The organism is Brevibacterium sp. CT2-23B (assembly GCF_013168765.1).
Lineage (GTDB): Bacteria > Actinomycetota > Actinomycetes > Actinomycetales > Brevibacteriaceae > Brevibacterium > Brevibacterium sediminis.
This window is the reverse complement of record NZ_JABBYK010000009.1, coordinates 1-56,586: the sequence shown is the minus strand read 5'-3', so window position 1 is coordinate 56,586 and position 56,586 is coordinate 1. Positions and strand designations below refer to the sequence as shown.

Here is a 56,586-nt window from a genome sequence, read left to right as displayed (position 1 = left end):
GCCACATTCGGCCGGGCGGGCAGAGCGCGCGGTCGGAAGAAGAACGGGCTGGCCGCCGAGGCGCACACCGCCTCGGCGACGGACTGACTATCCGCATCGACGCCGAGGGCCTCCTCGTAGTCCCAGGGGAGACGGAGCATGCGGCCCCGGGAGACGTCGGAGACGATGACGACGAGGCGATACGACCGCGCCGGCGGAATTGCGCTTCCGGGATCGTCGAGCTTGAGGTCACCCCATGTGCGCACCCCCTGATCGGCCAATGCCGTGGCGAGGAAATCGTGGAGCGCCTGCCCCACATACATTCCCTTGTGCAGCAGCAGTCCCTGCACCCGCCCCAACCAGGGGACGAGACGGAAGGCAGCAGAAAGGTCCTCGAACTCGGTGAAATCCTGTTCGAGGACCTTCTGCCGCAGAGTCTGCGGGCCGATGCCCGCCGCGGTCAGCGCACCGACGATGGCCCCGGCCGAGGTGCCGGCGACCCGGTGGAAGTCGTAGCCGCCGTCGGCGAGAGCGTCGACCGCGCCGACCAGGCCCGGCAGCTTCGCTCCGCCGCCCTCGAGAACGAGATCTGTCATCGCCATGGCGGCTCCTCTCCTTCGCACCCTGATTCCATTGTGGACCAGCGCCGAGGATGTGCCGCCTAGTGACGTGCGACGGTGACGGGCACGTCTCCTTCCGGTGACCTGTGCTTCTGGCCCGGACCGGTCCGGCCGGTGAAGTGGTCCATCGTCTGGTTGACGCCGAGGAAATCCATGACCTTATCGAAAGCACGGGTCGGCAGGAGGCGGGCACCCGGAACCAGGCGGACGAGTGAGGGCATGACCAGCTGCTCACGACCGGATTCGACGGAATCGAGGACCCGCGTGGCCACATCGTTCTCTTCGAGGATCGGGAGCAAGCGGGGGAATTTCGTCTGCACTCCCTTGAACATGCCGGTGTTGATATAGAAGGGGCACACGGCAAGCGTATTGACCCGGCTGCCGTCGGCGCGCAGCTCTCCGCGCAGTGACTCGGTGAAGCCCACCGCCGCCCATTTGCTCGCCGAGTAGTCGGTCTGTCGAGCGACTCCGGTCAGGCCGGCAGCGCTGGCGATTGTGACCACCGAACCGCGGTCGCGCTCGATCATTCCGGGCAGGAATGCTTGGGTCGTCCAGTACAGGGCGAAGGTGTTGACGTCGTAGAGGCGACGGATCGCCGCTTCCTCCATGTCGAGAAGCTTCTTGCCGGAGACGATGCCGGCGCAGTTGACGAGGATGTCGATCTGACCGGTCTGCTCGGCCATGGCGGCAACCTGGTCGGCATCACCGACATTGAGGGTGAAGGATCGGGCCCTGGTTCCAGCGGCCTCCACCTCGGCGCGCACCGCGTCCCCGCGTTCGTCCGAGAGGTCCCAGATGATGACCTCGGCCGCGCCGCGGGCCGCCGCGTCCAGAGCCATGAGTCTGCCGATTCCGCTTCCGGCCCCTGTGATGAGGATGCGGTTGCCGGCGATCTTCGTTCCACGCGTCATGTCTGTGCGTCCTTGCAGTTAGGCGTCAGTGCTGTCCCTCGCGAGCAGAACCCGCCCAAGCGGACCTCACGAGATGTTACTCAACAGTACATCAGTGTGCCGTGGGTCACGCAAGGGCGAGTTTGCCAATCGCCCGTCGCCCGGGAAGGTCAGCTCTCCTTCATGCCCTTCTGGATGAGGTCCATCACCGAGGAGTCCGCGAGGGTCGTGACATCGCCGACCTCGCGATTCTCGGCCACGTCCTTGAGCAGCCGTCGCATGATCTTGCCCGACCGGGTCTTCGGCAGATCGGGCACGATCATGATCGAACGGGGAGTCGCGATCGGTCCGATCGAGGACCGCACATGACCTCGCAGCTCACCCACGACATCGTCCCCGCCGTCGTGCGCGCTCTCCCGGAGGATGACGAAGGCCTCGATCGCCTGCCCTGTCATCTCATCAGCGGCCCCTACCACGGCCGCCTCGGCGACCTTCGGATGAGCGACGAGGGCGGACTCGATCTCCGCGGTCGACATCCGGTGACCGGAGACGTTAAGGACGTCGTCGACGCGGCCGAGGACCCAGAAATCACCGTCGCGGTCGATCTTCGCCCCGTCCCCGGCGAAGTACACGTCCGGGTACTGTGACCAGTAGGTCTTCTTGAACCGTTCCTCATCGCCCCACAGGGTGCGCAGCATCGACGGCCACGGCTCCTTGATGACGAGGTAGCCGCCGTTTCCGGGTTCGACCGAATTGCCCTCGTCGTCGTAGACGTCGGCGACGATGCCGGGCAGCGGGCGCATCGCCGAGCCCGGCTTCGTCTCGGTCACGCCCGGCAGAGGGCTGATGAGGATGCTGCCGTTCTCCGTCTGCCACCAGGTGTCGACGACGGGGCAGCGGTTCCCGCCGATGTGCTCGCGGTACCACATCCACGCTTCGGGATTGATCGGCTCACCGACGCTGCCGAGCAGACGCAGGCTGGACAGGTCGTACTGCGCGGGGATGTCGCGGCCCCATTTCATGAACGAGCGGATCGCCGTGGGCGCGCAGTAGAGGATGGAGACCTTGTACTTCTGCACGATCTCCCACCACCGGCCCCGGTGCGGTGTGTCCGGGGTGCCCTCATAGAGCACCGAGGTGGCCCCATTGGCCAGCGGACCGTAGACGATGTACGAATGGCCGGTCACCCAGCCGATGTCTGCGGCCGTCCAGTAGACGTCCGTCTCGGGTTTGATGTCGAAGACCGCCCAATGGGTGAAGGAGGCGCCGACGAGGTAGCCGCCCGTGGTGTGCATGATGCCCTTGGGCTTTCCGGTCGTTCCCGAGGAGTACATGATGTAGAGCGGATGCTCGGAATCGAAGGCGTCTGGAGTATGCGTCTCCGGCTGCCGATCGACGACCTCGTGCCACCACAGATCACGGTCGCCATTCCAGTCCACGTCCTGGCCGGTACGGCGGACGACGAGGACATTGCGCACCTCGGGGCAGTCCTCCATCGCCTCATCGACGACGGATTTGAGACCCGAGGGCTTGCCCTTGCGATAGCCGCCGTCTGCGGTGATGACGAATTCGACTCCGCAGTCCTTGACGCGGTCGGCGATCGCCGAAGCGGAGAATCCGCCGAAGATGACGGTGTGCGGGGCGCCGAGGCGGGCGCAGGCCAGCATGGCGAACACCGTCTCCGGGATCATCGGCATGTAGATGGCGACGCGGTCGCCGGTCTTGACGCCGAGTTCGGTGAGGGCATTCGCGGCCTTCGAGACCTCGCGCAGAAGATCGGAGTACGTGATGGTGCGGGTGTCGCCGGATTCGCCTTCGAAGTAGTAGGCCACACGATCGCCGAGGCCGTTCTCGACATGGCGGTCGACGCAGTTGTAGGAGGCGTTGAGCCTGCCGCCGGTGAACCACTTCGCGAAGGGCTTCTCCGACCAATCGAGGACCGTGTCGAAGGGGGTCTCCCAGCTGATCCGCTGTGCCTGCTCCTCCCAATAGCCGATGCGGTCGGCGGCCGCCTTCTCGTATTCGACAGCCTGGGCATTGGCTGCGGCGGCGAAGTCCGCTGGGGGTGGGAAAGCCCTGTCCTCGTGGCTGAGTTCCTGAATCGTCGGATTGTTCGTCATCGTGCTCTCCTTCCACCCCGCACCACCACGACGTGGGCGGGTCATCGAACTCACCTTCAACCTACTCCAGTCGGTTGGGATTTCAAGAGGTGCAGGATGCCCCGCAGCCCCGATCCCACGCCAGGGAAACCGAATACTCAGCCGTCGCGGAAAGTGCCTCGACGGCAGAGACCGTTCTGATGCGGCGGCCCCTCAGAGGTTGAGGTCCGGGGCCGACCCTCACCTGCGCGGGATCGATTCTCAAGCCTGTTCCCCGCAGCTTGAGGACGGCTTCGATCCGCGTCCAGATCATCGTCACTCGTCGCTGTCGAGCGATCCCAGCGACCCGGCCCGCGGCGGCTCGATCGCGCGGGTGGAAGAGAGTGATCAGGTCGTGGCTCTGCTCTTCGGTCTGAGTCGCTTCGATGTCGACTCCGATGGGGCGGCAGCTGACGGCTGCGGCCACAGCGCCCTCGGTTCGGGAGATGGAGGTGAAGACCCGGGCAGTGCCGGTCCGAGTGGTGGCGATGCTGGGACGGTGCCAGACGATGTCCTTGATCGGGGCGGCGAGTTCCCGGGACAGCAGGCTCAGCAGCAGATCGACAGCCCCCGAGGCGGTCTCCTCGGTCGGGCAGATGACCACATGGGTATGCGGTGGCAACCAGCGATCGGTCCACCGGAAGCCGTCGGCCGCCGGTGCCCGGACGGTCGCCATCTCAGCTCCGTGTCACTGATCTGTCCGATGGTGTTCCGAATCCCAGCAGCTTCGTCAGGATACGAGTGACTGAGGTGATGACCGCCTCGACGGGGCCGCGCTTGAAGAAGCGCAGCCACAGGGCCGTGAACGCGAAGGCGAAGAGGCACTGGACGATGAAGAGGCGGATCGCCCCGAAGTCAGCGGGCGCCATGGTGAGGAGGATGAGGTGGCTGACGTAGAGGGACATCGGGATCCGACCGATCTGGACGAGCGGTCGCAGCAGGTTGCTGCGGCGGGCGATGAGGATGAACGCGCCGATGGCAACCATGGCGAAGCCGGCTCCGATGATGAACGCGAACGGAGTGTTCGTGTGCGGACCGCCCGAGATCAGCCAGCCCGGGGACGCGGTAGGCAGCGGACCGGTAGGTCCGTAGACGAGGAAGTCATCGACGTCGTCGGTCGATCTGCCGGGGAAGGAGGTCCGCACGGTCGTGTAGCCGCCGAAGCGGTTGAGGTAGACCAGGAGACGCGTGACGGCGATCGCGAACAGCAAGGCAGCTCCTCCGACGACGATGATGAGCATCCGCGGAGTCGTGAAGTGCAGCTGGAGCCGTCCGATGCCCATGCCGATGCACACGAGAGCGAACCATGTCAGTGCCGGATAGGCACCGGTGATGAGCAGCGAGGTGACCACATCGACAGGGGCGCTGACGATCTCTCCGAGCGTCGGGTTCGGATGCCAGGCGAGTCCGTCGACCTGGCGGTGGATGAGGAAGCGGAGAATCGGGAGGGCGACGATCAGGACAGCTCCGGAGATGAGCAGCGTGCGCGCCCGCAGCGGCAGCAGGGGAATGGAGAGGAGGAACATCACCCCGAAGTAGGGGAGGATGTCGAATGCTGCCAGGCCGATCTGATTGAGTCCGACGCCGAGAGCGATGAGGAGGAGACCGCGGATGGCGACGTTGGCCCGTGAGCGGTTCATCTGCGTCCCGGTGAAGGGGCGTTCGGCACCGCTGTTGAACGCCAGAGAGACCCCGGCGAGCACGGCGAAGAGGGCCGCAGAGTTGCCGGCCAGCAGCTGCCAGACCACGGTCGGCTCACCGTCCTCGCGTGCGGCGGGCAGCATATGGATGGCGAACATGCCGATGAGTGCGAAGCCTCGTGCGGCATCGACTCCGGAGGACCGGGCGCGTTTGCGCCGTCGCTCTCGATCGACGACGTTCGTGAGCATCCGGTTCGAGACCCGCAGGCCTCCGCCGGCGACATTGCGCATCGGTTCGGCCGGATCTGAGGAGACTTCGGACAGCCAGACTTCGGACCGGCCGGTCCAGATCTCACGGGGCCGCCTCGGCCCGGGCATCGGTCGCTCAACGGTGGTGCCGGTCATACCGGAACTCCCTTCGTGATCGGTTCGACGGGATTGCCCTGCCAATGGGAGTCGGCGGGCAGCTCTTCGTCGCGGAGGACAAGCGACCCGTCGCCGACGACGGTGCGCTCGCCGACGACGGCTCCGGGGAGGATGAAGCTGTTGACGCCGAGGGTGGACCCGGTTTCGAGGCGGGTGGGGACGAGGGACATCACACGGTCGTGGAAGAGGTGAGTCTGGACCACGGTGCCCCGGTTGACGCTCGTGCGTTCCTCGATGTCGATGAGGTCGAACTCCGGCAGCCACCACGTCTCCAACCAGACGTCCCTGCCGACTCGAGCCCCCATGATCCGGGCGTACCAGACCGCCAGCGGGGAGCCGATGGCGATCTTGATCAGCGATGCCACGGCCAGGGATTCGGCGAAGACATCGGCGAGCTCATTGCGCCAGACGAAGCTGCTGAACAGCGGGCGCTCCCGCGCCGTGAACCTCCCGACGAGGATCCATTTGGCGGCGACGGCGATGAGCACGGAGAGGATTCCGGCGCTCAGGGTCAGCGGGAACGCCCACAGGGTGGCAGTGAGGAGGCTGTGCACAGGGGAATCAGTGGAGAAGAGCGTGCTCATATAGATGGCGTTGAGGCCGGCGACTAGACCCAACTCGATCCAGTTCGTGAGGATGAAGGGGATGAACCGTCCGCTCTCCACCGCGGCACGTGCCCATTTCACGGCAGTCGAGGGCCGATAGGTGCGTTCCGACTGGGAATCGTTGCGGGAGCGGGGGATCGCCTGCGCGGTTCCGCCGATCCAGGAGGTGCCGACAGCGGCTCGGACCGGGCTCGAGCCGAGGACGGCGACGAGGGAGTCCGGAGGCAGATCGATATCGGCCCCGACGATCGCCGAGTTGCCGACGAAGGTTCCGCGTCCGACGACGGTCGTGCCGATGTGGATCCAGCCCCGATAGTGGCGAGGAGCGTTGAGGAGGGCATGATCGGCAATGAAGGACCGGTCCTGGATCCAGGTCAGGTGAGGAATGGTCTCGAGAGTGGAGATCTCCGTGTCCTTGCCGACGCGAGCACCGAGGCAGCGCAGGAACAGGGGAGTGGCGATCGATGCGTAGATCGGATACGCCGAGATCAGGGTCCGATCGAGCAGGGTCTGCGTCAGCCACACCGCCCAGCCGGTGACCGAATCCTGTGGGTAGTAGCCGGGCTGAACGTAGTGGGCCAGCGCCCGCACGGTGATGACGACGAGTGTCAGCCAAGTCAGCGCCGTGAGCACCGCCGTCAGCGGAACCCAGACGGCCAGAGTCTTCGCGACGGTCGGGAAGTCGCCGATCCCGATGACTTGGGGCAGGACGATGGCGATGCCGGGGATGAACGCCAGCAGCGGCAGCAGGCCGATGAGGACGATGCCGGCGGATTCGGCGACGGACCGAATCGCTGACGACCAGGTACCGGTTTCCTGCGTGTCCAGCTGGTTCTGTTCGGGCCAGCTCAGTCCCGCCTCGGCGAGGAATTCCAGCGGTGAACCGCCCCAGGACTCATCGGCGTCGATGTCGATGTCGACGAGGGATCCGGCCCGGATCTCGCTGCGACATCCGACGGAGACGCCGGGTTCGACGGCCGAACGGGCGCCGATCCGGGCGGAATCGCCGATGGTGATCGGACCGATGTGGACCGTGTCGCCGACGATGCGGAATCCGCGCAGATCGACGTCGCGCTCGACGACGGAATGGTCGCCGATCCGGGCGAGCCCGGATGTCGGCGGCTGGTTGGCCAGGTGGGCGCCGGCGCCCACCGAATTGCCGAGGAGACGGTGGATGAGGACATTCAGGTGTGTGCCGGCGAGATGCTCGAGGCGGAGGAAGACGTAGAAGCGATCGGCGGCCCACAGACGCACGTGCGTCCAGCCGCCTCGGCGATATCGTCCCGGTCGCAGGCCGAGAGTCAGAATTCGGGCGACGACGACGGCCTGCGCGATGCGTCCGATGGGGGAGAAGATGAGGATCCAGGCTGCGGCGACGGGCAGGAACGGCACGCGCGGAACCCACGAAGCGGCGAGGAAGAAGTCGAGAGCCCAGACCACAGTCACCGTGGCAACGATATAGCGGACGGCGTTGAGGGCGTAGATTCCGCCGAGGAAGCCGAATTGGAAGATCCTCGGCCCCACCGGCAGTCGGCCGGGCATCGGGTTCCGAGCCTGTGATGATGACAGGGTGCCGATGTAGTCCGCCATCGCCGCCAAAGTGGGGTGGGCATAGAGTTGGGCGATCGAGGCGCTCGGGTGGCTGCGGCGGATGCGCGCGACGAGACGGGCGACCTGGACGGATCCGCCGCCCACTTCGAAGAAGTTCGTGTCGGCGTCGATGGCGATCGGTCCCAGCTGTTCGACCCACAGGTCCCGCAGCCACTGCTGATCGGGGCTCAGCCCACTCACCTCGGTGCCGGGGGCCGACAGCGGCCACGGCAGCGCCTTGCGATCGACCTTTCCGGAGCTCTTCATCGGCATCTCGTCGAGGACGGTGAGGACGGGAACGACTCCGGCCGAGAGCTTCTGTGTCAGTTCCACCCGTGCGGCATCGATGTCGATGCTGCCGGGTTCGGTCTCGGTGAAGTAGCCGACGAGGACATCGGAGCCGCCGCTCGTCTTCTGCACGGCGGCGGCGCCGGCGTTGGCTCCGGGGATCGCTGCGAGGTAGCTGTCGACCTCGCCGAGTTCGATGCGTTTGCCGCCGAGCTTGACCTGGTCGTCGATCCGGCCCTCAAAGAGGAGGCCGTCTGCCTCGGCACGGACGAGGTCGCCGGTGCGGTAGGCCCGGTCCCAGCCGAGTGCAGGCAGGGGTGCGTATTTCTCTGCGTCCTTGTCGGCGTCGAGGTAGCGGCCGAGGCCGACTCCGCCGACGACGAGCTCTCCGGATTCGCCCCAGCCCACCGGATGTTCGGTGTCGGGATCGACGACAGTGAGCTCCCACCCGTCGATGGGGCGGCCGATGCGCACGATGTCGCCGGGGACGAGGAGGGCAGCGCTGACGATCACGGTCGCCTCGGTGGGGCCGTAGGAGTTCCACACCTCCCGCCATGGTTCGTGGAGGCGGGCGATGAGTTCAGCCGGGCAGGCTTCCCCGCCGAAGATGAGCAGTCGCACGTGTTCCAGGGCCTCGGCAGGCCAGAGCGAGGCCAGCGTCGGCACGGTTGAGACCGCGGTGATCCGCTGCGCAGTCAGCCAGTCGCCGAGGTCGGGGCCGGAGCGCACGATGTCGCGGGGTGCGGGCACGAGCACGGCGCCGTTGCGCCACGCCAGCCACATCTCCTCGCAGGAGGCGTCGAAGGCCACGGACAGTCCGGCCATGACGCGGTCGGCGGGGCCGAGTGGATCGGAGGCGAGGTAGAGGGAATGCTCGGTGTCGACGAGGGCGGCGGCCGAACGGTGCGTGATCGCCACTCCCTTGGGCTTGCCCGTCGAACCCGAGGTGAAGATGATCCATGCGTCATCGTCGAGGCCGGGTGGTCCGACGGGCGCTGCTGAGACGGGATCCGTCTCGGCGGTGGGGACGATGCTCAGCTTCTCTCCGATCACGGCGGCCACGTGGGCTTCGTCGAAGACGGTGGCTGCGCGCTCCTCGGAGTCGTCCCAGTCGACGGGGACATAGGCGCAGCCGGCGGTGAGGATGCCGAGGACGGCGATGTAGAGGTCCGCTGTTCCGGACGGGACGCGGATGCCGACCCGATCACCATGGGTGATCCCGCAGCGGTGCAGTCGCGCGGCTAACTCCCGGGCCGCCTCGGCGAGCTGGCGGTAGCTCAGGGTGGCATCGGCGGAATCGAGGGCCGTGGCATCGGGATGGGCGCGAACGGTTTCGGCGAAGATGTCGACGAGTGTGCGCGGGGCCGGGACCGGTCCGCGGTCGAAGATGGCAAGTGAGGGGTGGTCTCCAGTGCTCGTCTGACCGATTTCGACTGAAGTGCGCACGTTGAGTTCCTCCTGCTCACTTTGGGGATGAGAAGACCTGTGCTCCCAGGGGATTCTGCGGGAGGCGGTCTGCCCGGGGAGGAGCAACCACTCCCGAGGGCCTGAATCAGCGTAATGGCGGGGGTATGCCGAAATTCCGCAGGACTACGCGAATAATCCGCAGAGTCACCGCAAAGGTAGTCAGGAGTCCCGAATGCGGGGCGCAGATCACGTCGGGCAAAGTGGCGGTCGAGATGGGGCGCAGACGCGAAGAAGCCCCGCTTCCCAGTTTTCACTGGGAAGCGGGGCTTCCGTGTTGTGGCTCCGACCGGCGTCGATCCGGTGACCTTTCGATTTTCAGTCGAACGCTCTACCAACTGAGCTACAGAGCCGAGCCGCCGACATACTCAATAAGTATGTCGAGAGAAACAAAGGCTCTTCCGAAGAAGAGCCTTATGCTCCGCGACCCTGACGGGACTCGAACCCGCGACCTCCGCCGTGACAGGGCGGCGCGCTAACCAACTGCGCCACAGGGCCTTGCTGTTGTGATGGAAGACCTTACGATCTTACACCGTACCCCCAACGGGATTCGAACCCGTGTCGCCGCCGTGAAAGGGCGGTGTCCTAGGCCTCTAGACGATGGGGGCCCAGGTTGTCCTCGGATTCCCCGTGGGCAACGACGTTAAGCTTATCCCACCCGATTCGAGGAATGCAAAACGAAAAGGAGTGTCCTCGGTCACACGACGGAAGCGGTGCTTTTCGACGTTCCGCAGGGCCGCCTCGGCGAGGGGATCGGAGTCGCTAGAGTGGGAGGCATGGAGGCCCTGAGTGATGAGGAGTTCGACGCGATCCTCGGCGAAGCCCTGGATCTGCTGCCCGCCGGGGTGACCGAACAGCTGGACAATGTCGCCCTGTTCGTCGAGGATCGGCCGGAGAACGGTGATCGACACCTGCTCGGCCTCTATGAGGGCACACCGATCGGGGAGCGGGGAGTCGCCGGGTTCGAGATGCCCGACAATATCTTCATCTACCGTGACAACCTCATCGACTTCGCCGAGGATCGGGATCACCTGCGCGAGGAGATCGTCGTCACCATCGTTCATGAGATCGCCCATTTCTATGGGCTCGATGACGATCGGCTCCACGAACTCGGATGGGGGTGAGCGTCTCCGGCCGAAGGGGTTGAGGGGCTTACCGACGAGTCACTTGACGTCACGGGAATTGGCGTCCGCAAGCCCACTTCGCCTATTGTGGGCGGGTACCTATCAGCACCGATACAACATTCCGTCCGTATCGATGCGGGGACACGGAGCCGTGAAAGCTGCGCCTCCTGGCCCCGCTGACCTGCGGGCAGGAGGCACTACCCCCTTATGACAGTTGCATCCAAGACTTCCAGCGCGGCGACCCCGGCCGTGCGAGTACTCAATCTGGCAGGCATCGACTACAGCCTGCGCAGCTTCGACCACGACCCCGCCACCCGCCGTTACGGTTCGGAGGCCGCCGACAAACTCGGCGTCAGCTCCGACCAGGTGTTCAAGACTCTGATGATCCAGGTCGACGGGCAGCCCGTGACCGCGCTCGTCCCCGTCTCCGGTCAGCTCGACCTCAAGGCGCTGGCCTCCGCGCGCGGAGCGAAGAAGGCCCAGCTGTCCGGCGTAGCCGAAACCGAACGTCGTACCGGCTACCCCGTCGGCGGAGTCTCTCCGTTCGGACAGCGCCATGCCGTGCCGGTCGTCGTCGACCGCACAGCTCTCGACCATTCGACGGTGTTCGTCTCGGCCGGCCGTCGCGGTCTCGAGATCGAGATCCGCCCCGAGGATCTCGTCATGCTCACGAACGCCCAGGTCGCGAAGATCGCCGCGCTCGACTGATCAGCTCTCGCTGATCAGAACGTCGATCCCCGGCCTCACACCCATTCGACCTCACCGACCTCGGGCTCTGCCCGACCGGCGGTGAGGTCGGCGTACATCGCCACGGCATCGGCCACCTCGGCGAGGGGAACCAGGACATCGAGTCCGACCTCACCGCCGTAGTCGGCCCGCGTCGTCCACCCCCGGTTCCCGGCCGCCCGCTCCAGGGCGTTGGCCTGGGCATAGTCGACGGCTGCTGACACCGGGACGCGCTCACGACGGGTGACAATCCGAGCCTCATCCACGGCCGCCGAGGTGGCCTGACCGTAAGCGCGGACGAGCCCGCCCGCGCCCAACAGGGTGCCCCCGAAATACCGGGTGACGACGGCGACGACGAAGGTCAGATCATGACCGGTGACCACATCGAGGATCGGAGCGCCCGCAGTGCCGGCCGGTTCCCCGTCATCGCTGAAGCGCTGAGTGCGCGAATCGGTGTCGAGGACGAACGCCGAACAATGGTGGCGGGCCTTCGGATGCTCGGCGCGCGCCTCGGCGATGACGGACCTGGCCTCGGCCTCACCCGCGGCGGGGGAGAGCCGGGCGAGGAAACGGGATCTCTTGATCTCGATCTCGGCCTCGACGGGGCTGACGATGGTCCGGTAAGACATGCTCGTCACTGTAGTCGAATGTGTTCTACGATGAGCCCACGGGCGCGGATTCCGCGCTCATCCCCAGTACTTCAGTGAAAGGGTGACAATGGTGCACCATCTCGACGACGCCGACCTCGCAGCGCTCAAGGACGAATCCGTCCGAGCCCGTGAACTCGACCGCGCGCACGTCTTCCACTCGTGGTCGGCACAGCGACTCATCGACCCGCCGACCGTCGCCCGCGCCCACGGGTCGACAGTCATCGACGGTGAGGGTCGGGAGTTCCTCGACTTCTCCTCGCAGCTGGTGAACACGAATATCGGGCACCAGCATCCGGCCGTCGTGCAGGCGATCAAGGACCAAGCCGATGTGCTGTGCACGATCAGCCCGGCCGCCGTCAACGCCGCCCGCTCCGAGGCGGCTCGCCTCATCACCGACCGCACCCCGGCCGGACTCGATCACGTGTTCTTCACCAACGGCGGCGCAGATGCGAACGAGCACGCCATCCGCATGGCACGTCTGCACACCGGGCGGCGCAAGGTCCTCTCCCGCTACCGGTCCTACCACGGTGGAACCCAGACTGCCGTCAACGTCACCGGTGACCCGCGCCGGTGGGAGAACGAGACCGGAGAATCGGGCGTCGTTCACTTCTTCGGACCCTTCCTCTACCGTTCGGAGTTCCACGCCACCACTGAGGCCGAAGAGACCGAACGAGCGCTGCAGCACCTGCGTCGGACCATCGAACTGGAAGGACCGGCGACGATCGCCGCGATCATCCTCGAATCCATTCCCGGCACCGCCGGCATCATGGTGCCCAGTCCGGAGTACATGCAGGGTGTGCGGGCGCTGTGCGACGCGCACGGGATCGTGCTCATCGCCGACGAGGTGATGGCCGGGTTCGGACGGTCGGGCAAGTGGTTCGCCTTCGAGCACTTCGACATCGTCCCCGATCTCATCACCTTCGCCAAGGGCGTGAACTCCGGGTACGTGCCTCTGGGCGGAGTCGTCATCAGCGAGGCGATCTTCGAGACCTTCGCCGAACGCGTCTACCCCGGCGGGCTGACCTACTCCGGGCATCCGCTGGCGTGCGCGGCGGCGGTCGCGACGATCAACGCGATGGCCGAGGAGCGCATGATCGAACACGCCGCTCATATCGGGGAGACGATCATCGGGCCCCGTCTGCGGCAGATCGCTGAGAATTCGAAGCATGTCGGCGAGGTCCGCGGCACCGGAGCGTTCTGGGCGATCGAACTCGTCCGGGACAAGGAGTCCAAGGAACCGCTGGCCCCCTACGGCGGCGGCTCACCCGAGGTCGCCTCGGTGGTGGCGGCGCTGAAGGAGCACGGTGTCATCCCGTTCAACAACTACCACCGGCTGCACATGGTCCCGCCGATCAACATCAGCGAAGAGGACCTCGAACGCGGCCTCGGAGTCTTCGAGAAGGTCCTCACCGACTTAGACTTCCCCCACTAATTACTACCTGACGGCGGCCTAGCAACCTCGCGCGAGGTTGCTAGGCCGCCGTCAGGTAGTAACTAGTGGGTTTGGTGGGTGTAGTTGCCGCCGAGGATTGTCGCGCGGACCGGGATTGCTGCGATCTCGTCCGCCGCGACGTTGCGCGGGTGGGTTTCCAGGGCGACGAAGTCGGCGAGCTTGCCTCGGCTCAGCGTTCCCTTGTCCGCGCCCTGGCCCGAGGCCTTCGCCGCCTCGACCGTGTAAGCCGCGATTGCCTCATCGACGCTCAAGCATTCGGCCGGCGAACCCATGACGTCCCCGTCGCGGGTCTCCCGGGTGACATAGGCTTCGATCCCGCGCAGCACATTCCCGTCGGCGCACGGCCGGTCCGAGCTGCCGGCCATCGGCACACCCGCATCGACGAACGACTTCGCCCGGTAGATCAGGTGCCGGCGGTCCGGCCCGAGCGAAGCGTTCATCCCGTCCCCGATGCCGTCGGCGAACGCCGCCTGCGGGGTGACGACGATACCGTGTTCGGCCAGCGTCGCCAGGTGCTCGTCATGGACCAATGCGGCATGCTCGATCCGGTTCGGCACCGCCCTGCGGCCATAGCGCGTCTGCGCCTCGACGATGTTGGCGATCGCAGCATCCACGGCGGCATCACCGATGGCGTGCACGGCCAACGACCAGCCGGAGGCATAGGTGTCGAGGATCTGCTGACGAAGCACCTCGGCGTCGTCCTGCAGATAGCCGGGGTGGTCCTTGCCCGCGTAGTTCTCCCGCAGCGCCGCGGTCTCGCCGGACAGGGCACCGTCCATGAAGAACTTCACAGGCCCGATCGAGATGAGATCATCGCCGAGGCCGGTGCGCAGTCCCGCATCCAGACCGATACCGAACCCGTCGGCGGAGTTCGCCGCGATCGGGTGCAGCCCGTCGGCCTGCGGCATGAGCTGCGCTCGCGCCCGCAGCTTCCCCTCCTCCCGAGCCCGCAGATAGCCGCTGATCTCAATGGGGGAGTGGCCGATCCAGCCGTAGGCGATACCGCATTCGCCGAAGGACGTGATGCCTTCCTTCGCGTAGTACGCCGTCGCCAGATCGAGGGCGTCGACGACGGTGTCGAGCGAATACGGGCGGATGAGATCCTGCACCAGAGTCTGCGCGGTCTCTTCGATCAGCCCCGTCGGATGTCCGGCCGCGTCACGCACGACCTTGCCGCCGACCGGCTCCTCGAAGCCGGGGTCCAGGATCCCCGCCCGACGCATCGCCTCGGTGTTGGCGATCGCGGCATGACCGGACGTCTGCCGCATGAACAGGGGGCGGTCCCCGGTGATCTCGTCAAGACGGTTCAGGTCCGGGTACTGCCCGTCGTAGTCACGGTGGGCATACCCCGTGGCTTCGATCCATTCCCCGGACGGAGTCGTCGCCGCGGCCTTCTCGAGTGCGGCATACACATCGGGCAGACCGCCGGGCAGCGCCGTGACATCGACCGAGGCCAGGGTGAGACCGAACCAGGTCGTGTGGCAGTGGACGTCGTTGAAGCCCGGCAGCACAGTCGCCCCGCCCAGGGACTCGACACGATCGGCATCGATGCCGTCGAGCTCCTCGTCGAAGCCGATGATCCGGTTGCCCCACACCCCGATCCTCTGCGCCCGCGGGCGCGTCGGATCAAGGGTGAATGCGTCGAGGTCGGTGAAGATCGCGTCGATTCTCATACCGCCACCTTAGTCAGATTCGTTCGCCATCCGCCCCACCGTTCACAACAGACCGTTCACGGCAGGCCGCTGCTGAGTTCACGGCAGGCGCGCCCCGCGAACGGCCGGATCCGTAATGCAGTGGACGAGCGAGAGCCCCTTGTGTGCCAGCGCCCGCTCGAACGCGTCCCGGAAGTCCTCGGTCCGTTCGACGCGGATACCGAGCCCGCCGAAGGCCGTGGCCATGGCTGCGAAGTCCGGATTCTGCAGTGCAGTGGCCGTGGCCCGGCCCGGATATTCGCGGTCCTGATGACCGCGGATCGTGCCGTAGACCGAATTGTCGTTGAGCACGACGGTGATGTCCGCGCCGTACTGGACGGCCGTGGCCATCTCCTGCCCGTTCATGAGGAAATCCCCGTCGCCGGCGATGCAGAACACCGCCCGTTCCGGATGGACGAGGGCGGCGGCGACCGCAGCCGGCAGACCGAATCCCATCGATCCGTTGCGCGGGCCCAGCGCCGAGGGGAACCCGTGCGTGGGCAGGAACCTGGTCGCCCAGCCGGAGAAGTTCCCCGCCCCGTAGGTGATGATTGCGTCGTCCGGAAGCAGGTCCTGCACATGGACGAATGCTTCGTCCATGTCGACGAATCCCGCCGAAGCGGCCGACCCCGAGTCCGCCACCTGCGGTTTCCGCCACGCCTCGAGCTCGGCCCGGGCCTCGGCGACCCAACCCGGCAGCGGCACGGCGTCCCCTGCCGCTTCGGACAGGGCATCGCCGAGCGGCGGTTCGTCGATCGAGCCGTCGGAGGACACCGAATACGTGCGGGTGCCCTCCTCGGTGAACAGGGACTGGGCGAACCGGCCGACCGAGGTGACGATGTGCTGGTCGAGGCGACCGAAGTGGCCGTGCGCATCGGCGTCGGGGCCGATGACGACGGTGCGCTGGTCGACGCCGTTGCTGAACCCGTCGGTGGCCACATCGGTACGGACACAGCCCAAGAAGATGTGCAGGTCCGCCTCGGCGAGGGTGCGCTTGGCCACGGGGGACGCACCGTAGCCCAAGATGCCGAGGAAGTTCGGACTGTCGTGGTCGATGCCGTCATAGGCGCGGAAGGTGCCGAGCACCCCGAGCCCGCGGTCGCGTGACCATTGGGCGATGCGCCGCGAGGTCGACGGCGACCAGTCCTCGCCGCCGATGATGAGCACGGGACGGTCGGCAGCGGTGATGCGGGCACGCAGCTCCGTGACGTCCCCGGCATACGGTGAGGCCGATCCGTGCACGCGAGGGGGCAGCACCGTGCCCGAACTCGGGCGGACGAGGACCTCTTCGGGCAGACCGACGATGACGGGACCGGGCCGCCCGGTCACGGCGGTGTGCATGGCGTCGACGACCACCTCGGCGGCCTTATCGGGATCATAGAGGGTGAGCACCTTCTTCGCGGTCGAAGAGAACCAGCCGTCCAGGTCGAACTCCTGGAAGGATTCGCGACCGCGATGATCGGTGGGGATGAGGCCGACGAAGACGACGAGCGGGGTCGCATCCTGGTAGGCGGTGTGGACTCCGACCTTGACGTTCGCCGCACCGGGACCACGCGTGACCATGGCGATGCCGGGAACCCCGGTCATCCGCCCCTCGGCGACGGCCATGTATGCGGCCCCGCCCTCCTGGCGGCAGACGATCGGGGTGATAGCCGAATCGCGGAGTCCGTCGATGACGTCGAGATACGACTCGCCGGGAACCAGATAAGTGCGAGTGACTCCGTGTGCTTCGAGTTCCTCGACGATGAGATGACCTGCAGAAAGAGACGCGGAGGTGTCCATACCCCATGCTTATCATCATTTCTCCTCCTGTGGTTGTCTCAACTGCCCACCACCCTGCCCATTCGAAACTGTGAGGTCGTATGATCGTGCAACAACGGAATCAGTACGGTCCGCCGACTGAGCCCGTGAGCAGGAATTCCACACCGGACCGGGGTGGGGACTGAGACTGACAGCCAGGAGGCTCTCGCATGACCGGAATCGACTCCGACCAGGCAACGGCGCAGGAGTTTGAGCCCACCGACCTCGGCGGCGGCCGCAGGCACGGTCGCGTCGGAGCCCCCTCGACGCCGCGCCGGGCGCAGCTCGAACGGGATCCGGGAATGCCGGCGAGTACGTGGCGGCTGCGTTCGGACGCGTGGGAGTACCTGAAGTTCGCGATCAAACGCCTGGCCGTCAGCGGCGGGGACTTCTCGATGATCGCCGAAGACGGCGAGGTGTGGCGCTCGCTGCGTTCGCTGAAGACGATCGAGCTCTACTGGGCAGGTTTCGGTCAGCGCTATGTCGAGGAGATCACCGACCTGCTCTCGAACGGCGAATTCGACCGCGCGCACGACATGATCACACGTGCGGTCAATCGGCTCCGGGGAACCACCGTGCCCGACACCGGTGAAGACGACCTCACCGAGGATGAGCGCGCCGAACTCAAGGACCGCCAGGACACCCGTCCTCGCTTCGAGGTCCTCATCGTCGACGAGACCACCGAGGGCGGCCGCGATGAGCTGCACACCGACCTGCTCAAACTCCGCAACGCCTCCGACCAATTTATCTACGACTACGTCATCGTGCCCACCGCCGACGATGCGGTGGCGGCGGCCCTGACGAACCCGAACCTGCTCGCCTGCGTCATCCGCCCCGGTTTCACCGACAGCACCCGCGAGGTGCTCAGCCGTGACCTGCGCGATTCCATCGAGTTCGCGCACACCTCGACGAAGGAGTCGCCGACGGCGCCGATGAGTCCGCTCAATTCGGTGCGCCGGGTGCTGCGGCTGGCCGACACCCTGGCGAATCTGCGCCCCGAACTTGACCTCTACCTCATGGCAGGCGCCCATATCGAAAGCCTCGCCGGTGCCCTGACCCACCGGTTCCGTCGCGTCTTCCGCCGCGAGGACCAGTTCGAACTCCACCTGTCCCTGCTGCGCCGCATCCAGCACCTCTACGACACACCGTTCTTCGACGCGATCCGTGAGCATGCCCGCCGTCCGGCCGGTGTCTTCCATGCGCTGCCCGTCTCCCGCGGCGGCTCCGTCGTCGGGTCGAAGTGGATCGGCGATTTCGTCGACTTCTACGGGCTCAACCTGCTGCTGGCCGAATCCAGTGCCACCTCCGGTGAGCTCGATTCCCTGCTCGCGCCGGTGCACACGTTGAAGAAGGCGCAGTCGCTGGCCGCCCGCGCGTACGGCGCCAAGCGCACGTACTTCGTCACGAACGGCACGTCGACGGCGAACAAGATCGTCCACCAGGCAGTCGTCTCACCCGACGAGGTCGTCATGGTCGACCGCAACTGCCACAAGTCCCACCACCATGCGCTCATGCTCACCGGAGCTCGCACCGCCTACCTCGAGGCATACCCGCTCAACGACGTCGCCTTCTACGGGGCGGTGCCGCTGAACAGGATCAAGCAGCTGCTGCTCGACTACCGGGCCGCCGGCCGCCTCGACGAGGTGCGGATGATCACCCTGACCAACTGCACCTTCGACGGAATCGTCTACGACCCCTACAAGGTCATGTCAGAATGCCTGGCGATCAAACCCGACCTCGTCTTCCTCTGGGACGAAGCGTGGTTCGCCTTCGCCCGGTTCCACCCGGTCACCCGCAAGCGCACCGCCATGGTCGCCGCGGAGACCCTCGAGGAGAACCTCGCCACCAACGCCCACGCCGCGGCGTACCGGGAGCAGCAGAAGCGCCTGTTCGATCCCGAGACCGGTGCCCCCGCCCCCGATTCGGTGTGGCTGGAGGAGGACCTGCTGCCCCCGCCGGATGCGACGATCCGCGTGTACGCGACCCAGTCGACGCATAAGACGCTGACCGCGCTGCGCCAGGGATCGATGATCCACGTCTACGATCAGGAGTTCTCCACCGGCGCCGAGGAGGCCTTCCACGAGGCGTACATGACCCACACCTCGACGTCGCCGAACTACCAGATCCTCGCCTCCCTCGACCTCGGCCGCAGGCAGGTGGAGATGGAGGGCTTCGCGCTCGTGCAGAAGCAGCTCGACCTGGCGATGAGCCTGTCCTCGGCGATCGCGCGTCACCCGCTGCTGAAGAAGACGTTCAAGGTGCTCACAGCCGCCGATCTCATCCCCGAGGAGTACCGGGTCACCGAACGGACGATGCCGCTGCGCGATGGACTGTCGACGATGTGGGACGCCTGGGTCCGCGACGAATTCGTCGTCGATCCCAGCCGCATCACCGTCGAGATCTCGGGCACGGGAGTCGACGGGGACACGTTCAAGCATGAACACCTCATGGACCGATACGGCATCCAGGTGAATAAGACGAGCCGGAACACGGTGCTGTTCATGACGAACATCGGCACCTCACGCTCGGCCGTCGCCTACCTCATCGAGGTGCTGGTCAAACTGGCGGGGAAGTTCAACGACCCGCACGAACTCCAGGAACAGGATGCGCTGACTGAACCCGCCGCGGTGATGCCTCCGCTGCCGGACTTCTCGGCCTTCGCCCCCGACTACGCCGCCGAGGTGCCCGCCGAGGATCCGTCGAAGCAGCTGCCCGACGGCGACCTGCGCACTGCCTACTATGCGGGTCTGCGTCGCCAGAACATCGAGCACGTGCTGCCGCATGAGCTGCGACGCCGCGTCGAGAACGGGGAACAGCCGGTCTCAGCCGGATTCGTCACCCCGTACCCGCCCGGATTCCCGGTGCTCGTGCCCGGACAGGTCATCACCGCCGAGGTGCTCGACTTCATGTCCGCGCTCGACACCCGAGAGATCCACGGCTACGACTCCCGCCAGGGCTACCGCGTCATCCTCAAAGAGGTCCTGGAGAACTGAGCGAGATCGACCGTGCAGACCAACCGGCTCATCCAGACCGTCGAAGCCCACACCGAGGGGCTGCCCGTCCGCGTCGTCACCGGGGGAGTGGGACCACTCCCCGGTGAGTCCGTGGCCGAACGCCGGGAGTGGTTCATCGAGAACTCCGACGATCTGCGGACCTTCCTCATGTGCGAACCCCGCGGCCACGGGTGGCTCTCGGGAGCGATCCTGCAGCCGCCGACTCGGGCCGACGCGGACTGGGGAGTGCTCTTCATCGAGGTCACCGGCGTGCTCCCGATGTGCGGCGCCGGCACGATCGCAGTGGCGACCATCCTCGTCGAGACGGGAATGGTGCCCGTCGTCGAACCCGTCACGACCGTGCGTCTCGACGCCCCGATCGGGCTCATCACCGCCGAGGTGGTCGTCCGGGACGGTCGCGCCGAGTCGGTGACCATCGTCAACGTTCCCTCGTATGCGCATGTCCTCGACCAGACCGTCGAGGTGCCCGGGCGAGGGACGATCGCCTGCGACATCGGCTTCGGCGGGAACTTCTACGCCTTCGTCTCCGCCGCCGACGTCGACATCCCGTTCGAGCGCGACCGGGCTGAGGACTTCATCTCCGCTGGTCGCGAGATCATGGCTGCGGTCAACGAACAGCTCGACCCCGTGCATCCGGTGACCGGATTCCGCGGCTGCGAGCACGTCGTGTTCCTGACGCCGCCGACGGAGCCCGGACCAGATGGAGAAGTGCCGGATGCCCGCCATGTGCTCATCAATCACCCCGGCTGGCTCGATCGGTCGCCCGGCGGCACAGGCACGAGCGCGCTCATGGCCGTCCGGCATGCCCGTGGGCAGTTGGGCCTGAACACGGATTTCGTCAATCAGTGCTTCATCGGCACCTCGTTCACCGGACGGCTGATCGAGGAGACGAGAGTCGGCGAACATGTGGCTGTGGTGCCGACGATCACCGGCAGCGCCTGGCTGACCGCGACCTCGCAGTTCATGCTCGACCCCAGCGACCCGTTCCCCGCCGGCTTCACGCTCTGAGCCTGCGGCCCGCGCCTAGCCCAGCTGGCCGGGGTGGAGGACGCGGGAGAGGAAGTCCTTCGTCCGCTGCTCCTGCGGATTGCCGATGACGTCCTTGGCCGGTCCAGCCTCCACGACGACTCCGCCGTCCATGAAGACCACGCGGTCAGCGACCTGCCGGGCGAACTCCATCTCGTGGGTGACGACGACCATCGTCATTCCCGCCTCGGCGAGGTTGCGCATGACCTGGAGGACGTCACCGACGGTCTCCGGGTCCAGCGCCGAAGTCGGCTCGTCGAAGAGCATGACGTCGGGGTCCATGCTCAGTGCACGGGCGATCGCCACACGCTGCTGCTGACCGCCGGAGAGCGAACCGGGTTTGGCCTCCATCTTCTCGGACAGCCCGACCTTCGCGAGGTTCGCCTCGGCGACCTTGTTGGCCTCGGCCTTCGATCGCCTGAGGACCTTCGTCTGCGCGATCGTGAGGTTCTCGCGCACGGTGAGGTGGGCGAAGAGGTTGAAGGACTGGAAGACCATGCCGATGCGGGTGCGGGCGGCATCGATGTCGAGATCGAGGTCGGTCATGTCCATGCCGTCGACGACGATCGAGCCGCCGGTTGGAGTCTCGAGCGTGTTGATGCATCGGAGCATCGTCGACTTGCCTGAGCCCGAGGGGCCGATGACGCAGACGACCTCACCTTTGACGACGTCGAGGTTGATGTCGGTGAGGACCTGGTTCGTGCCGAAGCTCTTCTGGAGGTTGCGGATCGCGATGATCGGCGTCTTTGTCGACGCGTGCGAGGTGGTGGTCATCATTTCACTCCTGAATCGGCGGAACCGTATTTGCGCTCGAGCACCCGCGACAGATACGACAGCGGGATCGTGATGATGAGGTAGCACAGCGCGATGACGATGAACGGGGTGAGGTTCGCGGTGTTGACGATCTCGGCGCGGCCGAGTGCCGCGAGCTCACGGCCGTCGACCGAGGAGCCGAGGATGTAGGCCAGGGACGAGTCCTTCGCGAGCAGGATGAGCTCGTTCGTCAGCGGCGGGAGGATGATGCGCATCGCCTGCGGCAGGACGATCGTGAACATCGCACGTGACGAGGACATGCCGAGTGACCGGGCGGCTTCGATCTGACCTTTCGGCACCGCTTGGATGCCGGCGCGGATCGTCTCGGCCATATACGCCGAGGAGACGAGGCCGAGGGCGATCATGATGATGATGAGCTGCGGCAGATTGAAACCGGGAAAGGCCACAGGCATGCCGAATCCCAAAACGAGGAAGACCACGAGGGCCGGCAGTCCGCGGAAGAACTCGATGTAGACCGTCGCCAGCCAGCGATAGACACCAACGGAGGACAGGCGCATGAGCGCGACGAACAACGCGATGACAAGGCCGAGAGCGAAGCCGAGGAACGTGTAGACCACGGTGTTCTTCAACGCCATCGTGATGACGTCAGGGAACATGCCCGTGGCGATGTCGATGCGGCCGAAGGAATCGATGAGCGTCGGCCAGTCGGCGAAGACCGCGACGAGGACCGCGATGACGACGAGGATGGCGTATTGGATGCCACGGGAGAGCTTCGCCTTCTGGCGTTTGCTCATCTTGGCCTTCGGAGTGGCGGTGGCGGCCGGGACGGCAGGGCCGGTCTGGCGGCCGTCCTCGCTCGCTGTGGGAACTGACATGGTTGTCCTTCGAAAAGCTGTGGCGGGGGTGTCCGCCGGGGTGCGTGCCGTGAGTGTCGGTTGGGACTCAGGCAGGTTGGTCGAACTCAGCCGAACGGGCGGCCCGCTGCAATGACAGATCGCAGCCGGCCGCCCATTCGCAAGTGGTCACTTCGGTGCGTCGCCGAACCACTTCTTGTAGATCTTGTCGTACTCGCCGTTGCCCTTGATCTCTTTGATCGTGTCGTCCACGGCCTTCTTCATCTCGGTGTTGCCCTTCTTCATCGAGATGCCGTAGTGCTCGTCGGTCTTGATGTCGAAGCCGACCGCGAAGCCCTTGTTCTCGGTGTTGTAGTTGTAGAGCACCCCATTGTCATTGATCACGGCGTCGACCTGACCGGTCTTGAGCGCTTCAAGTGAGAGCGGCAGATCTTCGTAGGTGATGACCTCGGAGTCCTTGAAGTGCTCGGTCGCGTAGTCGAGTCCCGTGGTTCCGGCCTGAGCTGCGATCTTGAAACCCTTGAGCGCCTTTTCGTCTTTCGCAGTCTTGTCGGCCTTCGTCAGGATCGCCTGATTCGCATCGAAGTACGGCTCGGAGAAGTCCGTGGCCTCTTCGCGTTCAGGAGTGATCGTCGTTGCCGCTGCCGCGACATCGCACTTGCTTTGGTTGAACTCCGCGCCCGAAGTGATCGTCTCGAACGAGGTGTTGATGATCTCCTGCTCGACGCCGAGCTTCTTCGCCACGGCATCGACGATGTCGACGTCGAAGCCGACGACCTCGCCGTCCTTCTCGAACTGGAACGGCTGGTAGGACAGATGGGTGCAGGTGGTCAGTTTGCCTTCCTTGACCAGGGGGACTCCGCCTTCGGCGGTCGCTGCAGGTTCGGAATCGCCTCCGCCGCCGCATGCGGACAGGGCGAGCATGGCGCTGGCTGCCACAATGGCCAGGCTCGAGCGTCGTTTCATGGTTCCTCCAGGGGATCGGTGACGGTCTCGTCACGCAAACGGATTGCCCGGACATCCGTGTCTGGGCAATGTCTGAGAGGAATCCTACCGTGAACTGGGTCACACCTATGACGCTTTGATGATCGCCGAGGCGGTTGTGACGAAATCGTAGTCTTGCCGCCTTCGCGATTGGCTGACCTGCGATGCCGGTGAGTTGTGGTCACAGAGCCGAGGCCCGACCGCCGAAAACGGCGATCGGGCCTCGGATGAGTGACCAGGTTCGGACGGAGGCTCAGCTCAGCTGATCCTCCATGTCGAGGTCAGAGGTGTCCTTGGCCAGCCACAGGGCGATGATCGTGACGATGGCCGCGGCGATGATGTAGAGACCGCAGTAGAAGATCGACCCTCCTTCGGCCTGCCACAGAGCGACCATGGCGAACGGTGCCGGACCTGCACCGATGACGCTGGACATGTTGTAGGAGATCGCCGATCCGGTGTAGCGGACGTTGGCGGGGAAGAGCTCCGGCAAGTACGCGGCCATCGGGCCGAAGGTCAGTCCCATGAGGATGAAGCCGACGATGAGCCCGACGATGACTCCTGCAGTGCCGGCGTTGAACAGCACGTTGACGACGAGTCCGTAGGCGGCGATGAGCACGGTCACACCCAGCAGCATCTTCCGGCGTCCCAGCTTCTCTGCCAGGGGGCCGGAGACGACGGTGAAGATGCCGAAGAAGACGACTCCGATGATGAGGTAGGTGAGGAATTCGTTCTTCGTGTAACCCAGCCCCGCGACGAAGCCTGCGGGATCGAAGGACTTCCCGGCCGCCTCGGCGGCGGTTTGGGCCTGCTCCGGGGTGGCCGGGGACGTGCCGTAGGTGAGGGTGAACGCGGTCATGAAGTAGAAGATCACGTAGGTCGCGAGCATGATGAACGTGCCCAGGATGAGCGGCTTCCAGCTCGTGGCGAAGACCCGCCCAAGCGGGGCTTTCGAGATCTGCTGCTTCTGAGCGACGAGCTGGAACGCCGGGGTCTCCATGAGCGACATGCGGACATAGAGGCCGACGGCGACGAGCAGGGCCGATAGCAGGAACGGAATGCGCCAGCCCCAGGCGAGGAACGCCTCGGGGGAGGTCCAGGTGCCGAGGGCGACGAAGAGCAGGTTCGCGATGATGAAGCCGACGGGCGCGCCGAGCTGTGGGAAAGTGCCCCAGATGGCGCGCTTGCCCTTCGGAGCATTCTCGGTGGCCAGCAGTGCCGCGCCCGACCATTCGCCGCCGAGGCCGACGCCCTGGCAGAAGCGCAGGAGGACGAGGAACAGCGGGGCGAGGACGACCCAGCCCGGGGTGCTGGCGGTCGGCAGCAGGCCGATGAGGAAGGTGCCGATGCCCATGATGAGCAGGGAGGCGATGAGCGTCTTCTTCCGGCCGATGCGGTCACCGAAGTGGCCGAAGATGATCGAGCCGAGGGGGCGGGCGACGAAGGCGACGCCGAAGATCGCGAACGAGCTCAGCAGCTGAGTCGTCGATGTCTGATTGGGGAAGAAGAGGGCCGGGAAGACCAGCGAGGAGGCCGTGGCGTAGGCGTAGAAATCGAAGAATTCGATCGTGGTGCCGACCATCGAGGCGGTCAGGACCTTGCCGCGGGTGTTGTTCTTCCGAGTCGCTGCGATTGCGTCGTCGTCGACTCCGGGTGCCGAGGAGGGATTCTCCGGCTGTGTTTCGGTGGACATGGTGGTGGTGCTCCGCTGTTTCGTGAGTGCAGGCACGGGCGGGTGGTCCGTGCCAATGGAAAAGGCCGTCGGCGCTGTGTCTGGCACAGCGTCGACGGCGACGAACCGACATTACGCTCGTCTCACAAAACGTGATTTCCGAGTCTCACTAACTGGGATTACTTGGTGGTCGAAGTGTTCTGGACAACTCGGACGGGCGGTCAGTCCGCGGTGGTGACCTCGGTGATCGTCACCTTCTCCTTGGGTGCGCCGTCGCCGGCACCGGAGTCCGTGCCCTTGGCAGCGAGATCCGCGACGGTCTTCGTGCTCTTCTCATCCAGCTGTCCGAACACGGTGTAGTCGGGCGGCAGCGAGCTGTCGTCGTAGACGACGAAGAACTGGGAGCCGTTCGTATCCGGGCCGGAGTTCGCCATGGCCAGAGTGCCGGCCGGGTAGGTCTCGGAGCCGTCGAGCTCATCGGCGAACGAGTAGCCTGGGCCGCCGGAGCCGGTGCCTGTGGGGTCGCCGCATTGGAGGACGAAGATGCCCTCGGTGGTCAGGCGGTGGCATTCGGTGTCGTCGAAGTACTTCTGCGCGGCCAGCGACAGGAAGCTGTTGACGGTGCACGGGGCGCGGTCGGCATCAAGAGTCACCGCGAGGTCCCCGGCGCTCGTCGCGACGGTTGCGTCGACGCTGCCTTTTGCCTGCGGCTTCTCTTCAGGAGCGTCGACTTCCTTCGCGCCCGGCTGCGAGTCAGCAGGGTAGGAGCAGGTTCCCGCAGAGGCCGAGGAGTCCGAGCTTCCGGAGGACTCGCCGGAGTCCCCTTCGGAATCAGACGATCCGCATCCGCTCAGCAGCAGAAGGGCGAGGACGGCGAAAGCAGCGAGGGTCAGCAGCAGAGCTGGTTTCGGGCGACGGGTCAGGGCATGAGAGCGACTGGGCGCAGGGTGATCCATGCGTTCATCGTATCGGCACTTTCACCGAGAAACGGGCTGAGCGTCGAGACACGGGCGTGCACACCCGTTTCTCGACACGCAGCCCGTTTCTCGGCGGAACTCAGGTCTCGACGGAGGTGCGGGTGCTCGGGTCGGGTGAGCCGCCTCGGCGAAGGAAGATCGCAACGGAGATGACGATGAGCCCGGACACGCACAGGCCCACACCCACCCACGCCGGTGCACGGTAGCCGAGGCCGGCGGTGATGACGATTCCGCCGAGCCACGCGCCGAGCGCATTGGCGAGGTTGAAGGCGGCATGGTTCATGGCCGCGGACAGGCTCGGGGCGTCATGGGATTCGCGGAACAGACGCATCTGCAGGGCCGTGGTGATCATCGACCCGGAGATGCCGATGAGGAAGAGTGCGATGATGGCGATGGCCGCGATGTGGGTGAAGGCGCCGAACGCGGCGAGCACGAGAGCCGAGAGGATCATGCCGCCGGTCGCCGAGCGCTCGATGGACTTGTCGACCAGGGGTCCGGCAATCAGCGATCCGGCGGTCATGCCCAGGCCGTAGACGGCGAGCACCCAGGGGATCGCGACGCTGGGGACGCCGGCAACGTCGGTCATCGTCGGGGTGATGTAGGTGTAGACGGCGAACATTCCGCCGAAACCCACGGAGCCGGCAACGAGGGTGAGGATGATCTGCACGCGTCCGAGCGCCTTGATCTCACCGCGGGCCGAGGGCACCGCGCCGAGCTTCACGCGCGGAACGCCGACTGCGACCATGATGACGGTGAGCACTCCGAGCGCGGCGACGAGGGCGTAGGCGCTGCGCCATCCGAACATATTGCCGAGTGCCGCGGCGAAGGGCACGCCGAAGATGTTCGCGATCGTCAGGCCGAGCATCACTCGTGACATGGCTCGGCCGCGGCGGTTGGCCGGGACGAGGGAGGCGGCGACGACGGCTCCGATGCCCAGGTAGGCTCCGTGCGGCAGTCCGGAGACGAAGCGTGCGATGTTGAACAGCCCGGCTGTCGGGGCGAGCATCGAGGCGAGGTTGCCCAGAGCGAAGAGACCCATCATGCACAGGAGCAGCAGCTTGCGATCCATATGCGCGGCGATGGTCGTGATCAGGGGTGCGCCGACGACGACGCCGATCGCATAGAACGACACCGCATGCCCGGCCTGGGGGACCGTGATGCCCAGCTCCTCGGCGATCATCGGCAACAGGCCCATAGTCGCGAATTCGGTCACCCCGATGGCGAAGGCGCCGATCGCCAAGGCGAAGACAGCGAACTTGTAGACTCCGCGGGAGACCGGGGCATCACTCATGGGGCTCCTTCAAGGAAACGCGGGATCGGGGAGGCAACCGCACCAGCCTATTGCCCACAGCGGTTCCTCGGAACCCCTCAGGTACCCAATGTGACGATTCGAACAGCCTCAGTCGACGTTCGCTTCCTCGGCGTCGTATTCGGCCAGAGCCTGCGAGGCGACGGAGAAGGCGGTGTTCGCGCTCGGCACGGAGCAGTAGATGGCCGACTGGAGGAGGACCTCCTTGATCTCATCGCGGGTGAGCCCGTTGCGCAGCGCAGCCTTGACGTGCATCGCCAGCTCCGCCTCGTGGCCACCTGCGATCATCGCAGTGAGCGTGATCGCCGAGCGCATCCGCCGCTCGAGGCCCGGCCGGGTCCAGATCTCACCCCAGGCGTAGCGGGTGATGAGGTCCTGGAAGTCGCTCGTGAAATCGTCGACCTTCGCATTCGCGCGGTCGACATGGGCATCGGAGAGCACCTGCCGTCGCACGGCCATTCCCGCCTCGCGCACGTCGTCGCGGCTGGCCTCCCGCGGCCCCGAGGCTGTCGGCAGCTCGGGACCGGCATCGGTGGAAGCGGCTCCGCCGGCCCCTGCGCCGAGTCCCTTGCCCTGCAGAAAGTCAGCGAGCAAGCCCGCGGTCACGACCGGAGCCTCGGCCGGCACGAGATGAGCGGCGCCGTCGATGACCTCGAACAGCGCCCCGGGAACTCCGTTTGCGATCTCGGCGAGCTTCGTCGCCGGAGTCGGCTGATCCTGTGAACCCGCGACTGCGAGCAGGGGACGCGTGATCTCGGGCAGTCGCGCGCGGACATCGAAGTCGGCCAGTGCATAACAGAGGGAAGCATAGGAGAAGCGGTCGGCGTCCTGCAGCGAATGAAGAAGCGCAGCCGAGGCCTCCGGTTCCCGGTCCATGAACCCTTCCCCGAACCAGCGCTGTGCCGAACCGATGACCTGAGTCGGGGTGCCCGAGGTCGCCACCGTCTGGGCGCGTTCCTCCCAGGCCGAAGCCTCACCGATCTTCGCGCCCGTGCAGAAGACGGCGATGCGGCCGAAGCGGTCGCCGTGATCGAGCGCCAGCTGCAGGGCCGTTGCTCCGCCGATCGAATCGCCGGCAAGGTCGACGGGAGCGCCAGGGGCGGCCACATCGGGAAGGACCCGATCAAGGGTGCCCAGGACCGCCTCGGCGAGGTCGGACATCGTGACTCGCGGGGCCACCGACGTCCCCGCGGGGACGTCGATCGGAACCGAACGACCGTGACCGGGCAGGTCGATGCCGATGACCGTCGTCTCCGGACTGAGCGCGGTCAATTCGGTGGCGGCCTGCTGCCACAGAGCTGCTACGGAGGTACCCAGCGAAGGCAGGACGACGAGCACTCGGGCATCGGTGGCGGGGGAGGCGGGTGCGGCAAGGACGGATGCGGTGAGGTCCATGGATGTCACTTTCTTCGGTCGGCTCTTAAGTCGGAATACGGGTCTCAGTCGAAGGACGGCAGGTCGATCTCCTGCGGTCCGGAACTGTCGATGGTCGCCAGGATGGTGCGGCGAATGTCCTCTGCTTCACCGAGGTAGGACTCGGGGGTGAAGAATTCCTCGATTCCATCCTCGTCGCCGATCTCGGCGCGAAGTTCTGCGACAGGGTCGGATCCGGGGGCGATGATGGCTGCGCGGGTGTCTTTGTCGATCCGGTCGCCGAAGACGATGCCGAGCTTCTCCCCATAGATCCCGGGGGAGGCAGCGTCGAGGTTCGCGCGCATGGCTTCGGCGTTGACGCGCAGGCCCGCGATCATCTCGTCGAGGATGATGAGCGAGGAGATCGCCAGGGTCATGAGCTCGGACAGGGCCGGCCATTCGGCATGCCAGGCACCGTCGGAGCGTTCTTCGATGGCTTCGGCGGCGGCCGTGGTCAGGGTGGACAGTGATCCGGGGACGCGCATTCCGTTGCGGTGGAGCAGCACCGCCGAGGTGGGGTTCGACTTGTGCGGCATCGTCGAGGATCCGCCGGTGGAGGCCAGGGACAGCTCACCGATCTCGGGGCGCACGCCGATGAGGACATCGCGGGCGATGGAGGCCCCGACGGTGACGCATTGGGCGAGGTGGGAGCCCCAAGACAGGATGCGAACGCGATCGGTGTGCCAAGGGACGGGGATCTGGGTGAGTGCCGCGTCGGGACCGAACATCTGCACGTGGAATTCGCGGAGCAGGGATTCGGTGGAGTCGCCGGCGAACCAACGGATCGCGGCACGGGTGCCAGCGGCCCCGCCGACCTGCACATAGTCGACGTAGGGTGCCTGGCCTTGGACTTCATTGACCTCGGCGGCCCAGGCGGCGGTCTTGAGGCCGAAGGTCGTCGGCAGGGCCGGTTGGGTGAGGGTGCGGGCCAGGCACAAGGTCTTCGCGTGGGCGTCGGAGAGTTCGACGAGGGAGGCACCGATGACTTCGAGCCTGGCCTGCATCTGCCGCACGACGCGGGAGACGAGCAGGCCGATCGCCGTGTCGATGACGTCTTGGCTGGTCAGCCCCCGGTGCAGGCATCGTGAGGCTTCGGGGGAGAGTCGGGAGCGGACGCGGGCGAGAAACGGGATGAGCGGGTTGCCGCCGGATTCGGCGGCCTCACCCAGGGATTCGAGTTCGGTGTGATCGTCCGTGAGCGTGCGGATCGTGGCATCGATGGCGGCGGCCACCTCGGCGCGGATCTCCGACGACACCAGCCCCACCCGTTCCTGTGCGACGATCCATGCGGTCTCGACTTGGCCGATCGCGGTGATGAACGCGGCGTCGTCGATGGCTTCGGATCCGCGCAGATCGCCGGGGGCGAAGAGAAACCGGGTGTGGGCGGTGTCGGTCATGTCGCTTCAGTCCTCGTGGCTGGGGAATCGGAGGAAGGGAGTTTCCTCCTCACCCTGCAACCGTATGTCGAAGTGCAGCGATCCGTCAGCCCCTCGAGTGGCGATGAGGCGGGTGCGCTCGTCTTCGTCGAGCGAGGACAGGAGCGGGTCGGCGGCCAGTGCCGCGGTGTCCTCAGGCAGATAGATGCGGGTGAACAGCCGGTTGAGCAGCCCTCGGGCGAAGATGACGACGCTGATGAAGGGTGCCTTGCCCGCTTCGGTGGGGCCGGGATCGACCGTGGAGAAGCTGAACTCGCCTTCCGGGTCGACGGCGGCGCGGCCGAAGCCGGTGAAGGTGAAGCCGTTGCGGCGCAGCGATCCCGTCTCGCGGGGGACAGCGCCGTGCTCATCGGGCTGCCAGATCTCAAGAATGGCATCGGGGACCGGGGCACAGGCCCCGTCGAAGACGGTTCCCGTCAGCTGCACGGCGCGAGCCGAGCCTGGCGGGACGAGCTCATTATCGTGCTCGAAGGGCAGCGCGTAGCCGTAGAACGGGCCGACGGTCTGGCCCGGGGTCGGCGTGAGATCAGGGGTCGTGGGGGTGTCAGTCATCGTCCTCTTCTTCCATCCAGGTCCGGTTGGCGCCGGTGAGCACGATGTCCCAGTTGTAGCCCATGAGGAATTCGTGTTCGGTGATGTTGTGGTCATAGGTCGCCACGAGGCGGTCGCGCGCTTTTTCGTCGGTGATCGACTGGTAGATCGGGTCGAGGGCGAAGAGCGGATCCCCGGGGAAGTACATCTGGGTGATCATCCGCTGTGTGAATTCGGATCCGAAGAGCGAGAAGTGGATGTGGGCCGGTCGCCAGGCGTTGTGGTGGTTCTTCCACGGGTAGGGGCCCGGTTTGATCGTCGTGAACGAGTAGGAGCCGTCGTCGCCGGTCAGGGTGCGGCCGACGCCGGTGAAGTTCGGGTCGATCGGGGCCGGGTGCTGGTCGCGCTTATGGATATAGCGTCCGGCCGAGTTCGCCTGCCAGATCTCGACGAGTTGGTTGCGCACGGGACGTCCTTCGCCGTCGAGGACCCGACCGGTGACGCGGATGCGCTCGCCGATGGGTTCGCCGTCGGCCTGGATGGTCAGATCCGATTCGAGGGTGCCGATGTCCCGATGTCCGAAGGCGGGGGAGAAGAGCTCGATCGTCTCGGGGTCGGTGTGGCGGGGATCCTTCGTCGGGTGGCGCAGGATCGATGACCGGTAGGGCCGGTAGTCCAGCCGCGGCTGGGTCTCGGGCTTCTGGCCGCCGGCGATGTCCTGCTTGTACTGCGCTTCGATGCTCTCGATCTCGGCGGACAGCGTCGCCTGGGACTCGGCTGCGTCGTCGGGGCCTTTCACAGTCTGAACATCGTTCTCCGAGGACTGGTGCTGACTCATCGTCGAACCTTTCTTCGTCTCTTCGTCGGTTGACATCGTGGTGGGGTCGGTGGGGGGTGCGGGTCAGCCGTGCGGCCAGCCCGTGTAGCACTCGGCCAGGTAGCGGCGACCGTGGTCGGATTCGAGGATGGACCGGAGTTCGCCGAGGCTGCGCTTCGTTTCGAAGTCATCCTGAGTCGGGTCGGTGTGGAGCATCCGTGTCATCTGGTACGAGAAGTTTTGGGCCTTCCACACGCGTTTGGTCGCGGTCTGCGAGTAGCCGGCCAGCGCCTCGGCGTCGGAGTCCTTGAGCGCCGAGATGAGGGCCGGCGCGAGCACGGCGACGTCGGCGAAGGCGAGGTTGAGGCCCTTCGCTCCGGTCGGCGGGACGGTGTGGGCGCTGTCGCCGGCGAGGAACATCGAACCGTGCTGCATCGGCTCGGTCACGGCCGAGCGGAAGGGGAGCACGGTCTTGTCGAAGATCGGCCCGGTCTTGAGTTCGAACCCGTCGGGGCCGTCGACGCGGGCCTGGAGTTCGGTCCAGATCCGATCGTCGGACCATTCGGCCACATCGGTGTCGGGGGAGGCCTGGAAGTACATGCGCTGGACATTGTCTGAGCGCTGGGAGATGAGTGCGAAGCCGCGTTCGGAGCGGGAGTAGATGAGGACTTCGTGGCTGGGCGGGGCTTCGCAGAGGATGCCGAACCAGGCGAACGGGTACTCGTGGAAGAAACGCTGCCGGGTGCCGTCGGGGATCATCGAGCGGCATGGTCCCCGGGAGCCGTCGGCGCCGACGACGTAGCGGGCGTCGACGCGCAGTTCGTCGCCGTCGGAAGTGGTGGCGGTGACCCAGGGACGTTCGGTTTCGACATCGCCGAGGCGGGTGTCCGTGACCGAGTAATAGGTGGGACGGCCGGTCCGTTCGCGGGCGGCCGAGAGGTCGACGAAGATCTCGTTCTGGGGGTAGAGCCAGACGGATTCGCCGACGAGTTCGGGGAAGTCGAAGTGGTTCGAAGAGCCGTTGACTCGAATGTCGATTCCGTCGTGGCGGTGCCCGTCCGTGTGGACGCGCGATTCGACGCCTGCGGCCTCGAGCATGCGCACGGATCCTGCTTCGAGGATGCCGGCGCGGTGGGTGTGGGCGATGTCGTCGCGGCTGCGGTTGTCGATGACGACGGATTCGATGCCTGCATTGTGCAGCAGGTGCGCGAGCATGAGCCCCGCGGGTCCGGCTCCGACGATTGCGACGTCTGTCTGAAGTTGTGCCACCTTGGCCTCCTTGCCTGTCTCTTCTGAACAGTGTGCGCCCAGTCACGGACGCGAGGCGACGACGTTCTCAATGAATGGGAGGAGGGGGTTGGGGTGGGTGGAGGGGGCCAACGGGATTATCGGTGTGGCGCTTTTGGGCATTACTTCCCAAAGTCACTTTTCGATAACAGATTACAGAAGTGATGGAAAAAAGTTCTACGAAAGTAATTCATGAGTCATCATGAAGTCATTCCCCACAATATTTCATCGTGACAAGGCGCTGGAGCGCCCGACAATGAGGAGTCCCCAGTGACCACAAAGACCACGCGTTCGCGCAAATTCAAAGCCATCCTCGCCGGTGGCATCGTCCTCGGCGTCGGCGCTGCCGTGACGCTGGCGGCCTGGACCGACGACGAATGGGCCGAAGGTGTCTTCGGCGCAGGTTCATTCAACGTCCAGGGCAGCACGGACGGAACGACATTCGCTGACCATGAGAGCGAAGGTGGTGCCGCAGCGCTGACCTTCGACCTCGATGGTGGTGACAATATGTCGCCCGGCGATACCGTGGCGGCGCCTTTCGTGCTGCGCCTCGACGGACCGACGAGCTACGACGCGACAGTCTCTCTCGAGTCGGCGGCTGGTGACGGCGACAATGCTGCGGCGTTGTCCTACGCGATCGTCCAGGTTGCCTCAGTGGGGGACTGCTCGGCCTCCGCAACGGGTACCTCGGTTGTGCCGGCGGGAACCGCGCTGGATTCGACCACGGGCGCTGCTGATTTCAACCTCACCGCGGGCGCAGACGCCGCGACCGGTGACCCGGTCACGCTGTGCTTCCAGGTCACTGCCGGTGACTCGCTGGAGCAGGGGCAGAACACAACCGCTCAGTGGCAGTTCACCGCCACCTCGGCCGAATGACGACGCTGAGCTGATCGATGAGGTCGCTTCTGCCGACGCTGTTTAGATTCTTCTCGTCCCGGCGGGTGTCTGTGGACGCCCGCCCGGTCAGCCGACGGCAGCTGCGTCAGCGACAGCGGCTGCGAGGCCGCCGCATCAAGGCGATTCTCGCTGGCGGCCTCGTCTTCGGCGTAGGCGCGACGGCCACGGTCGCCGCGTGGACGGACTCGGAAGAGGTCTCCGGGTCTTTCGAAGCCGGGCGGTTCAATATCGAGCTCCGGGCCGGCGGCGAATGGAACGGCACGAATGAGATGACCTTCAATGCGGGCAACATGTACCCGGGGCAGAAGGTCTACGCGCCGGTGTCAGTGCGCACCACGTCGAATACGTCGATCGACGGCAAGCTCACGGTCTCAGCACGCGGTATCTCCAATCCGAATGCCTTTGCCTCTGCACTCACATACCGAGCCGTGGCCCGATCGACGTCGGGTGTCACCTGTAATGCGGGGAATTTTCCTGGTCCGGGCACCTTCGTCTTCGGCAGCGCTGCTGCTGCAATCCCGCTGAGCTCCACGCCCACAGCCGACACCACCCAGACCCTCAAAGCCGCCTCAGCGTCGGTCCAGGACTATTGCTTCGAGGTAACACTGGCAGGCAACGCTCCGAGCTCTGCCCAAGGTCTGCAGGCGGGCCACACCTGGACGTTCACAGCCGAGTCCACCGCGCCCGGGAATTGACCATGGCGGGCTCTATGACACGCAAGAGGAACGTGGGTTCATTGCTGGGCGGGACTGTGCTCAACATCCTCGCCGTCCTCGGCGTGGTCTGCATCGTGCTCGTCATCCTCAGCTTCGTCTTCAACGTATCGATCATCATGTTCAAGACCGGCTCGATGAGTCCGACGATCCCGGCCGGATCGGCCTCGCTCGTCCGTGAGATCCCCGCAAAGGACATGAAGGTCGGCGACATCGTCACCGTCGATCGCGGGGAGAAGGTCCTACCGGTGACCCATCGCATCACTGAGATCCAGCGTATTGACGACTCCACCGGTGCCGTGACCTTCGAGATGAAGGGCGACGCGAACGCCGAGAAAGACCCGGACCCCTACACCGCCGAGACGGTCCGAACGGTGATGTTCTCCGTTCCCGGGGTTGCCCCGATCCTTCAACAGTGGCGCAACCCGTTCCTGCTCGGCGGCATCACGATCGCGGCCAGCCTCCTCGTCGTGTGGGCATTCTGGCCACGGCGAGATGAGGATGACGACGAGACCCTCGCCGAGGCGGCCCACCCCCGAACGCGGTCACCGCGGCATGCCATCGCGCTGCCGGTGGTGTTGGCCGTGGCTGTGGGTGGGCAGATCGTGCCAGGGGTGTCGTTCGCCGAGGATGCTCTGTCCGCAAACGCGGATCATTCCCTCTCCGTGTCATCAGATGCGGCAGATGACATCCTGCGTATGCGCGACTTCGGTGATGCCGAGAAGATGCGCAACCTCAGTCCCGGAAGCTCGGCCACATGGACGGTTGATATCTGGACCCACGCCTCCGAACCGGGAGTCATAACGGTCTCAGTCGGGTCGGGGGCAGGGGCGGAGGCTCTGGCAGATTCGCTGTCGATCGATGTGCGGGAATGCGCGATGACTGAAGCGAAGGCCCCGTGTCCAAGTGGTTCGAAAATGTTGATTCGCGGAATGCTACTCAGTGAATTGGAGCCCGCCGCCGATGGCGAGCACAAGCTGTTGGAAATGGACAGTTATGACTCCCGCCGAATCGAGATAACGGCGACTCTCGCAGCCGACGCTGATGTTCGCGCGGTAGCTGGCACCACGGCGGGTGTGCGCGTGCTGGCGGAAGGACTCGGCGACAAGGTTTCGACAGGTCCAGGAGATCCCGGGGACCCAAGTGATCCTGGCGCGCCGGGCGATTCCGGCTCTGATTCTGATGGCGCGGCCGATGGCGGCGGTTCCGGCGAGCTGCCGTGGACCGGAATCGATGGTTGGCAGTGGATTCTGCTCGTAGCGCTCCTGCTCGTCGTCATCGGTTCTGCGATCGTTTCGCGAACCAGGAAGGCGAGGGTGTCATGAGGGGCAGAACCTCGCCGCGACCATCATGGAAACGTGCTCGTTTGCTGTTGGCAGTCGTCGCCTTGCTCGCCCTCGTCGCGGGTCCAGCTGCAGTGAATGGCACGCTGGCCGGGTGGACTGATTCGAAGATGAGCCAGGGGGAGTTCACTGCGGGCAAGGTCCCGGCACCGGTGTTGACCGGCAAGTGCCAGTTCCGTCCGGGTCTTCTTGGTGTCGGTGCTAGTGTGCGAGTCTATTGGAGGCCTCCGGCGGGCTACTCACTCAGCAACATCGTCGTCACTGCATCTACGAGCGGTCTTGGGTCCGTCCTGGCACCGATCACCGGCTTCAATTTGACATCGAGCACGACCTCGAACAGCGATGGATCGTACACGACAGACGTGCCTACCAACCTACTCGGCGGATTGCTCGGACTCGGATCCGAATTGGAGATAGCCTTTCAGGCCAAACATGCCAGCGGCTGGGTTTCGACATCTGCCTCTGTCGCGAGTAACGCCGGGCTGCTGGGTGGAATCGGCGGAAACTGTCGCAATCTGACGTGATTCTGGGCTCTGACGATCTTTCGTACTGGCTGATGTGCGGGTGTCCGATCTCGGGGACACCCGCACACGTATGGAGCATTACCGCCTCACGGGCGTGGGTTGATCACCCGTCCCCACGTGGACTTGTTGCCCCAGATGTTCTGGCGCAGGCCCTCGAGCTGGAGGATCTGCGAGTGGTCGACGAACAGGTTGCATTCGTTGCCGTAGTTCTTGATGTACCACTCGAAGACCGGTCCGTCCGCAGCTTCGAACATGACGTTCTCGAGGCCCAGACCGTTGATGATCGAGGCGGCCGCGGCGGTGTTCCATTCGTCGACGTTCTCCGTGATGCCCTCGGATTCGATCATGATGATCGAGGCTCCGGCATCGAGCGCCCGCTTGCCGCGGTCGACGAGATCGCCGATGTCCTTTGCGGACTCCGCAGCCAGTTCGGCCTCACCGGAGTCTCCGCCGGAGCCAATCTGGATGCCCAGCTCCGGCTTCGCCTTCAGCCCGGCCTTGACGACCTTCTCGACGAGACGCTCAAGGCCCGAGGTCGGGAGCATGATGAATCCGGTCGAGATCTCGATGACGTCGAAGCCGACCTCCTTGGCCTCCTTGAGATACTGATCGACCGCGTCATCTCCGTAGCGCAGGACCGTCTCGATCCATCCGCCCGAGGACACGTACGCCCCGTTCTCATGAGCGATGTCGCTGAAGGCCTTCACCTGATCAGCCGGGACGAGCGAGAACGATCCGCCCGCCCACTTGATGCCGTCGACCCACTGACCGGCGACATCGAAGACGTCCTGCAGATGTCGGGTGCCGAAAGTGGAGTAGTACGGGGCGCGAATCTCGGTCATCCCGATGGTGCGGGGTTTGGCCGAGCGGTGGGCGCGGGGAACGAAGTTCATGGACACATCGAAATCGATGGCGTTCGACATGGTCTTTCCTTTCTTCGGGTGTCGGCGGTCGCCGACGGGGTGCCGGGTTCTCCGGCAGGTGACGCAGCCTCAGCTGCGAGCTTGGGGGACGTGCGCGAGGACCGCGGTCAGCTCTCGGATCTGATGGTTCTCGAGGTCGTGGACAAGGTCGGCGATTTCGTCACGCAGGTCCGCCTCGGCGAAGGGGGACGTCAGGGCATCGAACTTCTTCCGGGCTCCCGTCCAGTCGAGAGGATGCGTGGTGAAACCTTCATAGTCGTCGGTGTTCGCACGGAACTGGGTCCCATCGCCGAGAGTGACGACGAGGTCGGCGCACATCTGCTCGGGGAACCGATCGCTGAACTCCGTGGAGGGAGTGATCGTGACCTTGTGCATGAGGTCCTGGACATCGTCGGCGACGATCCGTTCAGTCTCGTACTGCGCCGGATTGAGCTCACCGTCGAGGAGGACGACCGCGAGCATCCACGGCAGCGAATGATCGGCCTCCTCCTTCGTGCGGATGGAGCGCTTGTCGCCTTCTTCGCCGCCGCCGATGATCGAGTATGCGACATCGAAGGTCGTCAGCTCGACGCTGGCGATGGCATCGGCACGGAATCCCTCCTGGGAGCGGACGTCCTGTGCGGCGTCGAGGGCCGACTGCGAATGGATCTCCGCATTGTGCTTCTTGATGATCGTGTCCGTGACCTTCTCGAGATCCTCTGCAGACCAGTCGAGCTCGAAGTCTCCGGCCAGGGCCTTGAAGCCCTTGTTGCCTTCGAAGACCTCGGCCGGGCCTGTGATTCCGAGTGAGGCAAGGAGTGCGTCGAAGACACCCTCCTTCGACACGTGCGGATACGCCAGTCCCTTCCAATGGCTGAGGTCGCCCGTGCGCGTCACCCTGAGGGCGACATTCGCGGTGCCGGCCATGGCGGCAGCATTCGCGATCTGTTCGACGCCCAGTCCCAGTGCCTTCGCCGAGGCGGCCGCCGCAGCGAAAGCGCCCTGTGTCGTGTGGTCGAAGCCGAGGTCTCTCACCGGTGCGACATCCGAGAGCCGGGTGTGGATCTGATAAGCCACGGCGAAGGCCGTGAGAAAGTCCGCGCCCGAGGCGTCGGCCAGCTCCGCGGCCGCGAGGACCGCGCCCATATTGTCCGACGGGTGGTTGGTTTCGCCCTTGGCCAGGTAGGCATCCATGAAGTCGAGATATCGGCTCAGGGCGGAATTGAAGAACGCGGCGTGATCAGGGCTGGCCTGGCCCCCGCCGATGAGCGTGGCTCCGCGTCCGTCCCCGAGGTCCTCGATGAGGGTTCTGATCTCCTGCAGCGGGGCAGCGTCCAGGGCGCCGATGGCGACGCCGACGGTGTCGAGGACGCGGATCTTGAGCTGTTCGAGGGCGGTATCGCTGAGCGTGTCCAGCGAGGCATCGGCGACGAACTGAGCGAGTGATTGCACCTCTGTCGGTGCGTGGTGCTGGTCCATTGTGACCTTCATTGTGACCCCTCCTTATTAGGTAAGGCGTACCTAAATAATGACTCCATAAGTATCTTGACGTCAAGATACTTATGGTGAGACCTGAGTCACATCGGGCTGAGTGGGAGGCGCTGTGCCCGGCCGTGGTTGACTGATCATTGATTGTTGAGCAAAATGGACGGTTGTTGTGTTCGTCCGCGAACCTGCCGTGAACAGAAAGCAGCTCAATGATCATCACCGGACTCATCGTCGGCCTCGTCCTCGGATTCGTCTTCCAGCGAGGACGTTTCTGCGTGACCGGCGCCTTCCGTGACCTCACGCTGACGGGGAACACGCGCTGGTTCTCCGCCCTCATCGTGCTCATCGCCGTGCATTCCATCGGCCTGTTCCTGCTCAACAGCTTCGGAGTCATCACCCTCGAGGCGACGCCGTTCCCATGGCTGGCCTCGATCGTCGGCGGACTGATCTTCGGTTGGGCCATGGTCTACGCCGGAGGCTGCGCGACTGGCACCTACTACCGGGCCGGTGAAGGACTCGTCGGCAGCTGGTTCGCCCTCATCTTCTACGCCCTCTTCTCCGCGGTGATGAAGCTCGGCCCGCTCGCCGGCTTCACCGAGGGCATCCGCGGGATCACCCTGGACAACGGCAGCCTGCAGGCGAGCACCGGCATGAGCCCCTGGCTCTTCGTCGCCATCATCTCTGCAGTGGCGATCTGGCTGACCGTCCACCATGCCCGCAAACTCAAGACTCCGATGGCCACCCTGCCTCCGCGCAAGACAGGCCTGGCGCACCTGCTCACCGAGAAGCGCTGGAACCCCTTCGCCACAGCCGTGGTCATCGGCATCATCGCCACGATCGCCTGGCCGCTCTCCGCCGCCACGGGCCGCAACTCGGGTCTGGGCATCACCACCCCCTCGGCGAACCTCGTCGGATACCTCACCACGGGTGACACGCAGCTCATCGACTGGGGCGTCATGCTCGTCATCGGCATCCTTGTCGGCTCCTTCATCGCAGCAAAGGCCTCCGGCGAGTTCCGGGTCCGCGTGCCGGACAAGAGCGTGATCATCAAGTCGATCATCGGCGGAATCGGCATGGGCGTCGGCGCAGCCATCGCCGGCGGCTGCACCGTCGGCAACGCGATGGTCTCGACCGCACAGTTCGAATACCAAGGCTGGGTGTCGATGGTCTTCATGATCGTCGGCTCCGGAATCGCCGCCAAGGTCTCCATCAAACCGAAGAAGTCGCAGGCCACAGCGCCCGCGGCGGAAAGCAGGACAGTATGAAACAAGTACTCGAAACCGACGGCCAGGTCTGCCCCTTCCCCCTCGTGGAAGCCAAGGACGCGATGACCGGTCTGGAAGCCGGTGACGAACTCGTCATCAACTTCGACTGCACCCAGGCCACCGAGGCGATCCCGCAGTGGGCCGCCGAGAACGGCTACCCCGTCACCCACTTCGACCGAGTCACCGACGCGAGCTGGACCATCACCGTCCAGAAGGCCTGAATCGCAGGAGATGCCAACCCCATCGGCCGGCGCAGCTGCAAAGCTGCGCCGGCCGATGTGCAATGTCAGTGCCGATGCCTAGACTCAAGACATGAAGATCACGGTTCTCGAAGGCGATATCACCGAGGTGGCCGTCGACGCGATCGTCAACGCCGCGAATTCTTCGCTGCTCGGTGGCGGCGGAGTTGACGGAGCCATCCACCGCGCGGCCGGTCCCGCGCTCCTCGAAGCTTGCCGCGAGGTCAGGCAGACCACCCATGTGCGCGGTCTGCCGCCGGGTCAGGCCGTCGCCACCTCGGCGGGGGATCTGCCCGTCCGCTGGGTCATCCACACGGTCGGACCGAATCGGAACGCGGGCGAGGCTGATCCTGAGATCCTCGAGTCCTGTTTCGAATCAAGCCTCAACCTCGCCGAGGAGCTCGGAGCCTCTTCGATCGCGTTCCCGGCCATCGGCGGCGGAGTCTACGGCTGGTCGCCCAGGGGCGTCGCCGAGGCGGCTCACTCCGTCATCGTCGACGGACGATCGCGCGGCCGCTGGGAATCGATCGACGACGTCCAGTTCGTTCTCTTCAGCGATCAGATGACCAGCGTGTTCTGCCAGGTCTTCGACCACGATCAGTGGTGATGTCATGAAGGTCAACAGGGTCGTTCCCGACATCGCGGTCGACGACCTCGACGCCGCGCGGGAGTTCTATGCGGGCTTCCTCGGGCTGAGCAGCGAGGAATTCAATCTCGGCTGGGTCGCACGCTTCACCTCACCGGGCACCGGCGCCAGCGTGCAGGTGCTCACCGACGATGAGACCGGGCAGACGAATCCCGTGGCTTCGGTGCTCGTCGAGGACGTCGACATTGCCTTTGCCGAAGCCCAGCAACAGGGCATCGAGATCGTCCACCCGCTCACCCACGAGGAATGGGGAGTACGGCGGTTCTTCGTCCGCGCACCCGACGGCAACGTATTCAATATCGTCGCGCATCCGGAGTGAACCGACGCGGGGCAGTGTTCACGCTGCCCTGTGCCGCACTTTGTGTACGACCGCCAGCGCCAGTGCGCTGACGGCACACCCGGCGGCGATGAGCAGCGGAATTCCGGAGACGGCGGCCTCGAGGACATATTCGGGGCCGGTCTGCAGAACCGGACCGACGATCTTGACGAGGAGGAAACCGAGGACGCCGATGAAGAGGAACAGCGCCGCCCTCTTGCCGAGAACCACCGCCAGGGGCTTCGGATACTGATAGGTCTGTGTCGTGCTCATGGTCGATCACCTGATGTTTTCGTCCACGGTCCAAACCATTTGGGCTGTGCCTGCCACGCTACGCCTGCAAGCAGAGTGTGCACTGGGGGATCTGAGGACGTTCGATGGGAGCAGCCGACGATCACCCGCGTGAAGCACCGCCCGGCCGAACCAGCCCCGTCTCATAGGCGAGCACGATCAGGGCAGCGCGGTCCCGGGCATCGAGACGAGTGAGCAGTCGACTGACATAGGTGCGAGCAGTGGCGGGGCTGAGGAAGAGTTCGGCAGCGATCTCGTCATTGGTCAGCCCGCGCCCGATTCCGCTGAGGACCTCGACCTCCCGTTCAGTCAGCTCATCGAGCCCATGCCCGTCCGGATCGGGTGAATGCCCCTCCGCGACGACCCGCATGACCGCGGCGGTGACAGATGGAGACAACAGGGCATCACCGGCGGCGACCGTGCGGATCGCAGCGCGCAGATCGTCGGGAGAGACGTCCTTGAGCAGGTAGCCTGCAGCACCGGCACGGATGGCGGCGAACACGTTCTCGTCCTCGTCGAAGGTGGTGAGCATGAGCACCCTGACCCCGTTCAACGCACCATCGTCGACGATGGCCCGCGTCGCCTCGATCCCGTCCATGACGGGCATGCGGATGTCCATGAGTACGACATCGGGGCGCAGCTCCCGCACATGCGACAGCCCTGACCTCCCGTCCGCCGCCTCGGCGATGACCGAAATGTCTCCGTCGCGTTCGGCCAGAGGTCGCAGACCCGCTCGGACCAGCTCCTGATCGTCGACGATGACGACGCGAATCGTCTCGGTCATTCGTTCTCCTCAACCTCGATCGGCAGATGCGCGATCACTTCAAATCCTTCACCGTTCGGTCCAGCACCGAGGCGACCCCCGAGCAGTCCCGCCCGTTCCGACATCCCGCGGATGCCGGCACCGGCGGCCGTGTCCGCGGCCCCGCTGTGACCGTCATCGTGGATGCGCACGATGAGCTCGTCGCCGTGCACCCGCCCGGAGATGCGGGCCGCGCTCGCCCCGGAATGGCGGAGCACGTTCGTCACCGATTCCTGGACGATCCGAAATGCCGCGGCGTCGACGGCCCGCGGCAGCCGTGCCGGATCGACATCGAGGTCGACCGTGACGTCGAGGCCGGCGGCTCGGGCCGACTCGATGACGGAGGAGATCGAAGCCAACCCCAGCGCCGAGGCGGGTCCCGGGTCGGTCGCACCCGCGGACTCCTCGCGGAGGACCTTGACCGTGCGACGCAGTTCCCGCAGTGCCTCCGAGGTGGCACCGCGCACCCGTTCGAGTGCGGCCGCGCGGTCGTCCGGGTCCACGGCCTCGGCCGCCACTGAGGTGTGCAGGGAAGCCACGGACAGGGTATGGCCGATCGTGTCGTGGAGGTCGCGGGCGATGCGCACTCGTTCGGAGTGCATCCGCGCCTCGGCGGCTCGGGACTCCTCGGCAGTGGTGAGGGCGGCGATGCGCGCCGACTGCGTACGGGTCTCCCGGACCAAACGGACCACGGACCCCAGGGCGATCGCGGCGGCTGCCAGGGCAAGTTCAGTGACGAAGCCGTACCCGGTCAGTTGGGCGCGCGGATCGAGGTCATCGAACCGGTAGAACGTCGACACGGCAATCAAGACCGCAGCACCGAGCACCGCCCATGAGGTGCGCCGCACCTCGGCAGTCGAGTAGAGAGCACCGACGGCGGGCAGGACCATGCCGATCGGCGGCAGATTCAGAGCGTAGTAGGCGAAGATCCCGAACACGGTCACGGCCAGAACGGTCAGCGGCAGACGGCGACGCAGGAGCAACAGGGCACCGAAGCCGATGGCCCAGGCGACGCCGGGCAGCGGGGAGGACTCGGCATCGGCGGCGATGACCAGCGAGATCACCAGGGTCACCGCAACCGCCAGGGAGGCATCGGTCAGCCACGGTGCGAGGCGCTCGCGCTCCTCACCCGTCTCACTCACATCTGCCGAACCCATAGTCCAAGACTACGGAGCAAACGCGTCCGCCGCAGTCGTTCGGCGTCGATCGGGCAATCGCCTGCAGGCGACTCGAGCCTCGCCTCGGGGCGGGAGAAACTGACGCCTCAGTGTCGATGTGGCAGATCCGGCCGGCCGGAAGAGTGGGGGACATGAATACGACAACACATTCGAAACGTCCTCTGTCCTGGCCGCTCATCGTCGGTCTGTCCTCTCTGGCGCTGCTGTGGCCGCTGACCGGACTGTGGCCCATCCTCGGTGACGGCGCCGTCCGCGCCCTCATCCTGCTCGGTCTCACCGGAGCGGTGTGGATCGGGACCGTCGGCTTCGCCCGCGTCGCTCGGCCCGTACTCACCCTGACGATCTGCGGCGCGGCGCACGGCTTCCTCACCCTCGCATTCGGCGGACTGCTCGCCGGGACCGGGCTGATCAGCAGCGGGCCGGCGGTGTTCATGGCACTCATCCCGAGCCTCGGAATGGGCGCCGGGATCGGCGCCCTCACCGGACTGGCAGCCTACGGAATCCAGGCGATGCTCGGGAGGCGAGAGCAGCGATGAGACGGCGCCCGCACGCCTCTGTCGCTGCCGGGGCCGCTGTCGCGGTGGTCGCCGCGGTCGGGCTGGCTGCCTGCGGAGTGTCGACCACCTCGGTGACGGAGGCCGAGTTCGACAACGAACTGGCCATCCCGCCGTTGGCGGAATCGACGGTCAACGGCGGAGTGCGCACCTTCGACCTCACCGCTGAGAAAGGGTCGACGGAGTTTCCCGGTCAGGACGGACCGACGGAGACCTGGGGATTCAATGGGTCATTTCTCGGGCCCACTCTGCGGGCCGAACGCGGGGAGAAAGTCGCCGTCGACGTTGCGAACGACCTCGACGAACCGACGAGCGTGCACTGGCACGGGATGCATCTGCCGGCGACGATGGACGGCGGTCCGCACCAGATGATCGATCCTGGTCAGTCGTGGAAGCCGCACTGGACGATCGACCAGCAGGCCTCGACCCTGTGGTACCACCCGCATCCACATGGAAAGACCGAGGACCACGTGTACAAGGGGTTGGCCGGGATGGTCATCCTCGACGACGATGCCAGCGCCGACGCGGATCTGCCGGACGAGTACGGCGTCGACGATCTCCCGCTCATCGTCCAGGACAAGTCTTTCGACGATGGTGAGCTCGAGCTCAGCGACGACGGGGCCGAACCGGGGATGCTCGGCGACACCGTCATGGTCAACGGCACCATCGGCGGGGTGCAGGAGGTGACATCGGAGAAGGTGCGGCTGCGCCTGCTCAACGGATCGACGGCGAGGACGTACGCCTTCGAATTCCCCGATCGGTCGATGGATCTCATCGCCGGTGACGGCGGACTCCTCGACGAACCTGCCGAGGTCGATCGGCTGAGGTTGGCACCGGGTGAGCGCGCCGAGGTGGTCGTCGACTTCACCGCAGGTGAGACGGTGCGGATGCGCTCGGCCGAGGTCGACCTCGGCGGGGTGGCGGTGCCGGCGACGATGGGCGGACACGATTCCTTCGACGTTCTCGAATTCCGTGCGGCCGAGACCCTGACGCCAGCTCCCGAACCCGCATGGTCACCGTCGTCGCATGTCGAGGAGGATGCTCTAATTGAGGCTGAGGCAGCCAAGACCCGCAAGTTCGAACTCGAGGAACGTGAGATCAACGGCGAGCGGATGGACATGAACCGCATCGACGAGGTGGCCTACGTCGGTGACACCGAGGTGTGGGAGGTGCGCAGCAAGCAGCCGATCCCGCACAGCTTCCATATCCATGATGTGCAGTTCGAGGTGCTCTCGGTTGATGGGGAGGCGCCGCCGGTGGAGATGAGCGGAAGGAAGGACACGATCTACCTCGAACCGAATCGCGACTACCGGCTGCTCATGCGATTCGAGGACTTCGCCGACCCGACGATGCCGTATATGTATCACTGCCACATGCTGCTGCACGAGGACGAGGGCATGATGGGCCAGTTCGTCGTCATCGAGCAAGGTCAGGAGGCAGAAGTCGGGGTGCCGGCCGGGCATGACGGGGCCGGGCACGAGCACTGAGGCGGTGACAGTGCTCGTGCGTCATCGACAGAGCGATCACACCGCGGTGTAGCCGCCGTCGATGAGGTAATAGGCGCCGGTGACGAACGAGGCATCGTCGGAGAGCAGGAACGATACGACCTTTGCAACTTCATCGGCGGTGCCCAGGCGGCCGAGAGGGTGCTTGGCCTTGAGTCCTTCAAGCGTTTCGGCGTCCAGGCTCGATTCGAGCAGGGGAGTTGTGATGTAGCCGGGGCCGACTGCGTTGATGCGCAAGCCTTCGGTGCCGTATTCGGCGGCGGCATTCTTCGTGATGCCGACGACGCCGTGCTTGGCTGCGGTGTAAGCGCCGTTGTTGATCGCGGCGACGGTTCCGTGAATCGAAGCCATATTGACGATCGCCGACTCCGCTGCGCCGTTCTCGAGCATGGCCGGGATCTGGAAGCGCATGCCGTAGAGGACGCCGTTGAGGTTGACGTCGATGACCTTGTCCCACGAATCGAGGTCGGTCTCGCCGGCGGGCACCTGCTTGCCGCCGATGCCCGCGTTGTTCACGGCGAAGTTGAGTCCGCCGTAGGTGTCGACGGCGAACTTGACGACCTTCTCCGAGTCCTCCTTCGAGGACGTGTCCTGCTTGATCGCCGAGGCGGTGCCTCCGGCCTCGGTGACCTCACCGGCGACACGCTCGGCTGCCTCGAGGTTGATGTCGGTGATGACGACCTTCGCGCCCTTGGAAGCGAGGTCCTTGGAAATCGCCTCTCCGAGGCCCGATCCGCCTCCGGTGACGAGTGCGACCTTGTTCGTGAAATCTGCCATGGTGGTGACTCTCTTTCTCGAAAATCCTCGGGCCCAGCTGATGTGGCTCTCACCAGGCGTAACGAGGAAGAGTCGGAGAACATTCCGCTGTAAGTCGGCCTGTTCGGTCACACGGGGCATTGATCGAGGCCGGCAACAATGGTTAACTGGTTGCAATCTGCAACTAGATTGATGATCGCTGCGGCTCGAGGGGGAGCGATGGGAAAAGTGGCATGGGGTTTCACCTGTTCGATCGACGGATTCATCGCCGGGCCAGGCCATGACATGTCGTGGCTCTCGGCCTCCGAGCCGAACGCCGAAGGCACCACCGAGGGCATGGCGTCGAAGGTCGCCGTCATCATCTCCGGCCGCCGCGGCTACGACGCGGCCAAGGATCAGGCCGACGAACGCGATGAGCTGACGTCCGAGCCATACGGAGGTGCGTGGTCGGGGACGGAGTTCATCCTCACTCATCGTCCCGAGGATTTGGCCGGGGACGCCTCGGTGACCGCGCTGAACTGCACCATCACCGAGGCGGTCGAGCGTGCCCAGCAGATCGCCGGTGACCGCGACATCCAGATCATCAGCGCCGATATCGCCCGGCAGGCACTCGAGGTCGACCTCATCGACGAACTCCAGGTCTACGTCGCCCCGGTCTTCCTCGGCGACGGCACCCGGATCTTCGATGTTCCCGGCGGACGGCGGGTCGATTGGGAGCTCGAGGCGATCGATACGGCGAATGCCCGCAGCTTCGGTCGGACGTACCGACCCAAGAGGCCTAGCCCTCCCGCCGACTGAGGTCCCAAAGGATCCGCAGAGCCTCCTCGTCGAACTCCTCACCGGAATCGACATCCGGTGAACCGCTCCTGACCTCGGCGTGGAGGCGTTCCATCTTCCGGTCGAGTTCGCTGGCCGCGTCGGCCGCCTCGGTGAGTTCGCCGACGAGACGTTCGGGAACGTCGCCGTCGAATTTGTAGTGGATCTTGTGTTCGAGGCTCGCCCAGAAGTCCATCGCGATCGTGCGGATCTGCACCTCGCAGATGACCGGGGTCGGCCCGCTGCGGAGGAACACCGGTACCTCGAGGATCGCGTGCAGGCTGCGGTAGCCGTTGGGCTTCGGCTCTGCGATGTAGTCCTTGACCTCGACGAGGCGGACGTCGTTCTGCGCGGTGAGCAGCTCGAGGACGTGGTAGGTGTCGGCGATGAAGCTGCAGGTGATGCGGATGCCTGCGATGTCGGTGATCTCGCGGCGGATGATCGCGGTGTCGAGCGGCAGGCCCCGACGGTGGACCTTCTCCAGCAGGCTCCGTGGCGACTTCACGCGAGAGGAGATGTGCTCGATCGGGTTGTAGCTGCGCGTGTGGACGGACTCCTCGCGCAGGATCGAGATCTTCGTGAGCACCTCGTCGATGACGAAGCGGTGGTGCATGATCAGCTGCGAGAAATCCAGGCGCAGCTGACGGATGCTTTCGATCTGCTGTGGTGTCAGGGCGGTCTCTGTTGGCGTCATCTCTTTCCGGATCTCCATTGTGGCCTCAGTGTATCGGCGGAACATCTGTTCTGTGTCAGTGCCGAGGAGTACCGTTTTGGCATGTGCAGAAACATCAGGACCCTCCATAATTTCGAACCTGCCGCCACCTCCGACGAAGTCCACGCCGCCGCACTGCAGTATGTGCGCAAGATCGCCGGCACGACGAAGCCCTCGCAGGCCAATGCTGAGGCCTTCGACGCTGCTGTCGAGGAGATCGCCCACACCACCCAGCACCTCCTCGATGCGCTGGTGACGAACGCGCCGCCGAAGAATCGAGAGGAGGAAGCGGAGAAGCGGCGAGCCAGATTCGCGGCTCGCGCATGACGATCGCCGGACTTGTCCTCGCCGGCCTCGCCGCCGCCCTGCACGTCTTCATCTTCTACTTGGAGTCCATCGCCTGGACGAGTCCACGTGCCCGCGCCACGTTCGGCACGACCGAAGCCGAGGCTGCGGCGACGAAGTCCCTGGCCTTCAACCAGGGCTTCTACAACCTCTTCTTGGCCCTCGCTGTGTTCATTGGCCTCATCGTCTTCGGCGCAGGCTCTGCCGCGGTCGGTCTCACCCTCGTCTTCGTCGGGGCAGGATCGATGCTCGCCGCAGCGCTGGTGCTCGCACTCTCAAGCCGTGAGCTGCTCGCCTCCGCGCTCAAACAGGGCACGCTGCCGTTGTTCGGTGTGGTCTGCCTACTCGTCGGTGTGCTGGTCTGAGTCGCAGCGATCTGACTCAGCCGGCGAATCGATGATCGGCGGTAAGGTCCTGCGTGATCCTCGCCGAGGCGGTCCGCAGGACCCGCATGATCGCGGGCACGCCTTTACGGTGCTCCGAATCGATGACGACGCCGAGCCCGGCGATCGCCGCCCCGCCGGCGTCGAAGACAGGAACCGTGATTCCTGTCGTGCCCTCATCGATATGGCCGGAGAGCTCGGCGAAATGGTGAGAGCGGATGGAAGTGAACATCTTGCGCAGAGCTGCAGGATCCGTTGTCGTCTTCTCCGTGATGGCAGACAGCGGCCCCCGCAGATACGCCTCACGAACATGTTTGGGCGCATAAGCCAAGAGCACGAGTCCACAGGACGACGCATGAGCCGGCAGTCGACCGGCGGTCTTCGACCGGTGGATGACCGCATTCGGCGCCGACATGCGCTCGATGATGAGCACCTCCCGCTCCCGCAGGATGCCCAACTGGGTGTTCTCACCGACGAACTCGTGTACACCCATCATGTGCGGTCTGGCCACCGAAGCCAGATCGACGGCATCGGAGGCGCGGTTCGACAGCTCCCACATCCCGACGCCGATCCGGATGCGGCCGTTGGGGTCGCGCTGGAGCAGATCGTGACGCATCATCTCACCGATGAGTCGGTAGGCCGTCGACTTCGGCAGTTCGGCACGCTCGGCGATCTCGTCGGTGCTCAGGCTCTGATGGTCCGGGTCGAAGGATGCGAGCACGCGCACGAGCCGATCGATCATCGAGTCGCCGGAAGGAGAGTTCGCCATGCCTCGGATTCTAGCGGCTCGCCATCAAAATTCTCAATGAATGGGAGTACTGTGGCTTCGGGTGGTGCGGGTCACTACTCTGACGAGAGGTGCACCACAGTCCTTCGTTGACTGTGCCCGCAGGTCGGCTCGTTGCACGGAACCACAGACATGACCCGCCCCGACAAAGAAGTGAGGACAGACAATGACTGATTTCCTGGGAACCGACTGGCACGAGAAGATCTTCACCGGCACCTGGGCCGCCGGCTCAGGAGAGACCTACGATGTCATCGAACCGGCCACTGGTGAGACCCTCGGCCGCCTCGGTGCCGCCAGCGCCGACGACGTCACCGCCGCCGCCACGCGAGCCGCCGCTGCACAGAAGGAATGGGCGAAGACCACCCCGGCCGAACGGGCTGCAGTGCTGCGCCGCGCCGGTGCTCTGTGGGCCGAACACGCCGAAGAGCTCTCCGGATGGATCATCCGCGAAGCCGGCTCCATCCCGCCGAAGGCCGCACTCGAACTCTCCTCGGCCGAAGCCATCTGCTTCGAATCCTCCGCCCTGCCCAGCCACCCCAAGGGGCAGGTGCTCACCTCGAACGAACCCCGGTGGTCCTTCGCCCGCCGAGTGCCCGCCGGAGTCGTCTCCGTCATCGCCCCGTTCAACTTCCCCCTCATCCTCGCCATGCGCTCCGTCGCCCCGGCCCTGGCATTGGGCAACGCGGTCCTGCTCAAGCCGGACCCCCGCACCGCCGTGTGCGCCGGAGTGGCGATCGCGAAGGTCTTCGCCGAGGCGGGACTGCCCGAAGGACTGCTCCAGGTCCTGCCCGGCGGTCTCGACGCCGGTGAAGCCGTCGTCGCCGCACCCGAGGTCTCCGTCATCTCGTTCACCGGCTCCACCGCGGCCGGACGCAAGGTCGGCGAAGCCGCCGGTCGCCTCCTCAAACGCTGCCACCTCGAGCTCGGGGGCAACAATGCGCTCGTCGTCCTTCCCGGAGCCGAGGTCGGTCCCGCCACCTCGGCGGGGGCCTTCGGATCGTGGATGCACCAAGGCCAGATCTGCATGACCACAGGCCGCCACCTCGTCCACGAATCCATCTACGACGAATACATCGAACAGCTGGCCGAACGCGCCCGCAACCTGCCGGTGGGCAACCCCGCCACCGAGGAGGTCGCGATCGGACCGATCATCGACGAGAAACAGCGCACCCACGTCCGCGACATCCTCGACAAAGCCATCGCCGACGGTGCCACACTCGTCGCCGGCGGGCCGGGCGAAGGGGCCTTCGTCCCGCCCACGGTGCTCACCGACCTCAGCCCTTCGAACCCCGCCTGGGCGCAGGAGATCTTCGGACCCGTCGCCCCGGTGGCCCGCTTCTCCACCCTCGAAGAAGCCGCCGAGATGGTCAATGCCAGCGAATACGGACTCTCCTTGGGCATCCTCGGCGATGTGGGTCTGGCCATGGACCTCGCCGACCTCGTCGACACAGGGAAGGTCCACATCAACGAACAGACCGTCTCCGATGAGGCCAACGTCCCCTTCGGTGGCATGAAGGACTCCGGCAACGGATCCCGTTTCGGCGGGGCTGAGGCCAACATCGAAGCCTTCACCGAAACCCAATGGGTGACGATGCGCTCGTCCATCGCGCCTTACCCGTTCTGACCTGCACGACAACACCCCGGAGACACCGATGTCCGCAACCACCCCATCCGCATCCACGACCGGTTCCGCCTCGGCGGGCCGCTGGCCGGCCGTCCTGTGCTGGCTGGCTGTCGCTTTGGAGGGCTTCGACCTCGTCGTCCTCGGCGCGGTCATCCCTGAGTTGCTGGCCACCGAGGCCCTCGGATTCACCCCAGAGGCGGCCACAATGGTGGCCACGCTCAGCCTCGTGGGCGTCGGCCTCGGCGCCGTATCCGTCGGCCCCGTCGTCGACCGGATCGGACGACGGTGGGCGATCATCGGCTGCGTCATCGGCTTCAGCGTCTTCACTCTGCTCGTCGCGTTCGCTCCGAACGTCGCACTGTTCACCACCTACCGGTTCATCGCCGGACTGTTCCTCGGTGCCGTGATGCCCAGCGCTCTCGCCTACATCAGCGAGTACAACAAGTCGGGTAAGACTGGAAAGGCCACGACGCTGACGATGACCGGCTACCATGCCGGCGCCGTCGCGATCTCCCTGCTGGCCGTCGCCTACTCCCACAATTGGCACCTGCTCTTCCTCGCCGGCGGAATCGCCGGCCTCGTCATGGTGCCCCTCCTGATCTGGAAGCTGCCCGAATCCGAAGTCTTCCTCATCGCTCAGGAACTCAAACGCAACCCCGCTGCCGCGGAAGCGGTGGACGCCGACGCCGTCGACCCGTCCGGCACCGTCGACGCGCAGGCGAAGACAGGAATGGCGGGACTTTTCGAGGGCAAGCTGGCGCTGGTGACCATCGGCGTGTGGGCAGCGAGCTTCATGGGACTCCTGTTGGTCTACGGACTCAACACCTGGCTGCCGAAGATCATGGCCGACGCCGGCTACGAGGTCTCGGACTCGCTGGTCATGCTCTTCGTCATGAACATCGGCGCCGTCGTCGGACTCGTCCTGGCCGGCTGGCTGGCCGATAAGCACGGGACGAAGAAGATCGTGCTCATGTGGTTCGTCCTCGCAGCCATCTTCCTCGCCGCACTGTCGATTCCGATGACCAGCCAGGTGCTGCTCAACATCGCGGTATTCATCACCGGAGTCTTCGTCTTCTCCGCCCAGGTGCTCGTCTACGCCTTCGTCTCGGCCATCTACCCGGCTCAGGCCCGCGGCACCGCGCTGGGCATGGCTTCGGGCATCGGGCGAATCGGTGCCATCGTCGGTCCGTTCATCACCGGTGCCCTCGTCACCGCGGGCATCGCCTACCCGTGGGGCTTCTACCTCTTCGCCGTCGTGGCAGTCCTCGGGTTCGCTGCCATGGCGATCGTGCCGAAGTCGCTACGCTGAAAGCATGTCTCGGTGGATCGATGCCACGTTCGTTCGCGGCGGCACAAGCAAGGGACTGTTCTTCAGCGAATCCGCGCTGCCGTCGCTGAGTCCCGACGGGGACACGGCGGAGTGGGACACGATCTTCTGCCAGGCGATGGGCTCGCCCGATCCGTTCGGCCGTCAGCTCGATGGAATGGGCGGGGGAATCTCCTCGCTGTCGAAGATCGTCGTCGTGGCCGCCTCGGCGAGGGATGGGGTCGACCTCGACTACACGTTCGGTCAGGTCTCCGTCACCGAGGCGGCCGTCGACTATTCCGGCAACTGCGGAAATCTGTCGTCCGGGGTCGTGCCCTTCGCCTTGTCGGCCGGGCTGATCTCCGCAGCCGATGGATGGCATGTCTTCCGGCTGTTCAATACGAACACGCAGAAACTCGTCGACGTCGGCCTCGGCGTCGTCGATGGGCAGGCCGACGTTACGGGAGATCTGGTGCTGCCCGGAGTCAGCGGAACGGGCGCACCGCTCGAACTCATCTACCCCGACCCGGCCGGCAGCCGCACCGCCGGACTCCTACCGACGGGGAAGGCAGCCGAGTCCATCACTGCCGGTGGGGCGATGTTCGAGGTCAGCCTCGTCGACGCCACCCTGCCCGTCGTCATCGTCCCGGGTGCTGCGATCGGACTCAAGGGCACCGAATCTCCGGAGGAGATCGACGCGAACAAGCACGCGATGGGCATGATCGCGGAGCTGCGCCGCAACGCCGCTGTGCGGATGGGGCTGTGTGAGTCACCGGAGGAAGCGCCGGACGTCGTGCCGAAGGTCGCCGTGGTCACCGCCCCACAGCCCACCCGACTGCTCGACGGAACGACCCTGGCCGCCGAGGAGGCCGACCTGCTCGTGCGAATGATCTCCATGGGGCAGACGCACAAAGCCGTGCCCGGAACCGGAGCCATGTGCCTGGCCGCGGCCGCGCAGATCCCGGACACGATCATCAACCGCATCATCCGACGCTCCAGGCCCGGGTCCGACACCGGGGACGAAGACAAAAATGTCGGGCCGGAAGTGCGGCTGGCCACCCCTTCGGGCGTCGTCACGGCCGGTGCCGTCTTCGACGCGGACACGGTGACGGCCGCCTCCCTCTTTCGCACGGCACGAGTGCTCATGCGGGGGCAGGTGGCCGTCACCGACTAAGCGTCACCAACCGTTGTGGCGACCGTTCTTCCCGGCGTTCTTGCCTCCAGGGTGATCACCGTCGCGGCTGCCCCAATGGTTGCCGTTCTTGCCACCGTTCTTCCCCGCGTTCTTTCCGCCGGGGTGGTCGCTCGAACCGTCGGCGTCGGCGTTTTCCGCAGCGTCTGCTCCGGCGTCGTCGTCCCCGCCTTCATCTGAGGAGTCGAAGAGGCCGACGACGACCGGATCATGGTCGGAAGCCCGGAACTGGTCCGGAGCGAAGAGGTCGCTGACGTTGTAGTTGAAGCGGCTGTATTCGAGCGCCAGGGACTCGACCGAGTTGATGTTCCAGACATCGGCCCCGGTGACGGAGCCGAAGGCCGTTGCCTCCGTGCCTGCACCGTCGGCTTCGTCCGAGGCGTCGAGGGCGAGGACATGATCGAGGCTGCCTGTGCGCGAACCGAAGACATACGTGGATTCGTCCGTCTTCTCCGCCGCGATGTCCTTGTATCCGGCCTCGTAGAAGACCTGCATCGGGTCCTCCTGAGTGTAGGAGTTGAAATCGCCGAGGAGGTAGACCAGGTCGCTGTTCGTTGCCTCCTGTTGGTCACCGGCAAACCCGACGAGCGCTTCGGCCTGCTTCACGCGATCGGCGTTCGACGCGCCCTGACCGTCACCGGAGTCCTCGTTGCCCGGACCTGACCCGGATCCCTTGGACTTGAAGTGGTTGGAGATCGTCACGAAGGTCTTGTCCTTTTCGATCTCACCGGTACCGTCCTTCGGCGCGAACGCCTGGGACAGGGGTTCGCGGGCATTGGAGAACGCATCCTGGTCATCAAGGATCGTGGATTCGTCCTGCGGGGCCACCTCGGCGGGTTGGTAGATCAGGGCCGTGCGGATGACATCCTCATCGGACGGAACGGCGGCAGGGGAGTCGACGAAGTCCCATTTCTCGGTTCCGGCGGCCTCGTTGAGGCGCTTGACCAGGGTCGCCAGCGCGTCGTCGCGGTCCTTGCCGAACGCGGCGGAATTCTCGATCTCCATGAGCGAGACCACCGAAGCGTCGAGCTTGTTGATCGCGGTGACGATCTTCGTCTCCTGACGCTTGAGACTCTCCGCATTCGCGGCACCGCGGGCATCGCAGCCGCCGCGGACGGTGATGTGGTTGCCCTCGCGGTCGTCGTAGTACTGGCAGCCAGAGAGCTGGTCACCGGTGGTGGTGAAGTAGTTGAGGACGTTGAAGCTGGCGAGGCTGACCTGCCCGCCGACGGCCTCGGGGGCCTCGGTGCGAGTGTCGGTGAAAGTGGTCGGCTGGACCGCCTCGGCGTTGTCCCCGGTCAGACGGGTCGTCGGCTGGAACCGCCACTTCTCGTGATCGAAGCCGAGCACGACCGGGGAGGTGAAGTTCGCCTGCGCACCGACGCGGACCGGGTCCTCCTTGCTGAGGTAGGGCAGGGGGATGTCCTTATCGGCCTTGAGGAAGTTCACGGTGGCGCCGTCATCGAGGACGACCTCACGGTCGAGGTTCTCGGCTTCCAGAGCCTTCGCCTCGGGGGTGCCGGGGCGGTGGACGTCGGTGGGCTGGTCGAGCGTGCCCTCACCGGTGGCGAGGACGACCTCGCCGTACGTATTCGTGTTGTAGTTGTCGGCCACGGTCAGCGATTCGCTCGGCTGCAGGAGCATGCCTTCGAGGGATTCGCGCTTCTCATCTCCTGCTGGAAAGGCGTCTTCGACGGGTTTGACCGCCTCGGCGGGTTCGTCGACCGTTTTGAGACCGGACGCGGATACGGAGATCTGGGTCTGACCGTAGTGTTCGGATACGGTGCCGGTGACCTCGACGTGGTCGTCGATGCTGATATCGGCGACGGTGTCGGGGGAGTAGACGAAGATGCCGTCGGATGCTGCACCGTCGGCACGGTCGGCTCCGCCGGTGCCCGGGGTCTGGATGTAGTAGCCGTTCAGCCCGCCCTCGGGGTAAGCGGCGGTGACGACACCGCGGGTGGTCACGGTTTTGCCTTGGATGGGGCTGGCGTCGCCAGTGCCCTGGATGTCGGCGATCGGCGTGACGCCCTGGGGAGTTTCGCCGTCGCCGTTGTCGTTGCCGTCGGGCAGGGCGTTCGGGGTGGGGGGTGCCGACTTCCACACCTCGCCGGTGAGCTGGATCGACTGGCCGCCGGCGGCAGTCGCACCGGTCGGTTCGGCTTCCTGGCCGATGACGGGCGCGGGGGTGAAGGTGTTCTTCGTGCCGGTGACGCCCTTGCCGTCGACGACGCCGCCGATCTGCTGGAAGTCGACCAGCTCGCCGTCATCGTCGATGACGAAGGCGCTCGAGCCGTACTCGCCGTCGGCGGCCGAACCGGCCTTGACGGAGTTCGTGATCGGCACGTCGATCGCGACGGCACCGGAATCGCCGACCGTCGTGTCCTCGGGCACGGTGACGGTGTTCTCCTGCGCCTGGACGCTGCCGCCGCGTGTCACCGAACCGAAGGTCCACCCGGAGATGTCGGTGCCGGGGTCGGCGGCGACTTCGATGAAGTCGGTCGCGAGGGTGTAGGCGATTTCGGAGATGCGGATGTCGCTGTCTGCGGCGGCATCTGCTGCGGCTGCCGGTGCGAGGGGGAGGGCCAGGCCCGCGACGAGACTGAGCGCCGCGGCGGAAGAGAGGGTGGTCGTGACTTTCATGGGAGCCTTTCGGGCGGATGAGCGGCTGTGCGCACCGTGACGATCACGTACGCAGTCCCTTGCACCCTAGCGGCTCACTCATCGACGACAGCGGCGAAGATGTGAACAGCTTGTGAACAGTCGAACAGTCCACTGAGTGCCACGGGTGGCACTCATCCTACACAACCCGCCCTGCCCCAGAACT

The 56,586-nt window shown here is 65.5% G+C and carries 49 protein-coding genes, 3 tRNA genes and 1 pseudogene (1 of these 53 only partly in view); 20 read left to right on the top strand and 33 right to left on the bottom strand.

What is annotated here, in order from left to right; all coding sequences use genetic code 11:
- The 9 genes from HIM68_RS18380 to HIM68_RS18340 form a co-directional block, all read right to left on the bottom strand.
- Nucleotides 1-581: the 5' portion of a patatin-like phospholipase family protein gene (locus tag HIM68_RS18380; RefSeq protein ID WP_172175196.1), read on the bottom strand. The gene continues 403 nt to the left of window position 1, outside the view; only the first 581 of its 984 coding nucleotides appear in the window; the start codon lies at nt 579-581; the stop codon falls past the left edge of the window.
- 59 nt (nt 582-640) lie between these two features.
- Nucleotides 641-1,510, bottom strand: coding sequence for an SDR family oxidoreductase (locus HIM68_RS18375; protein WP_139469190.1), 870 nt, complete (start codon nt 1,508-1,510; stop codon nt 641-643).
- A gap of 149 nt (nt 1,511-1,659) precedes the next feature.
- Nucleotides 1,660-3,609 carry an acetate--CoA ligase gene (gene acs, locus HIM68_RS18370; RefSeq protein WP_172175193.1) on the bottom strand — a complete coding sequence of 650 codons (1,950 nt, stop codon included), beginning with the start codon at nt 3,607-3,609 and terminating at the stop codon, nt 1,660-1,662.
- A gap of 82 nt (nt 3,610-3,691) precedes the next feature.
- Nucleotides 3,692-4,303, bottom strand: a complete 612-nt coding sequence (locus HIM68_RS18365) for a 4'-phosphopantetheinyl transferase superfamily protein (RefSeq protein ID WP_172175190.1) — start codon at nt 4,301-4,303, stop codon at nt 3,692-3,694.
- A gap of 1 nt (nt 4,304) precedes the next feature.
- Nucleotides 4,305-5,672 carry a heparan-alpha-glucosaminide N-acetyltransferase domain-containing protein gene (locus HIM68_RS18360; RefSeq protein ID WP_172175187.1) on the bottom strand — a complete coding sequence of 456 codons (1,368 nt, stop codon included), beginning with the start codon at nt 5,670-5,672 and terminating at the stop codon, nt 4,305-4,307.
- Entirely contained in the window at nt 5,669-9,622 is a 3,954-nt protein-coding gene (locus tag HIM68_RS18355; RefSeq protein ID WP_216657265.1) for a Pls/PosA family non-ribosomal peptide synthetase, read from the bottom strand. Before HIM68_RS18355 ends, HIM68_RS18360 begins: the two co-directional genes overlap by 4 nt.
- 298 nt (nt 9,623-9,920) lie before the next feature.
- Nucleotides 9,921-9,993: transfer RNA gene (locus HIM68_RS18350), tRNA-Phe, on the bottom strand.
- Nucleotides 9,994-10,064: 71 nt separating this feature from the next.
- Nucleotides 10,065-10,138 (bottom strand) — tRNA-Asp (locus tag HIM68_RS18345).
- A 37-nt stretch (nt 10,139-10,175) separates the two neighbouring features.
- Nucleotides 10,176-10,248 (bottom strand) — tRNA-Glu (locus tag HIM68_RS18340).
- A gap of 168 nt (nt 10,249-10,416) precedes the next feature.
- On the opposite strand from HIM68_RS18340, the gene HIM68_RS18335 reads away from it, so the two are divergent.
- Nucleotides 10,417-10,764 (top strand): metallopeptidase family protein, encoded by a 348-nt coding sequence (locus HIM68_RS18335; RefSeq protein ID WP_172175184.1) that lies wholly within the window; start codon nt 10,417-10,419, stop codon nt 10,762-10,764.
- A 207-nt stretch (nt 10,765-10,971) separates the two neighbouring features.
- Entirely contained in the window at nt 10,972-11,472 is a 501-nt protein-coding gene (ybaK, locus tag HIM68_RS18330) for a Cys-tRNA(Pro) deacylase (RefSeq protein ID WP_101546357.1), read from the top strand.
- Nucleotides 11,473-11,507: 35 nt separating this feature from the next.
- Here ybaK and HIM68_RS18325 read toward each other — a convergent pair whose 3' ends face one another.
- A complete protein-coding gene (locus tag HIM68_RS18325; protein ID WP_172175181.1) occupies nt 11,508-12,119 on the bottom strand; it encodes a YigZ family protein in 612 nt (203 codons plus the stop codon).
- A gap of 88 nt (nt 12,120-12,207) precedes the next feature.
- On the opposite strand from HIM68_RS18325, the gene HIM68_RS18320 reads away from it, so the two are divergent.
- On the top strand, nt 12,208-13,572 hold the full coding sequence (locus tag HIM68_RS18320; RefSeq protein ID WP_172175178.1) for an aspartate aminotransferase family protein: 1,365 nt from the start codon (nt 12,208-12,210) through the stop codon (nt 13,570-13,572).
- 62 nt (nt 13,573-13,634) lie between these two features.
- Here HIM68_RS18320 and HIM68_RS18315 read toward each other — a convergent pair whose 3' ends face one another.
- Together HIM68_RS18315 and HIM68_RS18310 are read right to left on the bottom strand one after the other, a co-directional pair.
- Complete coding sequence (locus tag HIM68_RS18315) at nt 13,635-15,266, bottom strand: amidohydrolase (protein ID WP_172175175.1); 1,632 nt, start codon at nt 15,264-15,266, stop codon at nt 13,635-13,637.
- Nucleotides 15,267-15,344: 78 nt separating this feature from the next.
- The gene (locus tag HIM68_RS18310) at nt 15,345-17,066 is read right to left on the bottom strand and encodes a thiamine pyrophosphate-dependent enzyme (protein ID WP_172175172.1); all 1,722 of its coding nucleotides are present in this window, start codon (nt 17,064-17,066) and stop codon (nt 15,345-15,347) included.
- A gap of 188 nt (nt 17,067-17,254) precedes the next feature.
- On the opposite strand from HIM68_RS18310, the gene HIM68_RS18305 reads away from it, so the two are divergent.
- Nucleotides 17,255-20,077: an aminotransferase class I/II-fold pyridoxal phosphate-dependent enzyme gene (locus tag HIM68_RS18305; RefSeq protein WP_172175169.1), complete on the top strand. Its 2,823-nt coding sequence runs from the start codon at nt 17,255-17,257 to the stop codon at nt 20,075-20,077.
- A 12-nt stretch (nt 20,078-20,089) separates the two neighbouring features.
- Nucleotides 20,090-21,106 (top strand): proline racemase family protein, encoded by a 1,017-nt coding sequence (locus HIM68_RS18300; protein WP_172175166.1) that lies wholly within the window; start codon nt 20,090-20,092, stop codon nt 21,104-21,106.
- Between the two features lie 15 nt (nt 21,107-21,121).
- On the opposite strand, the gene HIM68_RS18295 is transcribed toward HIM68_RS18300, so the two are convergent.
- The 12 genes and pseudogenes from HIM68_RS18295 to HIM68_RS18245 form a co-directional block, all read right to left on the bottom strand.
- The gene (locus tag HIM68_RS18295) at nt 21,122-21,901 is read right to left on the bottom strand and encodes an amino acid ABC transporter ATP-binding protein (RefSeq protein WP_301539230.1); all 780 of its coding nucleotides are present in this window, start codon (nt 21,899-21,901) and stop codon (nt 21,122-21,124) included.
- On the bottom strand, nt 21,898-22,692 hold the full coding sequence (locus HIM68_RS18290) for an amino acid ABC transporter permease (protein WP_172175370.1): 795 nt from the start codon (nt 22,690-22,692) through the stop codon (nt 21,898-21,900). Before HIM68_RS18290 ends, HIM68_RS18295 begins: the two co-directional genes overlap by 4 nt.
- A gap of 228 nt (nt 22,693-22,920) precedes the next feature.
- Nucleotides 22,921-23,718, bottom strand: a complete 798-nt coding sequence (locus HIM68_RS18285) for a transporter substrate-binding domain-containing protein (protein ID WP_172175163.1) — start codon at nt 23,716-23,718, stop codon at nt 22,921-22,923.
- A 271-nt stretch (nt 23,719-23,989) separates the two neighbouring features.
- Nucleotides 23,990-25,426: an MFS transporter gene (locus tag HIM68_RS18280; RefSeq protein ID WP_216657264.1), complete on the bottom strand. Its 1,437-nt coding sequence runs from the start codon at nt 25,424-25,426 to the stop codon at nt 23,990-23,992.
- A 200-nt stretch (nt 25,427-25,626) separates the two neighbouring features.
- Nucleotides 25,627-26,361, bottom strand: coding sequence for a peptidylprolyl isomerase (locus HIM68_RS18275; protein ID WP_172175160.1), 735 nt, complete (start codon nt 26,359-26,361; stop codon nt 25,627-25,629).
- Between the two features lie 100 nt (nt 26,362-26,461).
- Complete coding sequence (locus tag HIM68_RS18270; protein ID WP_101546367.1) at nt 26,462-27,673, bottom strand: MFS transporter; 1,212 nt, start codon at nt 27,671-27,673, stop codon at nt 26,462-26,464.
- A 108-nt stretch (nt 27,674-27,781) separates the two neighbouring features.
- The gene (gene pcaC, locus HIM68_RS19120) at nt 27,782-28,207 is read right to left on the bottom strand and encodes a 4-carboxymuconolactone decarboxylase (protein WP_253904074.1); all 426 of its coding nucleotides are present in this window, start codon (nt 28,205-28,207) and stop codon (nt 27,782-27,784) included.
- 93 nt (nt 28,208-28,300) lie between these two features.
- Nucleotides 28,301-29,086 (bottom strand): annotated as a pseudogene (locus HIM68_RS19115) (alpha/beta fold hydrolase); the annotation flags it as partial.
- Between the two features lie 44 nt (nt 29,087-29,130).
- Nucleotides 29,131-30,501: a lyase family protein gene (locus tag HIM68_RS18260; protein ID WP_172175154.1), complete on the bottom strand. Its 1,371-nt coding sequence runs from the start codon at nt 30,499-30,501 to the stop codon at nt 29,131-29,133.
- A 6-nt stretch (nt 30,502-30,507) separates the two neighbouring features.
- Nucleotides 30,508-31,092, bottom strand: coding sequence for a protocatechuate 3,4-dioxygenase subunit alpha (gene pcaG / locus HIM68_RS18255; protein WP_172175151.1), 585 nt, complete (start codon nt 31,090-31,092; stop codon nt 30,508-30,510).
- Entirely contained in the window at nt 31,085-31,909 is an 825-nt protein-coding gene (gene pcaH / locus HIM68_RS18250; protein ID WP_172175148.1) for a protocatechuate 3,4-dioxygenase subunit beta, read from the bottom strand. Before pcaH ends, pcaG begins: the two co-directional genes overlap by 8 nt.
- A 63-nt stretch (nt 31,910-31,972) precedes the next feature.
- Nucleotides 31,973-33,157: a 4-hydroxybenzoate 3-monooxygenase gene (locus HIM68_RS18245; RefSeq protein ID WP_172175145.1), complete on the bottom strand. Its 1,185-nt coding sequence runs from the start codon at nt 33,155-33,157 to the stop codon at nt 31,973-31,975.
- A gap of 288 nt (nt 33,158-33,445) precedes the next feature.
- On the opposite strand from HIM68_RS18245, the gene HIM68_RS18240 reads away from it, so the two are divergent.
- From HIM68_RS18240 to HIM68_RS18230, 3 genes are read left to right on the top strand one after another with little or no spacing between them, the layout of a single operon-like run.
- On the top strand, nt 33,446-34,051 hold the full coding sequence (locus tag HIM68_RS18240; RefSeq protein ID WP_172175143.1) for a SipW-dependent-type signal peptide-containing protein: 606 nt from the start codon (nt 33,446-33,448) through the stop codon (nt 34,049-34,051).
- Between the two features lie 17 nt (nt 34,052-34,068).
- Nucleotides 34,069-34,767, top strand: coding sequence for a SipW-dependent-type signal peptide-containing protein (locus tag HIM68_RS18235; RefSeq protein WP_172175140.1), 699 nt, complete (start codon nt 34,069-34,071; stop codon nt 34,765-34,767).
- 32 nt (nt 34,768-34,799) lie between these two features.
- Nucleotides 34,800-36,110 (top strand): signal peptidase I, encoded by a 1,311-nt coding sequence (locus HIM68_RS18230; protein WP_216657263.1) that lies wholly within the window; start codon nt 34,800-34,802, stop codon nt 36,108-36,110.
- A 628-nt stretch (nt 36,111-36,738) separates the two neighbouring features.
- On the opposite strand, the gene HIM68_RS18225 is transcribed toward HIM68_RS18230, so the two are convergent.
- The gene (locus tag HIM68_RS18225; RefSeq protein WP_139907072.1) at nt 36,739-37,575 is read right to left on the bottom strand and encodes a phosphosulfolactate synthase; all 837 of its coding nucleotides are present in this window, start codon (nt 37,573-37,575) and stop codon (nt 36,739-36,741) included.
- A 69-nt stretch (nt 37,576-37,644) separates the two neighbouring features.
- Entirely contained in the window at nt 37,645-39,045 is a 1,401-nt protein-coding gene (locus HIM68_RS18220; protein WP_253904064.1) for an MmgE/PrpD family protein, read from the bottom strand.
- A 206-nt stretch (nt 39,046-39,251) separates the two neighbouring features.
- Here HIM68_RS18220 and HIM68_RS18215 point away from each other — a divergent pair, with 206 nt between their 5' ends.
- From HIM68_RS18215 to HIM68_RS18200, 4 genes are all read left to right on the top strand, one after another.
- Nucleotides 39,252-40,307, top strand: a complete 1,056-nt coding sequence (locus tag HIM68_RS18215) for a YeeE/YedE family protein (protein WP_172175134.1) — start codon at nt 39,252-39,254, stop codon at nt 40,305-40,307.
- Nucleotides 40,304-40,528 carry a sulfurtransferase TusA family protein gene (locus HIM68_RS18210; RefSeq protein ID WP_039207979.1) on the top strand — a complete coding sequence of 75 codons (225 nt, stop codon included), beginning with the start codon at nt 40,304-40,306 and terminating at the stop codon, nt 40,526-40,528. The genes HIM68_RS18215 and HIM68_RS18210 overlap by 4 nt, the downstream gene beginning before the upstream one ends.
- Nucleotides 40,529-40,619: 91 nt before the next feature.
- Nucleotides 40,620-41,153 carry an O-acetyl-ADP-ribose deacetylase gene (locus HIM68_RS18205; RefSeq protein WP_172175131.1) on the top strand — a complete coding sequence of 178 codons (534 nt, stop codon included), beginning with the start codon at nt 40,620-40,622 and terminating at the stop codon, nt 41,151-41,153.
- A gap of 4 nt (nt 41,154-41,157) precedes the next feature.
- A complete protein-coding gene (locus tag HIM68_RS18200; RefSeq protein ID WP_172175128.1) occupies nt 41,158-41,511 on the top strand; it encodes a VOC family protein in 354 nt (117 codons plus the stop codon).
- A gap of 18 nt (nt 41,512-41,529) precedes the next feature.
- Here HIM68_RS18200 and HIM68_RS18195 read toward each other — a convergent pair whose 3' ends face one another.
- The 3 genes from HIM68_RS18195 to HIM68_RS18185 all read right to left on the bottom strand — a co-directional run bounded on the left by HIM68_RS18195 (nt 41,530) and on the right by HIM68_RS18185 (nt 43,758).
- Nucleotides 41,530-41,781, bottom strand: a complete 252-nt coding sequence (locus HIM68_RS18195; protein ID WP_172175125.1) for a hypothetical protein — start codon at nt 41,779-41,781, stop codon at nt 41,530-41,532.
- 121 nt (nt 41,782-41,902) lie between these two features.
- A complete protein-coding gene (locus tag HIM68_RS18190; protein WP_172175122.1) occupies nt 41,903-42,583 on the bottom strand; it encodes a response regulator transcription factor in 681 nt (226 codons plus the stop codon).
- The gene (locus tag HIM68_RS18185; protein ID WP_172175119.1) at nt 42,580-43,758 is read right to left on the bottom strand and encodes a histidine kinase; all 1,179 of its coding nucleotides are present in this window, start codon (nt 43,756-43,758) and stop codon (nt 42,580-42,582) included. Before HIM68_RS18185 ends, HIM68_RS18190 begins: the two co-directional genes overlap by 4 nt.
- Nucleotides 43,759-43,910: 152 nt before the next feature.
- On the opposite strand from HIM68_RS18185, the gene HIM68_RS18180 reads away from it, so the two are divergent.
- On the top strand, nt 43,911-44,315 hold the full coding sequence (locus HIM68_RS18180; protein WP_172175116.1) for a hypothetical protein: 405 nt from the start codon (nt 43,911-43,913) through the stop codon (nt 44,313-44,315).
- Nucleotides 44,312-45,820 (top strand): multicopper oxidase family protein, encoded by a 1,509-nt coding sequence (locus tag HIM68_RS18175; protein WP_172175113.1) that lies wholly within the window; start codon nt 44,312-44,314, stop codon nt 45,818-45,820. Before HIM68_RS18180 ends, HIM68_RS18175 begins: the two co-directional genes overlap by 4 nt.
- 36 nt (nt 45,821-45,856) lie before the next feature.
- Here the strand turns inward: HIM68_RS18175 and HIM68_RS18170 are convergent, their stop codons facing one another.
- Entirely contained in the window at nt 45,857-46,615 is a 759-nt protein-coding gene (locus HIM68_RS18170) for an SDR family NAD(P)-dependent oxidoreductase (protein WP_172175110.1), read from the bottom strand.
- 198 nt (nt 46,616-46,813) lie between these two features.
- Here HIM68_RS18170 and HIM68_RS18165 point away from each other — a divergent pair, with 198 nt between their 5' ends.
- Nucleotides 46,814-47,392 (top strand): dihydrofolate reductase family protein, encoded by a 579-nt coding sequence (locus HIM68_RS18165; protein ID WP_172175107.1) that lies wholly within the window; start codon nt 46,814-46,816, stop codon nt 47,390-47,392.
- Here HIM68_RS18165 and HIM68_RS18160 read toward each other — a convergent pair.
- A complete protein-coding gene (locus tag HIM68_RS18160) occupies nt 47,373-48,104 on the bottom strand; it encodes a GTP pyrophosphokinase family protein (protein ID WP_172175104.1) in 732 nt (243 codons plus the stop codon). The two genes, HIM68_RS18165 and HIM68_RS18160, sit on opposite strands and share 20 nt — an antisense overlap.
- An 81-nt stretch (nt 48,105-48,185) precedes the next feature.
- Here HIM68_RS18160 and HIM68_RS18155 point away from each other — a divergent pair, with 81 nt between their 5' ends.
- On the top strand, nt 48,186-48,449 hold the full coding sequence (locus HIM68_RS18155; protein WP_039207958.1) for a DUF2277 domain-containing protein: 264 nt from the start codon (nt 48,186-48,188) through the stop codon (nt 48,447-48,449).
- Nucleotides 48,446-48,832, top strand: a complete 387-nt coding sequence (locus tag HIM68_RS18150; RefSeq protein WP_139907082.1) for a DUF1304 domain-containing protein — start codon at nt 48,446-48,448, stop codon at nt 48,830-48,832. The genes HIM68_RS18155 and HIM68_RS18150 overlap by 4 nt, the downstream gene beginning before the upstream one ends.
- A 16-nt stretch (nt 48,833-48,848) precedes the next feature.
- On the opposite strand, the gene HIM68_RS18145 is transcribed toward HIM68_RS18150, so the two are convergent.
- Nucleotides 48,849-49,619 carry an IclR family transcriptional regulator gene (locus HIM68_RS18145; RefSeq protein WP_039207955.1) on the bottom strand — a complete coding sequence of 257 codons (771 nt, stop codon included), beginning with the start codon at nt 49,617-49,619 and terminating at the stop codon, nt 48,849-48,851.
- A 184-nt stretch (nt 49,620-49,803) separates the two neighbouring features.
- Between HIM68_RS18145 and HIM68_RS18140 the strand changes: the two genes are divergently transcribed.
- The 3 genes from HIM68_RS18140 to HIM68_RS18130 are packed head-to-tail and all read left to right on the top strand — an operon-like array spanning nt 49,804 to nt 53,741.
- On the top strand, nt 49,804-51,261 hold the full coding sequence (locus HIM68_RS18140) for a benzaldehyde dehydrogenase (protein WP_172175101.1): 1,458 nt from the start codon (nt 49,804-49,806) through the stop codon (nt 51,259-51,261).
- Between the two features lie 28 nt (nt 51,262-51,289).
- Nucleotides 51,290-52,570: an aromatic acid/H+ symport family MFS transporter gene (locus HIM68_RS18135; RefSeq protein ID WP_172175098.1), complete on the top strand. Its 1,281-nt coding sequence runs from the start codon at nt 51,290-51,292 to the stop codon at nt 52,568-52,570.
- A gap of 4 nt (nt 52,571-52,574) precedes the next feature.
- Nucleotides 52,575-53,741 (top strand): PrpF domain-containing protein, encoded by a 1,167-nt coding sequence (locus tag HIM68_RS18130; RefSeq protein WP_172175095.1) that lies wholly within the window; start codon nt 52,575-52,577, stop codon nt 53,739-53,741.
- Nucleotides 53,742-53,744: 3 nt separating this feature from the next.
- Here HIM68_RS18130 and HIM68_RS18125 read toward each other — a convergent pair whose 3' ends face one another.
- Complete coding sequence (locus tag HIM68_RS18125; protein WP_172175092.1) at nt 53,745-56,402, bottom strand: ExeM/NucH family extracellular endonuclease; 2,658 nt, start codon at nt 56,400-56,402, stop codon at nt 53,745-53,747.
- Between the last annotated feature and the right edge of the window lie 184 nt (nt 56,403-56,586).

What these genes read in the sequence shown, in the direction of transcription:
- HIM68_RS18170 (WP_172175110.1), bottom strand. Translation starts at nt 46,615, where the DNA reads ATGGCAGATTTCACGAACAAGGTCGCACTCGTCACCGGAGGCGGATCG.
- pcaG (WP_172175151.1), bottom strand. Translation starts at nt 31,092, where the DNA reads ATGACTGACACCCCCACGACCCCTGATCTCACGCCGACCCCGGGCCAG.
- HIM68_RS18225 (WP_139907072.1), bottom strand. Translation starts at nt 37,575, where the DNA reads ATGTCGAACGCCATCGATTTCGATGTGTCCATGAACTTCGTTCCCCGC.
- HIM68_RS18200 (WP_172175128.1), top strand. Translation starts at nt 41,158, where the DNA reads ATGAAGGTCAACAGGGTCGTTCCCGACATCGCGGTCGACGACCTCGAC.
- HIM68_RS18135 (WP_172175098.1), top strand. Translation starts at nt 51,290, where the DNA reads ATGTCCGCAACCACCCCATCCGCATCCACGACCGGTTCCGCCTCGGCG.
- HIM68_RS18290 (WP_172175370.1), bottom strand. Translation starts at nt 22,692, where the DNA reads ATGAGCAAACGCCAGAAGGCGAAGCTCTCCCGTGGCATCCAATACGCC.
- acs (WP_172175193.1), bottom strand. Translation starts at nt 3,609, where the DNA reads ATGACGAACAATCCGACGATTCAGGAACTCAGCCACGAGGACAGGGCT.
- HIM68_RS18295 (WP_301539230.1), bottom strand. Translation starts at nt 21,901, where the DNA reads ATGATGACCACCACCTCGCACGCGTCGACAAAGACGCCGATCATCGCG.
- pcaH (WP_172175148.1), bottom strand. Translation starts at nt 31,909, where the DNA reads ATGAGTCAGCACCAGTCCTCGGAGAACGATGTTCAGACTGTGAAAGGC.
- HIM68_RS18140 (WP_172175101.1), top strand. Translation starts at nt 49,804, where the DNA reads ATGACTGATTTCCTGGGAACCGACTGGCACGAGAAGATCTTCACCGGC.
- HIM68_RS18205 (WP_172175131.1), top strand. Translation starts at nt 40,620, where the DNA reads ATGAAGATCACGGTTCTCGAAGGCGATATCACCGAGGTGGCCGTCGAC.
- HIM68_RS18215 (WP_172175134.1), top strand. Translation starts at nt 39,252, where the DNA reads ATGATCATCACCGGACTCATCGTCGGCCTCGTCCTCGGATTCGTCTTC.
- HIM68_RS18270 (WP_101546367.1), bottom strand. Translation starts at nt 27,673, where the DNA reads ATGAGTGATGCCCCGGTCTCCCGCGGAGTCTACAAGTTCGCTGTCTTC.
- HIM68_RS18150 (WP_139907082.1), top strand. Translation starts at nt 48,446, where the DNA reads ATGACGATCGCCGGACTTGTCCTCGCCGGCCTCGCCGCCGCCCTGCAC.
- HIM68_RS18125 (WP_172175092.1), bottom strand. Translation starts at nt 56,402, where the DNA reads ATGAAAGTCACGACCACCCTCTCTTCCGCCGCGGCGCTCAGTCTCGTC.
- HIM68_RS18310 (WP_172175172.1), bottom strand. Translation starts at nt 17,066, where the DNA reads ATGGACACCTCCGCGTCTCTTTCTGCAGGTCATCTCATCGTCGAGGAA.
- HIM68_RS18185 (WP_172175119.1), bottom strand. Translation starts at nt 43,758, where the DNA reads ATGGGTTCGGCAGATGTGAGTGAGACGGGTGAGGAGCGCGAGCGCCTC.
- HIM68_RS18180 (WP_172175116.1), top strand. Translation starts at nt 43,911, where the DNA reads ATGAATACGACAACACATTCGAAACGTCCTCTGTCCTGGCCGCTCATC.
- HIM68_RS18375 (WP_139469190.1), bottom strand. Translation starts at nt 1,510, where the DNA reads ATGACGCGTGGAACGAAGATCGCCGGCAACCGCATCCTCATCACAGGG.
- HIM68_RS18235 (WP_172175140.1), top strand. Translation starts at nt 34,069, where the DNA reads ATGAGGTCGCTTCTGCCGACGCTGTTTAGATTCTTCTCGTCCCGGCGG.
- HIM68_RS18325 (WP_172175181.1), bottom strand. Translation starts at nt 12,119, where the DNA reads ATGTCTTACCGGACCATCGTCAGCCCCGTCGAGGCCGAGATCGAGATC.
- HIM68_RS18145 (WP_039207955.1), bottom strand. Translation starts at nt 49,619, where the DNA reads ATGGCGAACTCTCCTTCCGGCGACTCGATGATCGATCGGCTCGTGCGC.
- HIM68_RS18165 (WP_172175107.1), top strand. Translation starts at nt 46,814, where the DNA reads ATGGGAAAAGTGGCATGGGGTTTCACCTGTTCGATCGACGGATTCATC.
- HIM68_RS18160 (WP_172175104.1), bottom strand. Translation starts at nt 48,104, where the DNA reads ATGACGCCAACAGAGACCGCCCTGACACCACAGCAGATCGAAAGCATC.
- HIM68_RS18130 (WP_172175095.1), top strand. Translation starts at nt 52,575, where the DNA reads ATGTCTCGGTGGATCGATGCCACGTTCGTTCGCGGCGGCACAAGCAAG.
- HIM68_RS18315 (WP_172175175.1), bottom strand. Translation starts at nt 15,266, where the DNA reads ATGAGAATCGACGCGATCTTCACCGACCTCGACGCATTCACCCTTGAT.
- HIM68_RS18260 (WP_172175154.1), bottom strand. Translation starts at nt 30,501, where the DNA reads ATGACCGACACCGCCCACACCCGGTTTCTCTTCGCCCCCGGCGATCTG.
- HIM68_RS18155 (WP_039207958.1), top strand. Translation starts at nt 48,186, where the DNA reads ATGTGCAGAAACATCAGGACCCTCCATAATTTCGAACCTGCCGCCACC.
- HIM68_RS18280 (WP_216657264.1), bottom strand. Translation starts at nt 25,426, where the DNA reads ATGTCCACCGAAACACAGCCGGAGAATCCCTCCTCGGCACCCGGAGTC.
- HIM68_RS18360 (WP_172175187.1), bottom strand. Translation starts at nt 5,672, where the DNA reads ATGACCGGCACCACCGTTGAGCGACCGATGCCCGGGCCGAGGCGGCCC.
- HIM68_RS18195 (WP_172175125.1), bottom strand. Translation starts at nt 41,781, where the DNA reads ATGAGCACGACACAGACCTATCAGTATCCGAAGCCCCTGGCGGTGGTT.
- ybaK (WP_101546357.1), top strand. Translation starts at nt 10,972, where the DNA reads ATGACAGTTGCATCCAAGACTTCCAGCGCGGCGACCCCGGCCGTGCGA.
- HIM68_RS18220 (WP_253904064.1), bottom strand. Translation starts at nt 39,045, where the DNA reads ATGAAGGTCACAATGGACCAGCACCACGCACCGACAGAGGTGCAATCA.
- HIM68_RS18175 (WP_172175113.1), top strand. Translation starts at nt 44,312, where the DNA reads ATGAGACGGCGCCCGCACGCCTCTGTCGCTGCCGGGGCCGCTGTCGCG.
- HIM68_RS18190 (WP_172175122.1), bottom strand. Translation starts at nt 42,583, where the DNA reads ATGACCGAGACGATTCGCGTCGTCATCGTCGACGATCAGGAGCTGGTC.
- HIM68_RS18305 (WP_172175169.1), top strand. Translation starts at nt 17,255, where the DNA reads ATGACCGGAATCGACTCCGACCAGGCAACGGCGCAGGAGTTTGAGCCC.
- HIM68_RS18335 (WP_172175184.1), top strand. Translation starts at nt 10,417, where the DNA reads ATGGAGGCCCTGAGTGATGAGGAGTTCGACGCGATCCTCGGCGAAGCC.
- HIM68_RS18210 (WP_039207979.1), top strand. Translation starts at nt 40,304, where the DNA reads ATGAAACAAGTACTCGAAACCGACGGCCAGGTCTGCCCCTTCCCCCTC.
- HIM68_RS18275 (WP_172175160.1), bottom strand. Translation starts at nt 26,361, where the DNA reads ATGGATCACCCTGCGCCCAGTCGCTCTCATGCCCTGACCCGTCGCCCG.
- HIM68_RS18365 (WP_172175190.1), bottom strand. Translation starts at nt 4,303, where the DNA reads ATGGCGACCGTCCGGGCACCGGCGGCCGACGGCTTCCGGTGGACCGAT.
- HIM68_RS18285 (WP_172175163.1), bottom strand. Translation starts at nt 23,718, where the DNA reads ATGAAACGACGCTCGAGCCTGGCCATTGTGGCAGCCAGCGCCATGCTC.
- HIM68_RS18320 (WP_172175178.1), top strand. Translation starts at nt 12,208, where the DNA reads ATGGTGCACCATCTCGACGACGCCGACCTCGCAGCGCTCAAGGACGAA.